Annotated in this window: 48 protein-coding genes (1 of these 48 running past the window's edge); 37 read left to right on the top strand and 11 right to left on the bottom strand. The window is 50.4% G+C overall.

The window, feature by feature from the left end:
- Both AB4Z33_RS07260 and AB4Z33_RS07255 read left to right on the top strand, forming a co-directional pair.
- Positions 1 to 261: the end of a hypothetical protein gene (locus AB4Z33_RS07260; protein WP_442049285.1), read on the top strand. It extends 396 nt beyond the left edge of the window; 261 of the gene's 657 nt are visible here — the last part of the coding sequence; the start codon falls outside the window, past its left edge; its stop codon occupies positions 259 to 261.
- A gap of 247 nt (positions 262 to 508) precedes the next feature.
- Positions 509 to 2,140, top strand: coding sequence for an MDR family MFS transporter (locus tag AB4Z33_RS07255; protein WP_442049284.1), 1,632 nt, complete (start codon positions 509 to 511; stop codon positions 2,138 to 2,140).
- Between the two features lie 86 nt (positions 2,141 to 2,226).
- On the opposite strand, the gene AB4Z33_RS07250 is transcribed toward AB4Z33_RS07255, so the two are convergent.
- Positions 2,227 to 2,685 carry a MarR family winged helix-turn-helix transcriptional regulator gene (locus AB4Z33_RS07250; RefSeq protein WP_442049283.1) on the bottom strand — a complete coding sequence of 153 codons (459 nt, stop codon included), beginning with the start codon at positions 2,683 to 2,685 and terminating at the stop codon, positions 2,227 to 2,229.
- A gap of 144 nt (positions 2,686 to 2,829) precedes the next feature.
- On the opposite strand from AB4Z33_RS07250, the gene AB4Z33_RS07245 reads away from it, so the two are divergent.
- Both AB4Z33_RS07245 and AB4Z33_RS07240 read left to right on the top strand, forming a co-directional pair.
- Positions 2,830 to 3,267 (top strand): MarR family winged helix-turn-helix transcriptional regulator, encoded by a 438-nt coding sequence (locus tag AB4Z33_RS07245; protein ID WP_442049282.1) that lies wholly within the window; start codon positions 2,830 to 2,832, stop codon positions 3,265 to 3,267.
- 1 nt (position 3,268) lies between these two features.
- Complete coding sequence (locus AB4Z33_RS07240) at positions 3,269 to 4,021, top strand: GTP pyrophosphokinase (RefSeq protein WP_442049281.1); 753 nt, start codon at positions 3,269 to 3,271, stop codon at positions 4,019 to 4,021.
- A 15-nt stretch (positions 4,022 to 4,036) separates the two neighbouring features.
- Here AB4Z33_RS07240 and AB4Z33_RS07235 read toward each other — a convergent pair whose 3' ends face one another.
- On the bottom strand, positions 4,037 to 4,936 hold the full coding sequence (locus AB4Z33_RS07235; protein ID WP_442049280.1) for a LysR family transcriptional regulator: 900 nt from the start codon (positions 4,934 to 4,936) through the stop codon (positions 4,037 to 4,039).
- 122 nt (positions 4,937 to 5,058) lie between these two features.
- Here AB4Z33_RS07235 and AB4Z33_RS07230 point away from each other — a divergent pair, with 122 nt between their 5' ends.
- Positions 5,059 to 6,153: a branched-chain amino acid aminotransferase gene (locus AB4Z33_RS07230; protein ID WP_442049333.1), complete on the top strand. Its 1,095-nt coding sequence runs from the start codon at positions 5,059 to 5,061 to the stop codon at positions 6,151 to 6,153.
- A gap of 107 nt (positions 6,154 to 6,260) precedes the next feature.
- Here the strand turns inward: AB4Z33_RS07230 and AB4Z33_RS07225 are convergent, their stop codons facing one another.
- Positions 6,261 to 7,100, bottom strand: a complete 840-nt coding sequence (locus AB4Z33_RS07225) for an AraC family transcriptional regulator (protein ID WP_442049279.1) — start codon at positions 7,098 to 7,100, stop codon at positions 6,261 to 6,263.
- A 126-nt stretch (positions 7,101 to 7,226) separates the two neighbouring features.
- On the opposite strand from AB4Z33_RS07225, the gene AB4Z33_RS07220 reads away from it, so the two are divergent.
- From AB4Z33_RS07220 to AB4Z33_RS07210, 3 genes are all read left to right on the top strand, one after another.
- Positions 7,227 to 8,228, top strand: coding sequence for a Gfo/Idh/MocA family protein (locus tag AB4Z33_RS07220; protein ID WP_442049278.1), 1,002 nt, complete (start codon positions 7,227 to 7,229; stop codon positions 8,226 to 8,228).
- Positions 8,229 to 8,252: 24 nt separating this feature from the next.
- The gene (locus AB4Z33_RS07215) at positions 8,253 to 9,191 is read left to right on the top strand and encodes an aldo/keto reductase (RefSeq protein WP_442049277.1); all 939 of its coding nucleotides are present in this window, start codon (positions 8,253 to 8,255) and stop codon (positions 9,189 to 9,191) included.
- A 221-nt stretch (positions 9,192 to 9,412) separates the two neighbouring features.
- A complete protein-coding gene (locus AB4Z33_RS07210; protein ID WP_442049276.1) occupies positions 9,413 to 10,501 on the top strand; it encodes an LLM class flavin-dependent oxidoreductase in 1,089 nt (362 codons plus the stop codon).
- A gap of 82 nt (positions 10,502 to 10,583) precedes the next feature.
- Here AB4Z33_RS07210 and AB4Z33_RS07205 read toward each other — a convergent pair whose 3' ends face one another.
- A complete protein-coding gene (locus AB4Z33_RS07205) occupies positions 10,584 to 11,273 on the bottom strand; it encodes an LrgB family protein (protein ID WP_442049275.1) in 690 nt (229 codons plus the stop codon).
- The gene (locus tag AB4Z33_RS07200) at positions 11,270 to 11,647 is read right to left on the bottom strand and encodes a CidA/LrgA family protein (RefSeq protein ID WP_442049274.1); all 378 of its coding nucleotides are present in this window, start codon (positions 11,645 to 11,647) and stop codon (positions 11,270 to 11,272) included. Before AB4Z33_RS07200 ends, AB4Z33_RS07205 begins: the two co-directional genes overlap by 4 nt.
- Positions 11,648 to 11,757: 110 nt before the next feature.
- Between AB4Z33_RS07200 and AB4Z33_RS07195 the strand changes: the two genes are divergently transcribed.
- A complete protein-coding gene (locus AB4Z33_RS07195; protein WP_442049332.1) occupies positions 11,758 to 12,690 on the top strand; it encodes a LysR family transcriptional regulator in 933 nt (310 codons plus the stop codon).
- A gap of 78 nt (positions 12,691 to 12,768) precedes the next feature.
- Complete coding sequence (locus AB4Z33_RS07190; RefSeq protein WP_442049331.1) at positions 12,769 to 13,410, top strand: NAD(P)-dependent oxidoreductase; 642 nt, start codon at positions 12,769 to 12,771, stop codon at positions 13,408 to 13,410.
- 95 nt (positions 13,411 to 13,505) lie between these two features.
- On the opposite strand, the gene AB4Z33_RS07185 is transcribed toward AB4Z33_RS07190, so the two are convergent.
- Positions 13,506 to 14,282 carry a Cof-type HAD-IIB family hydrolase gene (locus AB4Z33_RS07185; protein ID WP_442049273.1) on the bottom strand — a complete coding sequence of 259 codons (777 nt, stop codon included), beginning with the start codon at positions 14,280 to 14,282 and terminating at the stop codon, positions 13,506 to 13,508.
- A 133-nt stretch (positions 14,283 to 14,415) separates the two neighbouring features.
- Here AB4Z33_RS07185 and AB4Z33_RS07180 point away from each other — a divergent pair, with 133 nt between their 5' ends.
- The 9 genes from AB4Z33_RS07180 (at position 14,416) to AB4Z33_RS07140 (ending at position 25,795) form a co-directional block, all read left to right on the top strand.
- Complete coding sequence (locus tag AB4Z33_RS07180) at positions 14,416 to 14,970, top strand: NADPH-dependent FMN reductase (RefSeq protein ID WP_442049272.1); 555 nt, start codon at positions 14,416 to 14,418, stop codon at positions 14,968 to 14,970.
- Between the two features lie 159 nt (positions 14,971 to 15,129).
- Positions 15,130 to 15,714 carry a TetR/AcrR family transcriptional regulator gene (locus AB4Z33_RS07175; protein ID WP_442049271.1) on the top strand — a complete coding sequence of 195 codons (585 nt, stop codon included), beginning with the start codon at positions 15,130 to 15,132 and terminating at the stop codon, positions 15,712 to 15,714.
- 61 nt (positions 15,715 to 15,775) lie between these two features.
- Positions 15,776 to 17,224 (top strand): DHA2 family efflux MFS transporter permease subunit, encoded by a 1,449-nt coding sequence (locus AB4Z33_RS07170; protein ID WP_442049330.1) that lies wholly within the window; start codon positions 15,776 to 15,778, stop codon positions 17,222 to 17,224.
- 182 nt (positions 17,225 to 17,406) lie between these two features.
- Entirely contained in the window at positions 17,407 to 19,011 is a 1,605-nt protein-coding gene (locus AB4Z33_RS07165) for a glycoside hydrolase family 43 protein (RefSeq protein WP_442049270.1), read from the top strand.
- Between the two features lie 46 nt (positions 19,012 to 19,057).
- Positions 19,058 to 20,824, top strand: a complete 1,767-nt coding sequence (locus AB4Z33_RS07160) for a cache domain-containing sensor histidine kinase (RefSeq protein WP_442049269.1) — start codon at positions 19,058 to 19,060, stop codon at positions 20,822 to 20,824.
- Positions 20,817 to 22,412 (top strand): response regulator, encoded by a 1,596-nt coding sequence (locus tag AB4Z33_RS07155; protein WP_442049268.1) that lies wholly within the window; start codon positions 20,817 to 20,819, stop codon positions 22,410 to 22,412. Before AB4Z33_RS07160 ends, AB4Z33_RS07155 begins: the two co-directional genes overlap by 8 nt.
- 207 nt (positions 22,413 to 22,619) lie before the next feature.
- Complete coding sequence (locus tag AB4Z33_RS07150; protein WP_442049267.1) at positions 22,620 to 23,972, top strand: ABC transporter substrate-binding protein; 1,353 nt, start codon at positions 22,620 to 22,622, stop codon at positions 23,970 to 23,972.
- Between the two features lie 85 nt (positions 23,973 to 24,057).
- Positions 24,058 to 24,963: a carbohydrate ABC transporter permease gene (locus AB4Z33_RS07145; protein WP_442049266.1), complete on the top strand. Its 906-nt coding sequence runs from the start codon at positions 24,058 to 24,060 to the stop codon at positions 24,961 to 24,963.
- Position 24,964: 1 nt separating this feature from the next.
- On the top strand, positions 24,965 to 25,795 hold the full coding sequence (locus AB4Z33_RS07140) for a carbohydrate ABC transporter permease (protein ID WP_442049265.1): 831 nt from the start codon (positions 24,965 to 24,967) through the stop codon (positions 25,793 to 25,795).
- 168 nt (positions 25,796 to 25,963) lie between these two features.
- Here AB4Z33_RS07140 and AB4Z33_RS07135 read toward each other — a convergent pair whose 3' ends face one another.
- The gene (locus AB4Z33_RS07135) at positions 25,964 to 26,824 is read right to left on the bottom strand and encodes a helix-turn-helix domain-containing protein (protein WP_442049264.1); all 861 of its coding nucleotides are present in this window, start codon (positions 26,822 to 26,824) and stop codon (positions 25,964 to 25,966) included.
- Between the two features lie 74 nt (positions 26,825 to 26,898).
- Between AB4Z33_RS07135 and AB4Z33_RS07130 the strand changes: the two genes are divergently transcribed.
- The 3 genes from AB4Z33_RS07130 to AB4Z33_RS07120 all read left to right on the top strand — a co-directional run bounded on the left by AB4Z33_RS07130 (position 26,899) and on the right by AB4Z33_RS07120 (position 30,466).
- On the top strand, positions 26,899 to 29,214 hold the full coding sequence (locus AB4Z33_RS07130) for a glycoside hydrolase family 95 protein (protein ID WP_442049263.1): 2,316 nt from the start codon (positions 26,899 to 26,901) through the stop codon (positions 29,212 to 29,214).
- 415 nt (positions 29,215 to 29,629) lie between these two features.
- Positions 29,630 to 29,758 carry a hypothetical protein gene (locus tag AB4Z33_RS07125; protein WP_442049262.1) on the top strand — a complete coding sequence of 43 codons (129 nt, stop codon included), beginning with the start codon at positions 29,630 to 29,632 and terminating at the stop codon, positions 29,756 to 29,758.
- Positions 29,759 to 29,797: 39 nt separating this feature from the next.
- A complete protein-coding gene (locus AB4Z33_RS07120) occupies positions 29,798 to 30,466 on the top strand; it encodes an HNH endonuclease (protein WP_442049261.1) in 669 nt (222 codons plus the stop codon).
- 60 nt (positions 30,467 to 30,526) lie between these two features.
- Here the strand turns inward: AB4Z33_RS07120 and AB4Z33_RS07115 are convergent, their stop codons facing one another.
- Positions 30,527 to 31,351, bottom strand: coding sequence for an AraC family transcriptional regulator (locus AB4Z33_RS07115; protein WP_442049260.1), 825 nt, complete (start codon positions 31,349 to 31,351; stop codon positions 30,527 to 30,529).
- Between the two features lie 30 nt (positions 31,352 to 31,381).
- The gene (locus AB4Z33_RS07110) at positions 31,382 to 32,407 is read right to left on the bottom strand and encodes a substrate-binding domain-containing protein (protein WP_442049259.1); all 1,026 of its coding nucleotides are present in this window, start codon (positions 32,405 to 32,407) and stop codon (positions 31,382 to 31,384) included.
- A 528-nt stretch (positions 32,408 to 32,935) separates the two neighbouring features.
- On the opposite strand from AB4Z33_RS07110, the gene AB4Z33_RS07105 reads away from it, so the two are divergent.
- From AB4Z33_RS07105 to AB4Z33_RS07040, 14 genes are all read left to right on the top strand, one after another.
- Positions 32,936 to 34,294: an ABC transporter substrate-binding protein gene (locus AB4Z33_RS07105; RefSeq protein WP_442049258.1), complete on the top strand. Its 1,359-nt coding sequence runs from the start codon at positions 32,936 to 32,938 to the stop codon at positions 34,292 to 34,294.
- 141 nt (positions 34,295 to 34,435) lie between these two features.
- Positions 34,436 to 37,312, top strand: a complete 2,877-nt coding sequence (locus AB4Z33_RS07100; protein WP_442049329.1) for an extracellular solute-binding protein — start codon at positions 34,436 to 34,438, stop codon at positions 37,310 to 37,312.
- A gap of 14 nt (positions 37,313 to 37,326) precedes the next feature.
- The gene (locus AB4Z33_RS07095; protein ID WP_442049257.1) at positions 37,327 to 38,232 is read left to right on the top strand and encodes a carbohydrate ABC transporter permease; all 906 of its coding nucleotides are present in this window, start codon (positions 37,327 to 37,329) and stop codon (positions 38,230 to 38,232) included.
- Positions 38,233 to 38,236: 4 nt separating this feature from the next.
- Positions 38,237 to 39,103, top strand: a complete 867-nt coding sequence (locus AB4Z33_RS07090; protein ID WP_337099383.1) for a carbohydrate ABC transporter permease — start codon at positions 38,237 to 38,239, stop codon at positions 39,101 to 39,103.
- Between the two features lie 13 nt (positions 39,104 to 39,116).
- Positions 39,117 to 40,604 (top strand): gluconolactonase, encoded by a 1,488-nt coding sequence (locus tag AB4Z33_RS07085; protein ID WP_442049256.1) that lies wholly within the window; start codon positions 39,117 to 39,119, stop codon positions 40,602 to 40,604.
- Positions 40,601 to 41,221: a Yip1 family protein gene (locus tag AB4Z33_RS07080; protein WP_442049255.1), complete on the top strand. Its 621-nt coding sequence runs from the start codon at positions 40,601 to 40,603 to the stop codon at positions 41,219 to 41,221. Before AB4Z33_RS07085 ends, AB4Z33_RS07080 begins: the two co-directional genes overlap by 4 nt.
- A 15-nt stretch (positions 41,222 to 41,236) precedes the next feature.
- Positions 41,237 to 43,816 carry a DUF5696 domain-containing protein gene (locus AB4Z33_RS07075; protein ID WP_442049254.1) on the top strand — a complete coding sequence of 860 codons (2,580 nt, stop codon included), beginning with the start codon at positions 41,237 to 41,239 and terminating at the stop codon, positions 43,814 to 43,816.
- On the top strand, positions 43,813 to 44,712 hold the full coding sequence (locus tag AB4Z33_RS07070; RefSeq protein WP_442049253.1) for a carbohydrate ABC transporter permease: 900 nt from the start codon (positions 43,813 to 43,815) through the stop codon (positions 44,710 to 44,712). Before AB4Z33_RS07075 ends, AB4Z33_RS07070 begins: the two co-directional genes overlap by 4 nt.
- A gap of 29 nt (positions 44,713 to 44,741) precedes the next feature.
- Positions 44,742 to 45,749, top strand: a complete 1,008-nt coding sequence (locus AB4Z33_RS07065; protein WP_442049252.1) for a carbohydrate ABC transporter permease — start codon at positions 44,742 to 44,744, stop codon at positions 45,747 to 45,749.
- A 34-nt stretch (positions 45,750 to 45,783) separates the two neighbouring features.
- Positions 45,784 to 46,815 (top strand): glycosyl hydrolase, encoded by a 1,032-nt coding sequence (locus AB4Z33_RS07060; RefSeq protein ID WP_442049251.1) that lies wholly within the window; start codon positions 45,784 to 45,786, stop codon positions 46,813 to 46,815.
- A gap of 96 nt (positions 46,816 to 46,911) precedes the next feature.
- On the top strand, positions 46,912 to 49,485 hold the full coding sequence (locus AB4Z33_RS07055) for a beta-mannosidase (RefSeq protein WP_442049250.1): 2,574 nt from the start codon (positions 46,912 to 46,914) through the stop codon (positions 49,483 to 49,485).
- Positions 49,486 to 49,657: 172 nt separating this feature from the next.
- A complete protein-coding gene (locus AB4Z33_RS07050) occupies positions 49,658 to 51,946 on the top strand; it encodes a DUF5060 domain-containing protein (protein WP_442049249.1) in 2,289 nt (762 codons plus the stop codon).
- 43 nt (positions 51,947 to 51,989) lie between these two features.
- Positions 51,990 to 53,948, top strand: a complete 1,959-nt coding sequence (locus AB4Z33_RS07045) for a cellulase family glycosylhydrolase (RefSeq protein ID WP_442049248.1) — start codon at positions 51,990 to 51,992, stop codon at positions 53,946 to 53,948.
- A gap of 17 nt (positions 53,949 to 53,965) precedes the next feature.
- Entirely contained in the window at positions 53,966 to 55,090 is a 1,125-nt protein-coding gene (locus AB4Z33_RS07040) for an SGNH/GDSL hydrolase family protein (RefSeq protein ID WP_442049247.1), read from the top strand.
- 64 nt (positions 55,091 to 55,154) lie between these two features.
- On the opposite strand, the gene fabV is transcribed toward AB4Z33_RS07040, so the two are convergent.
- Together fabV and AB4Z33_RS07030 are read right to left on the bottom strand one after the other, a co-directional pair.
- Positions 55,155 to 56,345 (bottom strand): enoyl-ACP reductase FabV, encoded by a 1,191-nt coding sequence (fabV, locus tag AB4Z33_RS07035; protein ID WP_442049246.1) that lies wholly within the window; start codon positions 56,343 to 56,345, stop codon positions 55,155 to 55,157.
- Between the two features lie 260 nt (positions 56,346 to 56,605).
- Positions 56,606 to 56,809, bottom strand: coding sequence for an alpha/beta-type small acid-soluble spore protein (locus AB4Z33_RS07030; RefSeq protein ID WP_337104319.1), 204 nt, complete (start codon positions 56,807 to 56,809; stop codon positions 56,606 to 56,608).
- 130 nt (positions 56,810 to 56,939) lie between these two features.
- Here AB4Z33_RS07030 and AB4Z33_RS07025 point away from each other — a divergent pair, with 130 nt between their 5' ends.
- The gene (locus tag AB4Z33_RS07025; protein WP_442049245.1) at positions 56,940 to 57,620 is read left to right on the top strand and encodes an ATP-dependent DNA ligase; all 681 of its coding nucleotides are present in this window, start codon (positions 56,940 to 56,942) and stop codon (positions 57,618 to 57,620) included.
- Positions 57,621 to 57,671 lie beyond the last annotated feature (51 nt).

The following is a 57,671-nucleotide window of genomic DNA, read 5'->3' as shown; positions in this document are numbered from 1 at the left end:
CTATCGTCTTCCAGATTGGACCGTCCGCTTCACCAAGTAAGCAATGAAAGATGGAATGCAACGGTTGCTATTGGCCTTGCACAAGGTAAAAGCATATTTTGTTTTCCTTATTTGGATAATGATTGGAAAGAGAKATTAAGAGTCCGCTTAGAAACATGCGCGGAGGTTTTGAGAAAAAAGCAGTCCATTATGATCGTAGCTTCTGACAGTGATTCAGTCATTTCAGATATCGTGGATGAAATCATTGTTGCGCGTCTATGAAGTGGTGAGACAACTTTTATTAATAAAACGCTATATTTTTGAACCCCGCCCTGGCGGGGTTATTTTTTTGCGCAGCCAAACGAATCTCGTTCAACGCTCGTTCAAAAAACTTTCGAAATATGCCAGTTGTCTTAGTACTAAAATTGTTGTAAGATACATGGATAGGTAGGTAACCTAACTATTTAGTGGTAGTAATTTTACTGCTAAAGGGTAATATTAAATTATAAAAGCAAGGAGAGTAAACTTCATGGAGCAATTATCACAGAAGAAAAAAGTTACGATCATGATTGCGCTAATGGCCGCGATGTTCTTCGCCGCGATTAACCAAACGATCGTTAGTACGGCGATGCCGCGCATTATTGCGATGCTTGGCGGCATTGAGCACTATTCTTGGGTTATTACGATTTACATGCTTACCTCTACGATCGCAACCGTTCTGGTCGGCAAGCTATCCGATATTTATGGACGAAAACCGTTTCTGTTATTCGGTATCGTCATCTTTATGATCGGGGCATTTTTATCAGGAACGTCTACATCCATATTCCAAATGATTACTTACCGCGGTATTCAAGGTCTTGGCGGCGGTATTCTAATGTCCGCAACCGTAACTGCAGTCGGCGACTTGTTCGCACCGCGCGAACGTGCAAAATGGACCGGCATCATGATGGCCATCTTCGGCTTCTCCAGCGTTATTGGCCCGACTTTAGGCGGTTTCATGGTCGATCATATGGACTGGGAATGGATCTTCTGGATCTTCCTTCCGCTTGGTTTAGTCGCTTTCGTCATGATTATGAGAATGTTCCCTAAGACGGTACGGAAAACAACCGAACCGATCGACTATTGGGGCTCGCTCTTCTTGACTCTAATGATCGTTGCCTTACTGCTTGGTTTCTCATGGGCAGGAACGAAATACGATTGGGGTTCGTTCGAAATTATCGGCTTAATGTCGTTGGCAGCTGTATTTCTCGTTATTCTGCTGATTATTGAGCGTAAAGCGAAAAGCCCAGTCCTTCCGCTTGGAATGTTCAAGAACAGTATCGTAACCGTATCGAACGTCATCGGCTTCTTGATGAACGCAGGGATGATGGGCGCTATGATGTACCTGCCGTTCTTTACGCAAGGCGTTCTCGGCTATTCGCCGACCACTTCCGGCTTTATCAATATGCCGATGTCGGTTGCGATGATCGTGCTTAGTACATTGTCCGGCCGCTGGATTTCCAAATCCGGCAAATACAAACGTTTTGCAATCGCCGGTATGCCATTCATGGTAGTTGGCATGCTGCTGATGGCGTACATGACGAACGTATGGATGGCTGTCGGAGCAATGGTCGTCTTCGGTATCGGCCTTGGCATCTCGATGCCGGTCTTCACGCTGACGGTTCAGAACGCGGTGGAACCAAGCCAGCTCGGGGTTGCTACAGGTACGGCTACGCTGTTCCGTAACATGGGCGGCACCATCGGTATCGCAGTGCTCGGCACTGTTATGAATTCGACAATGGCAGGTAAGCTGAAGGATGCCCTTGCTGCGGGCGAAGGTCCGGATCTGTCCAAAGTCGACCCTGAAGTGGCGAAAGAAATGGGAAGCTTCATGAACCCGCAATTGCTGCTTAATCAGCCGAAGCTGAAGGAGCTGCAACAATCGCTTCCGACAGAGGTTCACGATCTGTTCAATCAGACGATTGATTTTATTCGTAATGTTCTTAGCGATTCGCTAACTGTCGTCTTTTTATTCGGGATGTCACTGCTTATCGTTGCACTCGTTGCGGTGTTCTTCTTGAAGGAGATCCCTCTTCGTACATCGAATAACATGAAGGCCGCAGCAGCACCATCCGATGATAAAGCCAAAGATTTAACAAAAAAAGAGCCAGCTATTCAATAACTTGAATTAGCTGACTCATGAGGGGGGATTTCGAGTCGGCCAACGTGCCTATTCGAAATCCCTTTTTTCTCATTTGTATATTTTCCCTAGTTTTCCTGATGTCTGACTAGATCCAAATATTCGAAGACGTCATTCAGCAATCCGATTAATTGATCGCTTTGCTCCTTGCCGAGATGATCAATCAGACCAATAAACATTTCATGATATCGTTTTTTGGCTTCAACCGCGAGCAGCTCGCCCTTCTCGGTAAGCATGATTTCGGTAATCCGTCGATCATTATTGTCTGATTTACGGTAGACGTAGCCGCTTTCAATAAGGCTGTTCACCATTTGGGTAACGGTTGGCGAGGTTACTTGAAGACGTTTGCTTATATATTTAACGGTTGTCCCTCTGGAACCATTGACTGAACCATGCTTAACGCAGAGCAATACCCGCATTTCGCTCGCTTTGAGACCTAAAATCGTCTTCTTGCGCCAGTCGGCCTTGCCGAAGCGTTGAAATATATCGATTAATTTTTCGACATTTTCGTATTTATCGATACTCATTACAATCACCTCGGATGATGGAATATAGAAAGGCTAACAAGAACGTTGCCAAGGTCATTATAGATATTTTGTGCCAAAATAGTCAACAAAACTTAATCCTCGTTACGGCATTTGAGTGTTAAAATAAATAAGTGAGGTGTAATAATGAGCAATTATGAAGAGTGGTTGTCACTATCGCCCTTATTGAAGAGCACGTACAAGAAGCTAAAAGCCGAATGGTATAAAGGCGTTGATGATTCGTTTTCCATAAGCCAAATTCGGATGATGCAGCATTTGAGCAGGACGAGTCCAATAAAATCGACGGATTTAGCTGAGATGCTGTGTGTCACCGCAGGCGCAGTAACGCTAATGGGAGACAAGCTCTATGAACGCGGTCTAATTGACCGATATCGAGGCGAGCAGGATCGAAGAGTTGTTTATATTGCTATAACGGAGCAAGGCAAGCAATACATTTCCTCCTTCCGGGCCAATGACGAGCAGCTTATTAAGATTATAGCGGAACGTATAACGGAGAAGGATATGCATGAGCTTAAGCGAATCATCTTGCTGTTGAACGAAAGTTTGGAAGGGGATTATCAGTAGGATGGACCAAATGCTAATGATTAAAGACTTGAAGACACAAATGACTCGGTTCATGATGATGTATAAGTTCGCGCTTAGCGAGCTGGAGACAAGAATTGAAATTTTGCAGGAAGAATTCCATTTGCTTCATGAATATAATCCGATTGAGAATACAAAATCGCGGCTGAAGTCTCCAAAAAGTATTTTCGAGAAGCTGTATCGGAAGCAGACAGGGCTGAGCTTAACTAGCATTCGCAACAGTATTCGGGATATTGCCGGCATGCGCATTACATGCTCGTTTATCTCCGATATCTATCGGATCAGCGATATGCTTCGTAATCAGTCGGACCTGAATATCGTTGAGGTCAAGGACTATATTAAGGAACCAAAGCCGAATGGCTACCAAAGCTTGCATTTGATCATTGAAGTGCCTGTATACATTTCGGACCGCCGAGAAAATGTGTTCGTCGAGGTACAGATTCGCACGATTGCGATGGACTTCTGGGCAAGTTTGGAGCACAAAATTTTTTATAAATATAATCAGGAAATTCCCGAGCGCCTGTTGAACGAGCTTCGCGAAGCGGCTGTCTCCGCCTCGGCTCTCGATCATAAGATGGAACGTCTGCATGATGAGATCGAGGCAATCAAGGAAGAGCAGGACAATGATTTCAGCGACGAGCTACTTCAACTGCTGATGAATAATAACAAGCAATTAGGCCAGATCGGCTTGCCTAACATGCTTGCGGAATTCCTCGACGACCAGTTTACGAAGTAGTCGGCTGCTAGCCGTTTAGCTATTGTCGGGACGGAAGCTGTCGATAAAATATTGCGCGCGCTTCGGAAGGTAGCGATCGTTCAGCCATAAGATGCCTACACCGGATTGGAAGTCTGCATCCTCGATCCGAAGCATAGTAACGACATCGGACGGGAAGGAAGACAAGACAGACTTCGGAAATACAGTTGCGCCGATACCGGTGGCGATTAGTGACATAATAATAGCGACGCTGGAGCATTCGCATATAATATTAGGCTCGAAGCCATGGCGTCGGCATTCATTGACGACCTGCTCGTGCATTCGAAGCGTTTTGTCCGTCTTGAGGGTCAGGAACGGGAACTGGGCAATCTCCGCCATGTTGATCGATCTGCGGCTCGCGAGCGACGTCCAAGCGCTTGGAATGACGACTACGAACGGATCTGAAGGGAGCGGGAGAACGGTATAATCGCTCACGATCGACTGTGCTTCGAACGGCAGACGCGCAACGATTAGATCAATCGCACCTTTCTCAAGCTGCTCGCCAAGGTAGAAGTGATCGCCCTCGAGTATTTTGTAGGTCACTTGGGGGTAGCGTTCCCGATAACGCTCGATCTGCTTCGGCAGCAGCGAGATGCAGGATACGACGGAGCCGATGGACAAGACGCCGCGAGCGCCTTCCTCCGTTTCTTGCACTTCGCGGATCGCGCCGTCGAATTGGAGCAAGAGCGATTCCGCTTTTTCCAGCAGCAGCTGCCCGGCGTCGGTGAGCTTAAGTCCTTTGCCGCTGCGGTCGAACAGCGTTACGCCAAGCTCTTCTTCGATGAGCTTAAGCTGGCGGCTAAGAGGAGGCTGCTCCATATTAAGCCTTTTGGCGGCGCGCGTAATTTGCCCTTCTTCGGCAATCGCAACGAAATATTTGAGCTGGCGCATATCCATGGGGCATCCCTCACTGTCTCATACCTTTAAGGTATGGGGTTTGTATAAAATAGATATTTTAAATATATCGCATGAAGTGTTAGCATTCAATTAACAGCCCTAAAAAAAAGGAGAGTTGCATGATGTTAGAAGGTTTGCAAATCGAGCGCACAACGACAAAGAAGGCTAAGCCTCCGGAGTCAAAGCTAGGATTCGGCAATTATTATACAGATCATATGTTTATCATGAATTACGAAGAGGGCAAAGGGTGGTTCAACCCGCGCGTAGTACCTTACCAACCGATCGTACTTGATCCGGCAGCGAAGGTGTTCCACTATGGCCAGACGATATTCGAAGGTTTGAAAGCGTACCGTACGAAGGACGGCCGCGTGCAATTGTTCAGACCGCACAACAACTTCCTGCGGATGAACCGTTCCAACGAGCGTCTGAGCGTTCCCGAGATTAATCCGGATGTTGCTGTTGAAGCGCTTAAACAGTTGATCCAAGTCGATATAGACTGGATTCCTTTCGAGGAAGGCAATTCGCTCTATATTCGTCCGTACGTAATTGCTACGCAAGCTCAGCTAGGAGTTGCACCATCGACTGAATATCAATTCCTGATCATCATGTCGCCGGTAGGGGCGTATTATCCGGAGGGCGTGAACCCGGTTAAGATCTACGTTGAGTCTGATTACGTTCGCTCGGTGAAGGGCGGCGTCGGTGAAGCGAAGACGGCAGGCAACTATGCGGCTGGCCTTAAAGCGCAAGAGATCGCTAAGGAGAAAGGTTATACGCAAGTGCTTTGGCTGGACGGCGTTCACCGTAAGTATATCGAGGAAGTAGGCAGTATGAACGTCTTCTTCAAGATCGATGGCGTTATTCATACACCAGCGCTTAGCGGCAGTATCCTAGACGGTATTACGCGCAACTCGATTATTCACCTGCTGAGACATTGGGGTTATGAGGTTCAAGAACGCGCGATTGAAATCGGCGAGCTGTACGAAGCGAGCAAGCAAGGCAAGCTGGAGGAAGCGTTCGGTACAGGTACGGCTGCTGTTATTTCTCCAATCGGAGAGCTGAACTGGCAGGACGAAGTGCTTGTCATTAATAACGGCAAGACGGGCGAGCTTTCGCAGAAGCTGTACGATACGCTAACAGGAATCCAAAAGGGCGAGCTTGAAGATCCGTTCGGGTGGATGATCGAAGCAGCTGTATTCGATTCGCAATTGGCGAAATAATATAAAGAAAAACAAGAAAGGCTTTCCTACGGGTCGGAGATCAAGCGACCTTGCAGGAAAGCCTTTTTGTTATGCGGCGGCGTTGGGCTGTAAGTGCAAATATGCGCTTACATGCCGAACAGCTGTCGATAAGCCGTCGGCGTCATGCCCTCATGCTCGATGAAGCGTTTGTTGAAATAGCTGACGCTCGGGTAGCCTGCATCTTGGGCGATTTGGCCGATGTTCGCCTCTTTGCGGTCGAGCAGCCATTGTTTGGCCATCTGCAGGCGGCACCTCGTTATGAAGTCCATCGGAGTCATCTTCATCGTGCTCTTGAACAGCTTGCAGAAGTAATGCGGCGTAACGCCGGCTCTCACGGCCCATTCTTCCAAGATGAACGGACGCATGGCTTCCTCCTGCATATACGGAAGCAGCTCCAATATCCGGTTGCCGGCCGAGCTCGCTTTGTTGCTGCCCGTCAGCGGCACCGCCTGCTCGGCGAACAGCGCGAGCAGCGTATAGGTCAATGTCGACAAGCGGATCGGATGCAGCATCCGATGTGTCTCCGCCTCCACGAGCAGCTCCATATGCGCCTGCTCCCAGCCCTTCGTCTGCCGCAGCGTCCATAGCTGGCTCTTGTGAAGTCCGCGTTCCAAGAAATAATCATGCACGCCGCTTCCGTAGAAGTGAACCCATCGTACGTCCCAAGGTTCATCTTTGCTGCTGTAATAATGCTGAGATTGCATCGGAAAGTAGAGGACGGCATCTCCTTGCGTGAGCTGATGCGTTTTTCCTTCCCATTCAACATACCCTTTGCCAGAGGCGACATAGTGAATATTGAAGGTGTTGTGCGCATCCGCCGCACGAATCGTATGATGCTCGGGATATTCACTGTATGCGCCTACCGATTCTGGCAGGCAAAAGTAAGGCGTCTGCGAAAGCGTAAGCAGATGGCTCTGGCGTTGCATGGTTATCAATCACCCCGATGACAATATTGTTTCAATTGCGTACAAAATAATATCATTTTAATTTTGATTTGATCGTCATATAATCACAATATAGTCGTAGTAAATATTCGATGAGGTGATTATAGCATGACCAGCAAAAAGTTAAAATGGGGTATCATGGGCTGTGCGGGGATTGCGAAACGCGCTGTCATTCCGGGATTGCAATTATCCGTTCTGAATGAAGCGGCGGCAATCGCTAGCCGTGATCTAGACAATGCGAAGCGGACTGCCGAAGAGCTGAACATACCTACCGCTTACGGCAGCTACGAGGAACTGCTCGCTGACGATTCGCTCGACGTTATCTACATTCCATTGCCGAACCATCTGCACCGTGAATGGACGATCCGCGCAGCGGAAGCGGGCAAGCATATCTTGTGCGAGAAGCCGCTCGCACTGAATGAGAAGGAAGCGGCAGAGATGGCGGAAGCTTGCGCCAAGGCCGGCGTGCTGTTGTCGGAAGCATTCATGTACCGTTATCACCCTCGTTATGCGATGATCAAAGACATTATCGCATCAGGCCAGATCGGCGAAGTAAGAGCGATTCGCAGCGCCTTCACCTTCAACAATGCCGGCGACAAGAAGAACGTGAGATACCGTAAGGATTGGGGCGGCGGCTCGATCTATGATGTGGGCTGTTATCCGATCAATGCAGCAAGGCTGCTGCTCGGCCAAGAGCCGCAAGCGGTTACAGTACAAGCTTTGTTCTCACAGGAGCATGACGATGTCGATATGATGGCGTCCGGCCTCATTGAATTCGACAACGCGGTATCGCTTAGCTTTGATTGCGGCATGTGGGCAGCGTTCCGCAATCCGCTGGAAGTGCTCGGCTCGGAAGGCATTATCGAGGTGCCAAGCGCCTACGTTACGCCTAACCCGGGAAGCGGCAATTTCTTCGTCACTGCTCAAGGCGAACGCAAAGAAATCGAGGTTCCTCATGTAAATGCTTACACGGAACAGGCGGATCACTTGGCACGCGCAATTGCTGGAGATTCTGCGATGCGCTTCGATACAGTGGACGCTCTTGCGAATATGAGAGTCATTGATGCTTGCCTAGAATCAGCGCGTACGCGCTCTAGAATTACTATCTAATGAAGAGAGAGGATGGAGATATAGATGGAATACATTACAATTCAAGGCGCTAAGAAGCCGGTCTCGCGGCTTATGAAAGGCTCGGACTACTTCTTCCATCATTCATATGAGAAGGCGGCTGCCAACTTAGACGCTTATCTGGCTATCGGCGGCAACTCGATTGATACGGCGCATATTTATTGCGGCGGACAGAGCGAGGAAGTCATTGGCCGTTATATGAGCGAACGCGGTAATCGGGAGCAGATCGTCGTATTGACGAAAGGCGCCCATCATGATCAATCCGGCCCGCGCGTTAGCAAGGAAGCGATCGCCGCAGATCTGAAGGATAGCTTGAGAAAGCTGCAAACGGACTACATCGACTTGTATGCCCTGCATCGAGATGACCCGTCTATTCCTGTCAGCGTCATTATCGACGCGTTGAACGAGCATGTTGCCGCAGGCGTAGTACAAGCAATCGGCGTATCGAACTGGACTTGGCAGCGTATTGAGGAAGCAAACCGCTACGCAGCGGATCGCGGACTAGTAGGGTTCACGTTCAGCAGTCCTAATCTAAGCCTTGCCAAAGCGAACGAGCCGTTCTGGTCGGGCTGCGTATCGGCAGATGAGGAAACTTGCGCATGGCACGAAGCTAATCAGTTGCCTTTGCTATCGTGGTCGTCGCAAGCCAGAGGGTTCTTCACGGGCAGATTCTCTCCGGAAGTGCGTGACAATGCCGATCTAGTAAGGGTGTTCTACAGCGACGACAACTGGGAGCGGCTTGAGCGCGCGAAGCAGCTTGCAGCAGACAAGGGCGTTAGTGCGATTCAGATCGCCCTCGCTTACGTGCTTAATCAATCGTTCCCGACCTGCGCCTTGATCGGCGCTCAATCGACGGAAGAACTGCAATCCTGTGACGAAGGTTCGCTTATTAAGCTGACGAAGGCTGAGATGGACTGGCTGGATCTGACGAAACAGACGGTATAACAGGCTGCAAGACTAAAGATTAAACCATTCAGAACGTTTCTTTTGACTTCATTATTCATGGAGTCAAGAGGAACGTTCTTTATTTTACAACGAAGCAGGTTTGACGGTATTCAATAACTTATGTATGATTACTTACATAAAGTAACTGCGTTAGCGGGCTTGATGAAAGCTGCATAAATAGGGAAATATAGAACGTTGAACACTATTAGGGGGAAAGGCAGATGCTCAGTCACGAGAAGGTAAAGGCAAATAATGGGACAGATTTCGAATTCGGTATATATACATTAGGAGATTTGGCTGCTGATCCTCATACGGGCAGGTCACTATCCGCAGCACAGAGGATCAAGGAGGTGCTTGCAGCGGCTAAGCTAGCCGATGATGCAGGGCTCGACGTATTTGGCGTTGGAGAGCATCATAGGCTTGATTTTGCGATTACGTCGCCGCCCGTATTGTTGGCAGCTATTGCGCAGGCTACCAAACGCATTCGTCTGACCAGCGCAACGACAGTGCTTGGGACTGCGGACCCTGTAAGAGTATTCGAAGACTTCGCCACGCTTGATCTATTGTCGGAGGGACGTGCAGAGATCATTGCAGGACGAGGAGCATACGTGGAATCATTTCCATTGTTTGGTTATGAACTGGATGACTATAAAGAGTTGTTCACGGAGAAAATGGACCTGTTGTTGGAGCTCGGCGAGCATGAGCGAATTACGTGGAACGGCGAGCTTCGATCTTCGCTGGATGACGCCGAGATTGCACCGAGGCCCTTCCAGCCGAAGATGCCGATATGGATAGGCGTTGGCGGAACGCCTTCGAGCGCGCAGACGGCTGGCAAGCTGGGCGTAGGGATGGCACTAGCTATATTGGGCGGCGATCCGCAGCGTTTCCAGCATCTCGTTACAGCGTATAGGGAGGCTGCGCTTGAAGCGAAGTTTTCTGCGAAACACGCTAAAGTAGCGATAACGAGCCACGGTTTCATTGCTAAGACGTCCGAGCAGGCTATAGCTAATTATTATCCGTATTACGCGAATTATGTATATGAATTCATGGGCGGCCGCGAACGCGGAGAGAAAATAACGAAGCAGCAGTTCGAGCTGATGGCGGGACCAGATACGGCTCTAGCTGTAGGCAGTCCACAGCAGATCGTCGAGAAAATATTGGCGCAGCACGAGCTGTTCGGACATAACCGATATATGGTGCAGTTCGATATCGGCGGCCAGCCTTACGCGAAGGTTGCTGAAGCGATTGAGCTGCTGGCGACAGACGTTATGCCGGTTGTACGGAGAGAGCTCGGAAAGAAGCAGGGCTAGAACAAGCATTACAACATATAAGCTGCTTATGAAGGTCGCAGGACTTTTCATGAGCAGCTTATTTGTTGTGTATGTCATTTACTCATTGCAAGTAACCAACAAACCAAGGAGTGGTCACCAGCGTAACGAAAGCGGTCAGCATCATGGCAATTGTCGCAACGGAGCCGGATATGGGATCGTATTCCATTGCTTTCGTAATTCCGGCTGAGTGGGCGCTGGTGCCGAACAAAACGCCTCTGGCAATCGGGTTGTCGATTCTGCACCATTTGACGATTAGCGGCCCTACAATCATGCTCAGCAACCCAGTGACGAGCGTTGCAACAGCTGTAATCGTCGGCAGCCCGCCGATGCTGGCAGAGATGGATATCGCGATAGGCGTTGTGGCGGAACGCGGGGCCAAGCTGTCGATGATAGCGATCGGCAGTCCGAACATATAGGCGATGCTGGCGGAGGTGACGATCGCTAACGCAGCGCCGCAGCTAGCGCTAATCGTAATGATGGCGGCATCTTTTTTGAATACGGCAGCATTCTTGTACAAAATGACGGCAAGCGCGATCGTTGCAGGCTCAATCAGCTTTGTCAGCAGACCGGCCCCTGCGTTATACGATCGAAAGGATACACCGCTCCAATGCAGGGCGGCAATGACGATGATCGGCGTAATGAGGAGCGGGGTTAAAAGGATTTTACCTGTTTTGGAATAGACAAGCTTTGAAAACCAGAAAACGGCGATCGTGATACATAACCAGCCAATCGGCTCTAACAGCTTCATCATTGCCGGCCACCTGCTCTCCGTCTGCTTATGTATTGCCCGAGCAGTCCGCTGCACAGCATGACGGCGATGAGGCTCAACAGGATCGTCAACAAGATAGGTATGCCGCTTCGCGCAATCAAACTTCCGTAATCAATAATGCCGACTGTCGAAGGGATGAAGAACAGCAGCATTTGGGCGAGCAGCCAGGTAGCGCCTTGATCGATCCAATGCAATCGAATAACCCCGAGTTGGAGCAAAGCGAATAGGAAGATAATGCCGACAATCGTGCCAGGGATCGGAATATGCAGCCATGCAACGAAGGCGTCCGATCCTTGGGCGAGCAGGACGAAAAAGATAATCTGAGCAATGGTGCGCAATATGGATTTCACTTTCATCAGTCCGAACCTCGMTTTCATTCCATTAAGTATACGCAGTGCCCTCTTATGAGTAAAATGAATATATTGAATTGTTTTCATTCCATTTGGTTATGTAAAGAGGTGATCGTATCGACGTTCGGCAATTGCAGGTTGTATCGGAAATTGTACGGCAAGGCAGCTTTACGAAGGCTGCAGAGACTCTCCATGTCACGCAGCCTACGATTAGCAAAATAATTAAGAGCATAGAGGATGAACTGCAAATGGAACTGTTCGCGCGCGAAGGGAGAGCCTTCAAGCTGACAGATGCAGGTCATGCGATTCTACAGCATGCAGGCCCGATTTTGCAGGCCTTCGACAATCTGATGCAGGAATTAAACGATCTGTCCTACTTGAATAAAGGGAGTATCCGCTTCGGCGTGCCGCCGATGGCGGGCGCGCGTTTCTTCCCGGAAGTCATCAAGCAATTTCAAGAAAAGTACCCGGGCATCACGCTCGGCATGCTGGAGGACGGCGCGAGGAAGATTGAAGAGAGCGTTGCGGACGGCACGTTGGATGCCGGGGTAGTCCTATGGCCGGCCGATGAGGCGATGTTCAATTCCATCCCCATTGTGAAAGACCGGCTAAAAGTGATCGTGCCGGCGAATCATCCCTTCGCGGAGCGTCAGCGGATCAGCCTGAGAGAGCTTGCAGCAGAAAGCTTTATTTTGTTCAATAGCGACTTTGCGCTTCACGGACGGATTATTAACGAATGCCGACAAGCGGGCTTCGATCCTCGCATCGTTCATGAAAGCTCGCAGTGGGATTTCATTGGCGGGATGGTCGGTGCGGGCTTGGGGGTTGCCATGCTGCCCGGAGCCGTATGCAATCTTCTTGATGAGGAGAAGACGAGGGCAATCGAGCTTGATGATCCGATCATTCCTTGGGAGCCGGTGCTCGTATGGCGAAGGGAAGGTTATCTGTCCCGCGCAGCAAGGGAATGGGTACAGTTTATGACGGACTATTTCAGAGAAAAGCAGACTAAATTGCACGAGCAATCGGGGATGATTGGCGAAAACGGTTGACATAGCAGCCTATTGTAACTATTATAGTTACAGGAAGTGTAATTGTGATAGTTACAATAAATCGGGAGGTCATTTATGATGAAAATAGCAGTTATCGGTGCAAGCGGCAAAGCAGGGAACTTAATCTTGAAGGAAGCGGCTGCTAGAGGCCATGAAGTTACAGCGATCGTTCGCAACGCAGCCAAAGTTAACGAAGAAGGCGTGAACGTCATAGAGAAGGATTTATTCAATCTGACTTCGGCAGACTTGAAATCATTTGATGCGGTTGTTAACGCATATGCGGCACCTCACGGCGAAGAGCATCTGCATGTGGAGGCTGGACAAGTGCTTATTCATGCACTCCAGGATGCTCCGAACACTCGATTGCTCGTCGTGGGCGGAGCAGGAAGCCTGTTCGTCGATGAAGCGAAGACGGTCAGACTAGTTGAAACACCGGAATTCCCTGACTTGTATAAGCCGACTGCGCTTAACCAAGCGAAGAACCTGAACGACTTGGAACAGTCGACAGGCGTTCAATGGACGTTCATTAGTCCTGCCGCATTCTTCGATGCAGAAGGCAAGCGGACGGGCGCTTATCAGGTAGGCGCGGATAACCTGCTCGTTAACGCAAAGGGCGAMAGTTATGTCAGCTACGCTGACTATGCAATCGCAGTGATTGACGAAATCGAGCAGCCGAAGCATCTGAACAAACGGTTCACGCTTGTATCCGAAGGTCAATAAATCGATTACCACAGCACACAAAAAAACCGGCCGCAGCTCACGCTGCTTGGCCGGTTTATTGCGTTCCGTTGCAATTTATACTACAACTGAAGCTTCTAGTCGATCAGACCTGCATACTGCAGCCCTTTGCGAATGCCGCCTTCGTCGACGTGAGCAGTCACATAGTCCGCATAAGGCTTCACTTCTTCATGGGAGTTGCCCATCGCGATGCCGAGGCCGACAACGGACAACATCTCTACGTCATTGAGTCCATCCCCGAAGGCCACCGCTTCGGATACGGATAGATTGAGGTGCTTCAGCAGCGCCTCAATGCCTTGCGCCTTCGATCCATCGGATGGCAGTACGTCGAGCGCAGTCTTATGCCAACGGATGTAGCGCAGCGCAGGTACGGCTTCGATATACAGATGCTCTTCATGCTCCTCGCAATGAAGGAACACTTGATAGATGCTGTCGTTCTTCCAGAAGTCAGGGTCGTAACCCGGCAAGTCGACTCGAAGCGACTTGACGGCATCCACCATATGCGGATGGCTTTCCTCGCTCGCATAGAACTCGCTGTGTCCTTCGAACACGAGTGAATGGTTATGCTTGGCCGCATGGCCTACGAGCGCTTCAAGATGCTCGCGCGGAATTGCTTTCTCGAAGATCGGTTTTCCTTTGTAAACCACATATGCGCCGTTCAGGCTGACGAAGCTGTCGATGCCGAGCTGCTCGGCGATCGGCCGGAAGAAATATGGAGCTCTGCCGGTTGCGATAACGGCTTCCACACCGCGGCTCTGCAGCGCGCGTATGGCGTCGATCGTATCCTGCGGAATTTGCTTCCGCTCATTTACTAACGTTCCGTCAATGTCAAAAAAAGCAATTTTGTAGCTCATCCCAATATGATCTCCTATCCATAAATCTTCTATTTGATTCATTGCGTTGTATATTGTGGTAATATAACATCAGATGCCGTTATTAGGCAATCCAAAAACCATTTCCAATCGGACAAGGAGTCGTTGATTACATATGAAAATCGCAGCGCTTGTCGGCAGCAGCCGCAAAGGTTCGTTCAACAAACAAATTGCTGAGTTTATGGTGAAGCGTTATGCCGGTAACGGCAAGCTGACCATCGAGTTTGTGACTATCTCGGACCTTCCGCTCTACAACCAAGATAATGAATTGACACCGCCGCCGTCTGTTATTGAAGCCAAACGAATTGTCGCTGAGTGCGAAGGCGTACTTATTGTAACGCCTGAATATAATCATTCCGTGCCGACCCTGCTTAAGAACGCATTAGACTGGTTCTCCCGCGTCGACAAGGTGCTTGTAGGCAAGCCGGTATTCATCGTTGGCGCATCGCCAGGCGTGTTAGGCACGGCAAGAGCCCAAATACATCTCCGCCAAATTCTTAATTCGCCGGGCATTGCAGCCCTCACGCTGCCGGGTAATGAAGTATTCATTAATGGAGTCAGCGAGAAATTGAACGCCGATGGCGAGCTTATACATGAATCGACGGTTCAGCACTTGGACAAGCTGGTCGACAACTTTATCGGCTGGACACAGCGTTTGAAGCAGCAATAATAACCTCGTTATTAACGATAAAGGCCGGTTCGTAAGCTAGCTTATGAGCCGGTTTTTTTGCGTCTTGATGAAAGCGCTCCATAAAAGTTGAGGTTGACAGCGAACAAATATTCTGGTTTTATTATGTAGACCGATCGTTATAATGAAGAGGGTGATCCGGTGTCAGAGAAGCAAAATGCTAAGCAATCGATTGTGGAAACAGCCTCCAAGCTATTCGTTACGCAAGGCTATCATGCGACGGGACTTAGTCAAATTATTAAGGAAAGCGACTGTCCCAAAGGCTCTGTATATTATTACTTTCCGAAAGGGAAAGAGGAGCTGGCGATTGCTTCCATCGAATGTACGAAGCAAGAGGTGCTTGCGAAGTGGCATGATTGCTTCGATAGAAACGAACATCCCGCTGACGCAATTGCGATGTGCATCAACGAGCTGGCCGAAGACGTCGCCAAGAACGAGTATGAAGGTTATGTGCCGTTCAGCTTCTGGTTGGCTGCCGAGACATCATCGGTCAGCGACAAGCTGCGGGAAGCATGCCAATCCGTATTCGCCGCATGGCAAAATGTCATTTCCAGCCGATTGATGGTGACGGGGATCGGACAAGCTAAGGCTGCCGAGCTCGGCATGGTCATCGTATCCCTGCTCGAGGGGGCGTTGCTGCTCGCCATCACCAACCGCGATACGACACCGCTTTTAAGCGCTGCGAAATACGTGCCCTATCTGATCACGAAATGCCCTTCTTTATAAGGTGAAAACGTCATGCATACATCAAGACCTGATATAGGAGGAGAGAAATTTGCAAGCTACAATGACAGCAGGCATGCAAGATACGGGAGTGAAATACAAAGTGCTCCCGATTATGATTTCATTATTATTAAGCGGCTTTATCGGCATGTTCAGCGAAACGGCCCTAAATGTCGCGCTTAGCGATCTCATTCAAGTATTTCAAATTACGCCGGCAACGGTTCAATGGCTGACGACGGGGTACTTGCTTACTTTGGGCATTTTAGTGCCGATATCCGGCTTATTGCTTCAATGGTTTACGACGAGGCAGCTGTTTATTGCAGCGGTTAGCTTCTCGATTCTCGGAACGTTCATCGCGGCGATGGCGCCGAGCTTCGAAATGCTGATGACCGCACGCGTCGTGCAAGCAGTCGGCACAGCGCTGCTGCTGCCGCTTATGTTCAATACGATCCTTATTATTTTCCCAGCGGAAAAAAGAGGCGCGGCCATGGGCATTATCGGCCTAGTCATTATGGTTGCTCCGGCGGTCGGACCAACGATTGCCGGTCTGCTCATCGATAAGCTGAGCTGGAACTGGATTTTCTGGCTTTCGCTGCCTTTCCTTGTTATTGCTCTTATCTTCGGTATGTTCTTCATGCAGAACGTTTCGGAAATTACGAAGCCGCGAATCGACTTGTTCTCGATCCTGTTCTCGACGCTTGGCTTTGGCGGCGTCGTGTTCGGCTTCAGCAGCGCCGGTGAAGGTGATCATGGCTGGAGCAGCACGAAAGTGATCGTCTCGATGGTTGTGGGCATCATTGCCCTCATTATTTTCGCAATACGCCAATTACGCATGAAAGAACCGATGATGAATCTTCGCGCGTTCAAGAAGCCGATGTTCGTAGTCGGAACGTTAATGGTATTCATTTGCATGATGGTTATTCTGTCTTCGATGCTCGTCTTGCCGATGTTCCTGATATCCGGGCTAGGTCTTAGCGCGCTGACAGCAGGCTTGGTGTTGCTGCCGGGCGGCTTGATCAACGGTATTATGTCTCCGATCATGGGCGGCCTGTTCGATAAATTCGGACCCAAATGGCTCGTTATTCCTGGTCTAGTCATCGTTGCTGCCGTACTTTGGTTCTTCTCCGGCATTACAACGGCATCAACGCTCGCGCTCATTATCGTGCTTCATTCCTGCCTGATGATCGGCATTTCGATGGTATGGATGCCGGCGCAAACGAACGGCCTGAACCAATTGCCGCGCGAGCTGTACCCGGATGGCACGGCGATCATGAATACGCTGCAGCAGGTAGCCGGTGCGATCGGCACAGCGCTTGCGGTAAGCATTATGACGGCGGGCAGCAAGACGTTTATGGAAGGCGTGGACAACGCAGCCGACCCGGCGAACATTCCGCTAGCCTTGACGGCAGGCATCCAGAACGCCTTCATCTTCGCGATGGTTGTCGCGGTTATCGGCCTTGTCGTTGCGTTCTTCATCAAGCGCGTGAAGGTAGACAAAGCGAATCAGCATTAAACTTTATACTTGGCGGCTAAGTGCACACTCGTGCAGTTAGCCGCCTTTTTTTTCGTTATCGGAAATTCAAAACATGTTTAAAAAAAGCACACGGAACTAAAAAAACTTGCATACGCGCAGCGAACCTCCTGTGCTAGTCTGATTAACATAGGCTAAGTATCATTATTATTGGAGGAACGCGTATGCAGTCATCTAATCTAACCATTCAAAATCCGATTCTCCCCGGCTTTCAGCCCGATCCTTCTTTTGTCCGAGCGGGAGAAGACTATTATATCGCCACTTCGACGTTTGAGTGGTTTCCCGGCGTGCAGATCCATCATTCGCGAGATTTGATTCATTGGGAGCTCCTGCCTCAGCCGTTAACCCGCCCAGAGCAATTGGATCTTCGAGGCATACCGAGCTCAGGCGGCGTATGGGCGCCGGCGCTCTCTTATCATGACGGCATGTTCTATTTGCTCTACACAAATGTAGCTGCCCGCAAGAGCGTCTACAAGGACTTGCGCAATTATTTGGTGACGGCCGAGAGCATAGAAGGACCATGGTCCGATCCGGTCTTCCTGAACGGCAGCGGCTTCGACCCTTACTTATTCCATGACAAGGACGGCACGAAGTGGGTGCTCAATATGCAGTGGGATTTCCGAGATGACCACAAGCGGTTCCGCGGCATCGTCATGCAGCAATATGATCCTCGGCAGCAGAAGCTTATCGGTCCTGTTAAGACCATATACAATGGAACGGATATTGGCGTTACTGAAGGGCCGCAGCTATTCCATCGGGATGGATACTACTACTTGCTCGTAGCCGAAGGCGGTACAGGAGTTAATCATGCGGCAACCCTTTCACGCTCGCGCCATATCGAAGGTCCCTATGAGACGGATCCTGAGTATCCGATCATGACAACGAGAAGCAATCCGGACTTCCCGCTGCAAAATGCGGGCCACGGCTCGCTCGTCGAGACGCATACGGGCGAGTGGTATATGGCCCATATTTGCAGTCGTCCATTCGAAGGGACGAAGCTTAATCCGCTTGGCAGGGAGACGTCGATCCAGCGCTGCCGCTGGACGGAGGACGGCTGGCTGCGCCTCGACCACGAGGGTCGGCTTCCGGCCTTGACCGTGCCTGCGCCGCAGTTCGCTTCCGAAGCGGCAACAGCCATTCAGGCGATAATGGAGAAGGACGACTTCGATGCGGCTGAGCTTCATCGCGGCTTCCAGACGCTTCGGGTGCCTGCCGACCCGTCGTGGCTCACTTTGACGGAGCGTCCGGGTTATTTGCGTTTGCGCGGGAGAGAGTCGCTGTTATCGTGGCACCGGCAGAGTATGGCCGCGCGCAGGCTTCAGCATTTTAGATGCTCGGTTGAGACCCGGATGGAATATAATCCAGATCATTTTATGCAGATGGCCGGTCTCGTCTTCTATTATGATGAAGCGGATTATTATTATTTGCGAGTGACGCAGGACAGCGAGAAGGGCCGTGTGTTAGGCGTCGTGATGAGCAAGGCTGGCAAGTATGAGGAATGCAGAGGGCAGGAAATCAACGTGGATACATGGGACAGCTTCTATTTGCGAGCTGTCGTTCGGGATAGGGAGCTTTGCTTCTTCGCTTCGCCTGACGGGGATCTTTGGCAGGCGGTCAGCGATACGCTCGACATCGGCAGTTTATCCGATGAATATGGCGGCAAGCTTGGCTTCACGGGCACGATGATAGGCTTATGCGCGCAAGATTTGAACGGAGAGCTTAAGCATGCAGACTTTGATTATTTTAGTTATCGCCCCTTTTTGCATTAGCCGAGCCTATGCGGGCATGGTAAAGTTATGAAGGGGAGGGATGCCGATGTTCAGCGTGTGGCAGCAAAAGCGGCGAAGCATGTTCGTCAAGTTTTCGGCAGCTTTCATTCTCGTTGGTTTGATTCCGTTGCTTGCGCTCAGCTATTATTCCGTCCAGACGTTTACGGGCCATGTGGAGCGGTATACGTCTAACAATTTGAATCAAATGATGCTCTACATGAGCTATAACCTCAATTCGGTGTTCAAAGATTACGACGATGTGTCTCAGCTCATGTATACAGGGAGATATGACGGTTTCTACGAAGGCTCGAACGACAATCAGAGCTATAACGTCAATGAGCTGGAGCAAATCAATTCCATGCCGATCGACGGTTTTTTGAAGACGATCATCTTTAGCGATTCCTATATTCGGACAGCCTATTTCGTAAGGTCCTCGGATAACAAGCTTTTTTACCAGTACAAAGAAAATCAAGTATTTCAGCCCGAGCTGCTTCCGATCGAGGAATGGGGCAGAAGCTTCGACGAGAAGAAAAACAAAATCGCGATATTTCCGATGCACAAAGAAAGCTACTATAAAAATTCGGATGTGAACGTAATAACGGTCGGCCGTAATTTGATCGACGTATCGGGCACGCTTACAAGCGAGCCGAAGGTGCTCGGAACGCTTTACTTCGATGTCGATATCGCCGTCTTCGATCAGTTTTTCAAAGAGCTGAGCATCGGGAAGGACGACGAGCTTTACGTGCTGGACAGTGAAAACAACGTGTTCTTCAGCAATATGGACATCATGGGTAAGAAAGACGAGCTGCTGCGGGCTTCTAACGATGACACGCTTGTGTTAACGGAGACCATACCGTATTTGAAAGGGCAAGTGACCGCCTTATTCGTGAAAAAGGACCTGTACGAGCAGTTGGTGACCACGCGTCTTGCCGTCTATATCGCGATCTTCGTCAGCGCGGTCGTTCTTATCGTCATGGGCGCATGGTTCTCGCGCAGGTTGGCCGCTCCGATCAGCAGTTTGATCAAGCAGATGATCAAGGTCGAGTCTGGCAACTTGGATGCCCAGGTCGAAATCAAAGGCAATGATGAAATGGGCAGGCTCGGCCATGGCTTCAACCGGATGGTCGAACGCTTGGGGATATTTATCAACGATGCCTATGTAGCGGAAATCAAGCAGAAGCAGGCGGAGCTTAATGCGCTTAAGAGCCAAATCCGGCCGCATTATTTATACAACACGCTGGAGGTTATCCGCATGAACGCGGTTCATAATGACGCTGACGAGGTGGGCGATATGATTTTATCGTTGTCCAATCAGCTGAAGTACGTCATTGATTACGGTGAGGATTGGGTAACGCTACAGCAAGAGCTTGATCATCTTCGGGACTATTTTTATATCATCCAAGTGCGTTATGAGAACCGCTTCGAGCTGCGCGTTCATCTTTCCGAGCAGGTAGATCCTAACTGGCCCGTGCTGAAGCTGTCGCTGCAACCGATCGTGGAGAATGCGATCCAGCATGGCGTGCGGCCCAAAGGCAAAGGGACGGTAGGCATATCCGTCGAAGCGGCGGATGGACAACTTGCGATTACGGTATACGACGACGGCGTTGGCATGGAGAAGGAGCAGCTTCAGCGCTTGAACGAAATGTTATCCGATCCGAACACCCCCTCTAAGCATGTCGGTATCAAAAACGTCCATGAACGAATCAAAACGGTATGCGGCAGCGAGTACGGGCTAACCATCAGCAGCCGCCAGCATGTCGGTACATCGGTTCATTTGGCTATGCCGATCAAGGAGGGCTATGGACATGATTAAGGTTATACTTGCCGACGATGAGCCGCTTATTATCAAAGGGTTGCGCAAGCTCATCAATTGGGAGTCGATGGGCCTCGACATTGTAGGCCAAGCCTACGACGGCAACGAGCTGCTCGAATTAATCGAGACCAGCCAACCGGACATTATCATCAGCGATATTAGCATGCCGCATCGAACGGGAATCGAGATCATCAAAGAACTGAAGCGAAGAAACCATCCCGCCAAGGTGATATTCATTAGCGCTTATCAAGAGTTTTCCTACGCGAGAGATGCTGTTACGTACGGCGCTGCCGACTATTTGGTCAAACCCGTCGTGAAGCAGCAGTTGGAAGACGTGCTGCTTGGCGTGCTGTCGTCTATTACAGAGCAGCAGGAGGAGTTAAAGCGGAAGAGCAAGCTCCAGCTCTTGGAGAAGAAGAACAGGCATGAAGAGCTGCAGGAGTGGCTGCATCAATTGACGGACGGCACGCTAACGCCGCATTCGGAGGCTTACCGGCTGCTGGCTGCGGAACTGCCCGGTCCCCTGTATTCCGTTGCCATTATCGAGATCGATCAGTTCAAGGACGGTTCGGACCGTTGGTCGGAGAAGGAAGGACGTCTCATTGAATTTGCGATTGGCAACATCGTGCAGGAAATCGTCGTTGCCTCGCATAACGGGTTCGCTTTTCTAAAGGATCATAAATTCGTAGCCGTTATCAGCCACACGGATCGTAATGGGGCTGCTGCGATAGCGGACAACATCGTACACAATATCATGGTTTATTTGAAATTAAGCGTTTCTGCGGGAGTGAGCGAGCCCGTCGACGGAACGGATCGACTGGAGCACGCTTATCGATATGCGGAGCAGGCGCTGCAGATGAACTATTTTCTCGGGCGCGGCAAGGTCATCGCTTATGAGGCTCAAGAATCCAAGCAGCCGTTCGATAAAGAGCTGTACGGCATGCAAATGGAGGTTGTACGCAGTCTGACGGCGAATGCGTGGCCGGATGCCGTCCAAGCTCTGATCAAGCTGCTAGCGATCGTTAGAACGGGCGCCTACGGCAACCGAACGCTCGCCGTATCGACGAGTCTTTCTTCCGTCCTATTTATTTTGCAGGAAATGACCAAAAATGGCGTTCAACTGCCGGACGGCGCGATCGACATGCATGAGCTGCAGAGCAGGCTCGGCTCCTGCGAGACGTTCGAGCGATTGCAGGATGAAACGATCCGCGCGATCGAGCAAATTTATACCATGGTGGACGTCGATTCCGGGAATAAGGACAAAATATTGTTAGCCAAAATCAAGCAATATATCGAGAAGAACTATGCGCAAGAAATTACGCTCGAGTCGGTCGCCGGCATTGCGTTCATGAATCCTTATTACTTCAGCAGCTTCTTCAAAAAACATACGAAGCAGAACTTCAAGCAATACGTTACCGAGGTTAGGATGAAGCACGCGATCAGGCTGCTCCTTCATACAGATGGGATGGTATACGAAATAGCGGAGCAGGTCGGGTACAACAACGCCCGGCATTTCAGCGATATGTTCAAGAAGCAATTCGGCCAGCTGCCGAACGATTACCGCCAGGAACGGAAAAAAAGCGAATGACCGGGCTTCCGGTCATTTTCGTTTTAAGGGAAGCGTCAGAACGTGTCAACGATCTTAAATTAACCGCATACGCGGCTTAAAAAAGTTCATTCTAACGGTTTTCGAACGATGTTACTCTGTATACAGGGAAAGCGTATACACTCGATGCTGCGCACATCGACGACCCAATCCCGGAACATGCATATCAAAGGGGAGGCTTATACACATATGAACAAAAAATCATTGACTCAGCTTGCATCAGTAGCCATTGCTACTTCACTCGTATTGACGGCATGCGGCGGAAACAATAATGGCGGCAATAAGAACAACACCGGCGGGACGAATGAAGGGACGGCAACGAACGCGCCGGGCAAGGAAGAGGCGAAAGAGGTCAGCTTCTCGATCGGTTACGCAACCGGCGATCCGGCAGGCAAAAAAGCGATCGGCGATGCGATCAAAGCGTTCACCGAAGCAAATCCTAACATTAAGATCGTCGACATAAGCGAAGGTACGTCATCCTCTTACTTGGATTGGCTCAAAACGAAGGATGYCGTAGGCGAGTTTCCCGATCTAGTGGAAATGCGCGATACGGAGCTGTTCGCTAATGCCGGCAAGATCGTCGAGCTGCCGTCGGAGCTTCTTGACTTGTTCGGAGAAGTACCGATGGTCGGCGGCAAAGTATACAACGCGCCGCTGACGCTGAACGCGCCCCAAGGCATTATTTATAGTAAAAAAGCTTACGCGGATGCAGGCATTGCCGAGCTTCCGAAAACATACGACGAATTTCTTGCCGCGCAAGAAAAGCTGAAAGCAACAGGCATTACGCCGATCGTCGTTGGCGGCAAAGATATTTTCCATATGGGCTTCTGGCTTAACAAGTTCCTGATTGACGATGTCTATTCCAAGGATGCGGACTGGAACTCCAAGCGCACAGCGAAGTCGGTTAGCTTCACGGACGAAGGTCCCGTGCAAGCAATGACGGATTACAAAGAGCTGTTCTCGAAATACGTCGACAAAGGCTGGCTCAGCACGGCCGACAACCAAACGGCATCGATTCTCGTATCGGGCAAAGCGGCGCAGCTGTTCTCCGGTCCGTGGATGTTCACGCAGATCGCCGAAGCCGATCCGAACTTCGAGTTTGGCTATTATCCGCTGCCTGATAGAACGGGCGCCATCAACGTCATCGGCCTGCCGTCGCCTGCTGGTTGGACATTGTCCGCCGAAGCGGCCAAAGATGCGGATAAAGCCGAAGCAATCAAAACGTTTATCAAGTTTTTCTTCAGCAAGGAGCAGTACTCGCAATTTTTGAAAGCGTCAAACGGCATCCCTTCGACGAAGGAACAGATTACGTACGAGTCGACGCCGCAAATGCAAGACGTGCTCAAAGTGATGGCTGATCCTAACGTGAAAAAGTCGCTGGCTATCAATAACTGGTGGGGCGAGAACCAAATTCCTCCGCAATTCCGCAACTGGTTCTACAAGCTGATGCAGGATCTAGTGCTTAAGGATGCGGACGTAAAAGAGTACATGTCCAAAGCGGACGCGGAGTACGATACGCAGGTTAAGGCAAACCAGCAGTAATGGAATGAAGTCGGATGGAGCCGGGGCCTTTGCATACTGCAAGGGCCTCCGTTAATCCGGCGTTTAATCGGAGGAGGAGAGCACCATGGCCATGCCGCTTGCAAAYAAAAAGAAAAAGAAAAAATGGCAGATCTATGCGGTTTTGTTCATCTTGCCGTCTTTCTTATTGTATACGCTGTTCGTTATCGTACCGACGATCAGCAGCATGTACTTAAGCTTAACGTCGTGGGATGGCGTTAGCAGCGATATCCGGTTTATCGGACTAAGCAACTTCGTGGAAATATGGAATAGCGAACGGGTTCATAACGCGCTGAAAAATACGCTGCTTATGGCGGTAGTATTGGTTTTGTTGGAAAATATCGTCGCCATGGCGCTTGCGATTTTCGTCGATCAAGTGAGATGGTTCCGCAATTTGTTTCGCAGCGTGTTCTACTTCCCGGTGCTGCTAAGCGGCATCGTTATGGGTTTCGTATGGACGATTATCCTAAATTACAACTTCGGCGTATTGAATCAACTGCTGGACGTCGTTGGACTGGGCCAGCTTAAGGCGGATTGGCTCGGAGATMCCGATTATGCCCTTATTTCGATCATTCTGTCGACGGTTTGGAAATCGGCAGGCTACTACATGATTATTTATTTGGCCGGATTGCAGAGCATTCCGCAGGATCTGTCGGAAGCGGCAAGCATCGACGGAGCGAACAGATGGCAGCAGTTCCGCCATATTACGTTCCCGCTGCTTGCGGGCGCTATGACCGTATGTGTTGTGCTCTCCATGATCAGCGCGCTCAAAATTTTCGACCAAATCGCGGTCATGACCGACGGCGGCCCTGGATTCGAGACCGAGACATTGACGTATATCATTTACAAAGTAGGCTTCGGCGAGCTGCGTCAAGGCTTCGGTACGGCGCTTGCGCAAGTGCTTTTCGTCCTCATCATGATCGTTACGGTTATTCAGGTGAAATTTTTGCGGAAGCGGGAGGTGCAGCTCTAAGATGCAGAAGAGAAGAAAGCTTAACGACATCCTGTTGTTTGCAGGGACGCTGCTGCTCGCTCTCGTGTTTTTCTTCCCGATTTTGTTCAATATCATGTCGGCGTTCAAAAGCAATGCGGAAATTATGAAAGACGCCATCGCTTTTCCGAAAGGCTTATATCTGGACAGCTTCAAATATTTGCTGATGGAGACGGAGTATCCTCGGGCGATCTTGAACAGCCTGATCCTAACGGCTATCTCGATTTTGTTCATGATATTGCTCATCCCGATGGCGGGTTATGCCATTGAGCGCCATGACAAGAGATGGACGCGTGCCGTATTCGTCTTCTTCCTTGCAGGCATGATGATTCCGTTCCAAGCGTACATGATACCTTTGTTCAAGGAATTGAAAATGCTGGGGCTGTACGGTAATCTGGCGGGACCTGTTATGATCTATATTTCCGGGTCAGTCGGCTTTGGCAGCTTACTGTATACGAGCTTCCTGAAGGGCATTCCGAAGGAGATCGAGGAATCCGCTGAAATCGACGGCTGCTCGAAGTACGGTATATTCTGGCGCATCGTCTTTCCGCTGCTCGGACCGTGTACGGCTACACTGGTTGTACTGAACGGCCTTGGGATATGGAACGATTTCCTTATGCCGATGCTTGTCTTGCCTTCGGGCCAAACGAAAACGATGATTGTCGAGATCTTCTACTATGTGGGCGAGTTTTCGTCCCGTTGGGACATGATCTTCGCTGGAACGACGATGTCGATCATCCCGATTCTGATCGTATTCCTGTCGCTGCAGAAGTACTTCGTGAAGGGTATCGCTTCGGGTGCTATTAAAGGGTAAATTATAGGTAAGTAGAGAGGCAGCGCTTAAAGGTGAGTTCTTCGCCTTTAAGCGCTGTCTCTTTGCAATGTGCGGAGTCGGACGTTAGTTATTTGCACGAATACCTTAGTTTCATCCAATGTTATGGGATGTAATCGTTTTTATAATAGTAGTGAACAATGGAATCCATTATGGCTTGTGATGAGGCGCAGCGCGGTACTCGGTAGGCGAAAGGCTCGTTTCTTTGCGGAAAAACTTCGTAAAATGGCTTGTATCCTGGAAGCCTATCTGATCGGCTATTTCCTTGATGCTCAGCGGTGTTGTGGTCAGCAGAAGCTTGGCGCGCTCGACGCGCTTAAGGCCTACGTATTTCATTGGCGGTACGCCGAGGTGCTTCTTGAAATAGGCGATAAAGTAGTTAGGGTGCAGATGGACAGCCTCGGCCATTTGCTCAACGGTGATGCTTGTGTTCAGATGTGAGGCGACATATTGCTGAATCACGGCAAGACGGCTTATTTCATCCGAACGATGCTGCAATACACGTACCTTCACGTCATCGAGGTAAAGCGCGACAAGCTCTAGCAGCATCGCTTTCTCCCGCAGGCGAGCGGCTATCGCATGCTGCCATTTGGCATCCACCATAGCTTGGAAAAGCGTCGTTATGCGGTTCGAATCTTGCGCATCGATACATAGCGGCATGCCGATCCATTGAAACAGATCGAACGGTCCGGCCGTAATCGAGAAATGGCACCAATATTTCAAGAAGGGACGGCGGCCGTTAACGGTGCCGAAGGATATTGGAGCATGTGCTGGCGCGATGAACAGCTGACCAGCCTTCGGGGTATATTCGGTATCGCCGACCCGTATCCAGCCTTCGCCTTCGCATATGTAATACAGTTTATTGTAAGGCGGATGAGTGACATCTTCGCCCCACTCAATGGATACTTGCGTGTAATCGGCAGCATGGATTTGCAACTGAATCGATTGCAGCAGATCGGACAAAGTCTGTTGTTCGTCAAGAAATAACATAAGTTCACCTGCAGTCGGCATGAATGGTCGTACAAATTCTATAGTAAAGCAATATTAGCGTAATTCATAGAACCATTCCAATCGGAGGTTATTAAATGACGAATCAGCTTGAAAAACGTATCTGGTACAAGCAGCCAGCTGGCGCATGGGAAGAAGCGCTGCCGATCGGCAACGGAAAGTTAGGAGGCATGGTGTTCGGCGATCCGAAGCGCGAACGAATCGCGCTTAATGAGGACAGCGTATGGTACGGAGGCCCGCGGGATCGGAACAATCCAAGTGCGCTGCCTAACCTTCCTAAGATTCGCAGTCTGCTTAGTGAAGGCAAGCTTCGCGAAGCAGAGGAGCTAAGTGTAATGGCGCTGTCCGGCGTCCCCGAATCGCAGCGCCACTACTTGCCGCTAGGCGATCTTGCTTTGCAATTCCGGTACGAGAATAACGATGTATCGGAGTATACGCGCGAGCTGGATGTCTTCAGCGGCATTGCCGCCGTATCGTATCAGATGGGAAGCATTAAGTATTTAAGAGAAAGCTTCGCAAGTTTTCCGGACGAGTCGATCGTTACGCGTATAACAGCTGACCAGCCGGGAAGCATTAGCTTCACCGCGAGGCTGCTTCGCGGTCCCGGCAACCGTTTTTATGATGAACTCGTGAATGCCAATGATGCAGGGAATACGCTGCTTATGCGGGGCAACTGCGGCGGGGCTGGAGGCATGGAGTTCCGCATGGCGCTGAAGGCTGTCGCCGAAGGCGGCAGCGTTAAGATTATAGGCGAGCATCTTATCGTCGACAATGCTGACAGCGTTACGTTATTGCTAACCGCTGCAACCGAGTTTCGGCATGAAGATCCAGAATGGTATGTGCTGCATTCGGCTGACATGGCAGGGACATACTCCTATGAGGAGCTTCGATCAAGACATGTGCAGGATATAAGCCGTCTTACCGAGCGTGTGACACTGAAGCTTGGCGGAGAAGAGCTATTCGCCCAATTAACAACGGATGAGCGGCTCAAGCGGGTACAGCAGGGCGAAGAGGATAGCGGTCTTATGGCGCTTTATTATCATTTTGGACGTTATTTGTTATGTGCCAGCAGCCGTCCCGGCTCTTTGCCGGCGAATCTGCAGGGGATATGGAACGATAAGATGCTTCCGCCTTGGGACAGCAAATATACGATTAAYATCAATRCRCAAATGAAYTATTGGCCAGCGGAATCGGGCAATTTGGCAGAATGCCATGAGCCGTTGTTCGACCTGATCGAGCGGATGCGCGAACCGGGCCGTCATACGGCTCGCGTGATGTATAATTGCGGCGGCTTCGTTGCTCATCACAATACCGATATATGGGGCGATACGGCGCCGCAGGATCTTTATTTGCCGGCGACCTATTGGCAGATGGGCGCCGCTTGGCTTTGCTTGCATCTATGGGAGCATTATGAATACAGCTTAGACAGAAGCTTCTTGGAGAAGGCCTATCCGACGCTGAAGGAAGCAGCTCAGTTCTTCGTTGAATTTTTGATCGAGACAGACAACGGMTTGCTCGTTGCGTCGCCGTCGGTATCGCCGGAAAATACGTATATTTTGCCGAGTGGACAATCAGGTGTTCTATGCGTTGGCTCGTCGATGGACAGCCAAATTTTATATGAGCTGTTTGGTGCCTGTATCGAAGCGTCGCGAACGCTTGCGGTAGACGAGACGGAGAGGGCGCAATGGCACGGAATCGTGGAGCGCTTGCCGCAGCCTAAGATCGGCAAGCATGGACAAATCCAGGAATGGCTGGAAGATTACGAGGAGGCCGAGCCGGGACATCGGCATATTTCGCATTTGTTCGCCCTTCATCCTGGCAAGCGATTCACCGTACGCGGAACGCCGGAATGGGCGGAAGCGGCCAAGGTAACGCTGGAGCGCCGATTGGCGAGCGGAGGCGGTCATACCGGCTGGAGCAGAGCATGGATCATCAACTTCTGGGCTAGACTTGAGGAAGGCGAAAAAGCTTATGACAATGTGCATGCGCTTCTCAGCCATTCGACGCTGCCGAATTTGTTCGACAATCATCCTCCGTTCCAAATCGACGGCAACTTCGGCGGTTCGGCAGGCATCGCCGAAATGCTTGTGCAAAGCCATGAAGGCGAGATTCATCTGCTTCCTGCGCTGCCAAAGGCATGGGCCAACAATGGAGAGTTAGCAGGTATTCGTGCCAGTGGCGGTTATTCGGTCGACCTTCGTTGGGCAGACGGCCGGTTAACGGATGCAACGATTCGCTCGCAAGCAGGAGGAAGCTGCATTGTCCGGGCTGCTGGACTAACAGGCGTAGAGGAAGAGGGCGAATCATCAGTTGCTTATCGTATATCGGAAAACGGCGTTGGGAGCTGGGAAGCAGCGGCTGGCAGCAGCTACCGCTTGAGGTTTAACAATTAAAAGATGCGTTCATATATGAATTGGTTGTTCCAAATGTATTCGCGCGACATGGGACGTCCTAATTAATTCTCGAAGGGCCTCTAAATTCCTCTACAAAGTGGAACTTGGAGGCCCTTTTTTCATGTCAGGGGGATGGATGGATTAAACTTCGTGGATGAATTAGCCACTTTTGTATGATAAAACGATAAGTTTTGACTAGTTACATCGGTTTTATCAGATCTTATCTGAAAAATCATATAAATTGAGATCTAGATCGTATCTAATTGGTTAACAGTTAATAAGCTTTTTACGATAGTTATACGATAACCGACAACTCCAAATAACGTCACAAAAAACTCAGCATTATCGCCTAATATAAGTGCATGGTATAGTATAATCTATAGGAGCTTGGATTACTTGCGAAGGAGGAGTTAGAATGGGTGTACCGGTTGGCGTGTGGATAGCCGCAGCTATTATCGTTGTTTTATTATGCTGGATGACGTTCTGGGTAACTAACAAGGCGTACTCCAAGAAGTGGGATGACCAAGAGGAAGACAAAATATAAAGCGTGGGATGCTTAGGCGCGCTGTCTGGAGTTATAAATATGGATGAGCTTGAACAGGTGCAGGAGACGGTTCGTCCAAGCACGCAAAAAAAATGCTCGCACTGCGGGCAGAGCAAGCCGCTTGCGGAGTTTCTGCGAAGGACGGGCAGGCGCTCCGGTCCCGGATCTAGACGCGGCGCATGCAAAGATTGCCGCAAGCTTCGGGCATCTGCTGCCGAACCTTCAGAGACGGCTGCCCGCGCCTCGACGGGCAAAGCTCGGACAACGTTAGAGCAAGCATTGCCTGTAACAACAGCACCAGCGCCAGCACCAGCACCAGTAACACCTGAAGTTTCTGCCAAAGGCGAGATTGTTCTTAGACCAACGCGCAAAGGGTTCATATGGATGCGAGGGTTGACGGATAAAGGCCGGAGATGGCATCAGGAGATCGAGCTGGCGCTGGCGAGTTTGCTTGTGAAGGAAGGGATGGCCGTTGTTGTCAACCGCCATACGATTCGCCGGCTCTATAGCAACAAGTCTTTCCGTCAATATATACTTGCTAGAGACCAACATACCTGTTATTTCTGCGGTGAATATGGCGATACGATCGATCATAAGCTTCCGCGCGCGAAGGGCGGCCACACGACACCAGTCAACTGTGTATGCGCTTGCAATTCTTGCAATCAATCGAAGGCTGACCAAGACATTGAGTCGTTTATGAACCTATAATTCAGACAGTTTCAGCCGATTTCTCCGAAAAATCAGCCCTTTATCGAGAAGGGCAACCCCTTATTTCTCCACAAAAGGAGCCAAATCCTTGACTAGGCTGCTGCGGAATTGCCGCGGAGATAAGCCTTTCGTTTTTTTGAAAATTTTCGAAAATAATAGCGGATCATCATATCCGACGGACCTGGATATGTCGCCGATCGATAGCTCGCTATGCTCGATGAGCTCGCAAGCCTTATTAATGCGATACAGGATCAAATAATCCTGTATGCTGAAGTGAACGTTCGCCTTGAATATCGAGCATAAATAACTGCGATCAAGCCCGATCATCGAGGCAATGCGGGATACGCTTATTTTGCTGGCGTAATTGTGCTCGATGAAGTCGATCACTTGCTTAACGTATTGCTTCTTGCGGTTCTCCCTCTTATCGGTTGCCTGTTCAGCCGTCCCACTTTCAACGAGCAGTGAGAGCAGCATATACAGAAGTCCGGTCAATCTCAGATCGCGCGAGCGATTCAGGTTTTTAGACTGGATGATCTGCTCCATATAGCGATAGAGCAAGTCGTCCTTGTCGTAGGTGAAAATAGGCGAGGCCGATGTCAAATTGGCCTGAATGAGAAACGATTCCGCCTGAGCCCCGTGAAAGCCGAGCCAACAGTAATGCCATGGATTAGATGTATCCGCTTCATAATAGCTGATCTCATCCGGACAGATCAGAAATCCTTGTCCTCTTCGCAACCGATATGTATGTCCTCCCGATTCGAATATTCCCTCACCCTCAAGCACGTAATGCAGCAGATAATGATCGCGTGTTGCCGGTCCGAAATAGTGTCCAGGCAAGCATTGTTCGATACCGTACTGATTCAATTGAAGATCGGTATGCTTCACATTTCGAGAAAGAAATTCAATGATATCGCATCACCTCGCAAGAACTTCATCTCTGATAATGACGTCGGCTTGAATCAATATTTTCTCATAGACGGCCTCCGGATTCAGGATTCGCCATAGCAATTGATCAACTGCTCGCTTGCCCAACTGTTCCATATCGATATTAACGGTCGCCCAAATCGGATGATTGGGATGCGTGTTGTCATAGCCGGTAAGGATTAAGCTGTCGGGAACCGTGATATTCATCTGTTTGAACTGGTACAAGATATGGTCTACAACAATGTCGTTTATACAAATGAATGCTTCCGGCAGTCCATGTTGCCTTATTGCGATCGGGAACGTTTCATGGAATTTTTCATGTTCATTCTCTGGACCAATAAGCGATGGAATTTGCTTGAGCTCTATGTCATGATCCTCAAGTGCTGCGCGAAAGCCCAGATACCGTTCGTAGAAGCTAGGAGCATCCTTGATGTTGCCGACGAACTGAAAGTTCCGATAGCCTTTGCGTATCGCCGCTGTCGTAATTATCCGCATGTTGGACAGATTATCCGTAAAGATGGCATCGCTCTTGAAAGCGGGATCATTATGGTCAACCATCATGACAGGTATACCAAGGCGCTTGATCTCAAGCAGGATCGACGTCGAAATACAGCCAACCGTAAGGATACCCATGATCGCTTCTGGATTGAGCAGCGAAAACACGGAATCGTCCTTTGGCTCAGTCAGCGTAAGGATATTAATCCCCTTCTGATCAAGATGAGTAGAGATTCCGTTTATAATAGGACCCCAATAAAGCGATTCCGTATTCTGATAGCGAACGTTCGGGAACAGCACGAGTACGGTACCCGACCATTCACGCGTATTTAGATCGGTTAGTTCGTTCGATACAGGCGCATTCGGAGATTCCTTGAAATAACCGAGATGCGCGGCAGCTTTCAATATACTTTCGCGAGTCTGGGGACTGACTCCGGATTTGCCGGATAATCCGCGGGAAACGGCGAATTTGGATAACCCTGTATAGTCAGCTATAGCTTGAATAGTTACTTTACCTTTCACGATATCATCCTACTTTGGTTAGTTTAGTGGGTAGCTTTTGGCATATTAACCTTAATATTAACTGATTGGACGAGCGAGTAAAACCATTCTTTTCATACATCGTGTGACTTTGTTCCTATGTTTGGTTAATGGAGCTAGTAAATAAAAAAATGTTAGCATCATTAACAAAAAACAAACATAATAACTTTTGTTTTGTTATTTTTGTTATGTTATTAAAGATAGCATCATTTGGCATAACGCACAAGGGGGTAAATGCTATAAGAATAAGTATATTAGGCGCTTTTTCATGTAGAACCAATAGAATAACATAAAAAACAATTGACCGATTTGGAAAACGATGCTAGAGTTTGTTATGTGATATAAAACGTTTTACATAACAAAAGAAAGGTTGATGCCCTAACAACAAATAACCATATTCGCGTTTTTATTTTTTAGATCAGCCTTGCAAGCGCTTTATTTCTAGGGATTTCGCTTGTTCGAATGCTGGTGAGTACCAACTGATGAACAATAAAATTGGGAGGTTCTGCTATGAGAAAGATGAAAGGGTTTACAATTTTGGTGTTGGGTCTAATGCTTCTATTAACGGCTTGCGGCGGAGGAAATAACGGCAATAACGAGGCGACAACGCCTCCGGCAAACGATGCGACGAACGCTCCGGCGGTGGAAGCTACGGAAGCTCCGACAGCTGAACCGATTGATATGGGCGGACGCGTCATTAAGGCAGCGGCTTGGTGGGACTTGAAGCCAGCGGGCAACACGGCTTCGGAGAAAGCTCGTCTCGACAAAATCGCGGAAGTCGAGAAAAAATACAATGTCAAATTCGAATTCGTAAACGTACCTTTTGAAGAATATATGCCTAAATTCACAGCATCCGTGCTGGGCGGCGAACCGTTCGCCGACATCGTCCAAATGGAGTACAAATCTGCACTGCCTGCCATTCTGAAAGGTCAGTTGCTTAAAGTAAGCGAGTTCACGACGGCAGCTAACAATATTAACAATGAAGCGAACCTGCTCTGGAAAACAGCGCCGATCGCTGGCGAAGAGTACGGCTTCGACAATCCGAACACGGGCGGCGTAGGCTTGCACTACAACCGCGACCTGTTCCAAAAGCTTGGCCTTCCTGATCCGAAAGAGCTGTATGAAAGTGGTCAATGGAACTGGGATAAATTCCTGGAAGTTGCGAAGCAAGCGACAAAAGACAATGACAATGACGGTAAAATCGACACTTACGGGTTCTCCGGTTGGGCGCTGGACGTGTTCCGCAACTTCACTTACGCGAACGGCGGATTCGTCGTTGACGAAAGCGCTAAGACGCAAGGGTTCACGGATCCAAAAACGATCGAAGCGGCTGAGTTCGTTAACCGCATGTATAACGTAGACAAAGTTGTTCGAATCAAGGGCAGCAACAAAACGGCATGGGATGAATACAACACGTTCAAAGACGGCGACGTTGCTATGTTCATCACGGCTGCTTGGAACCTTGGCGGCTTGACGTTTGACCTTGGCGTTGTTCCAATGCCAACAGGACCGCAAGGCGATCCATCCATTACCTTTGCCGACAATGCTGCATCAGGCAAATTTATTCCAAAAGGCGTCAAAGATGCGCAATTGGTATACCAAGCTTGGGAAGAWACGTTCGACATCCCGCAAACGGAAGATTTCCCAAGCCAAGAATGGCTTGAAGGCATCTATACGCATGAGGATGACATCTTGATCACGCGCGATCATATTAACGGAACTGGCAGAGTACTGCTTGACGATTCGTTCCCTGAATTCCCTACTGGCTTGTTCGTAGAGGACATTATCGTGGGCAATCAATCGGTTACGGCGACTGCCGAGAAGGTTAAGCCTCTCGCGGAAGCCTCCATCGGGAAGCTCGGTCAATAATAGAAGCAATTAATAGGGCATAACGGTTGGGGGATGTCGGGTGCGACCTCCCCCAACTTCATGAATAAAGCCTAAGGAGGACCTCTGGTGATAAGCAATATGCGGCTTACTCATTTAGCTGGAAAGATAGTGCTCGCTGTAATGGCATTAATCATCGTGCTGCCGATCGGAACAACCTTGCACGCGGATGCAAGCCCAGACGCCGCATCATCAGATGAACAGCAAGGCAGCAGCGCAGCCAAACAGTCGGCTTACAACGAACAAAGATATGCGCAATATTTGTCCGAATTCGAAGGAGAGGCTAGGCCTGAGCAAGAGATTGTGTTGGAAGCGGCTGATCATAGCCGCATCGAAGGGGAAGGCTTCCAGAAGCTGGAGCAATATGAGGGGATGGATGGAACCTCGCTGCTGACCGGTGAATCAGGCAGCGTAGAGTGGACGTTCCAAGTTGCCGAAGCAGGGCTGTACAACCTGTCGCTGCTCTATTATCCGGTAGAAGGGAAGAGCTCGGCGATTGAAAGATCGCTAACGATCGACGGCGAGCGCCCATTCCGCGAAGCGGCATTCCTGCAGTTCGACCGCATCTGGAGCAATCAGAAGGAAGAAGTAGTAAGGGATAATCAAGGCAATGAGCTGCGTCCGAAGCAGATCGAGAAGCCAAGATGGAGCGAGAAGCTGTTCCAAGATTCCGACGGCTATGAGAACGAGCCCTTTTTATTTTACTTATCGCAAGGAACGCATACGATTGCCCTGGAATCGACTCGCGAGCCGATGGTCATAAAGCAGTTGAAAATTTTGCAGCAGCGGACGCCTTTATCTTATGAAGATAGGGTTAAGCAGTATGACACAGAAGGTGTTAAACCGACTACTGGCAAGCTGATAACAATTGAAGGGGAAGCGTCGACTGCCAAATCTTCGCCTACCTTGTATCCTTTGAGCGAACGTTCAAGTGCTGCGGTGTATCCATACAGTGCTTCAAAAATAAAAATCAACACAATCGGCGGCTTCAACTGGCGTCTACCCGGTCAATGGATGGAATGGGAAGTCGAGGTGCCGGAGACGGGCCTGTATAAGATTGCCTTTAAGTCGCAGCAAAACTTCGTCAGAGGTATTTACTCCACACGCAGGTTGACCATTGACGGCGAGGTGCCTTTCAAAGAGATGGAGAAAGTAGCCTTCCGTTATAAAGGCGGCTATCGAATGGATGTTATGGGCGGCGACGAGCCTTACCTGTACAGCCTGGAGAAGGGCAAGCATACGATTCGGATGGAAGTCAGCTTGGGCGAATTCGCCCCGCTTATCCGCGAGGTGGAAGAAAGTCTTTATAGCCTGAACGACATGTATCGCAAAATATTGATGATCACGGGCACGAAGCCGGATGAATTCCGCGACTATCAGCTCGATAAGAAAATTCCTGATCTGTTAGAAGTGTTCAGTGCTGAAAGCGACCGACTGAAGCGTATATCGAAGCAATTAGTAACGCTGTCCGGTCAATCGAGCGATCAGGAGGCGTTGCTTAAAACGATGGCGCTGCAGCTCGACGAGATGATCGACAAGCCTGAGAGCGTATCGAAGCGACTGTCCGCTTATAAGACGAATACAGGCGGTCTCGGCACTTGGGTGCAGCAGGCTAGACAACAGCCGCTCGAATTCGATGCGATCTATATTGCTTCGCCGGACAAAAAGTTTCCGAAGAAGGGCATGAGCTTCTTCTCGAAGATGAAGCATGAAGCATCGACCTTCATGTATTCCTTCTTCACCGATTACAATCAGATCGGCAACGTAACGGACAAGGCGGATCAACGTTCCGTAACGGTATGGATCGGAAGCGGCCGCGACCAAGCGAATACGATCAAAGCGATGATCGACGAGACGTTCACTTCGGCAACCGGCATTAACGTGAATCTGAAGCTCGTCAATATGGGTACGCTGCTCCCGGCGACATTGGCCGGTCAAGGTCCTGACGTAGCGATGCAGATCGAGAACGATATTCCGGTCAACTACGCGATGAGGAATGCGTCGGTCGACCTGTCGCAATTCGCCGACTTTAATGAAGTGAAGGAACGGTTCCGCTCAAGCGCACTCGTACCGTACAGCTACCAAAGCGGTGTGTATGCGCTGCCGGAGACACAGACGTTCAACATGCTCTTCTACCGCAAGGACGTGCTTGAGGAGCTGGAGCTTGAAGTTCCGGAGACATGGGATGACGTATCCAATCTTCTAGCTGTACTTAGCAAAAACCATATGCAATTCGGCTTGCCGGTCGTTGCCCAAGCAGCCGTTCAAGGACAGAACATCCCGCCGAACTCGATGTACGCGACACTGCTCTATCAGAATGGCGGCCAGTTCTATCGCAACGATGGCAAAGAGTCGGATCTGGATTCGCGAGTCGGCATCGAGACATTCAAGCAATGGACCGAGTTCTATACCGACTATAAGCTGGAACGAGAATACGACTTTGCCAACCGGTTCCGTACCGGTCAGATGCCGATCGGCATTGCCGACTATACGACGTATAACCAGCTCTCCGTATTTGCTCCGGAAATCCGCGGCATGTGGGGCTTCGCTCCTGTTCCGGGAACGGTTAAAGAGGACGGCACGCTCGATCGTACCGTGCCAAGCGGAGGCAGCGGCGTCGTAATGATGAATGCGGCGKAAGACAAGGAAGCGGCGTGGGAATTCATGAAATGGTGGACGGACGAAGCGACACAGACGACTTTCGGCCGCGAGATGGAAGGTCTTATGGGCGCTGCGGCGCGCTATCCGACTGCTAATATTAAGGCGCTCGACAGCCTGCCATGGCCGGTTGCCGACTATGAGAACTTGAAAGAGCAGTTCGATGCCGTGAAAGGCGTGCCGGAGGTGCCTGGCGGTTACTTCACAGGCCGTCATTTGTTCAACGCATTCTACAAGTCGGTCGTTGGCGCCGTTGAAGCGCGCGAGTCGATTATGGATTACGTCCAATACATGCAAGATGAGATTCGAACGAAACGAAAAGAGTTCGGATTACCGCAATAATGGGGGGGTTAAGCGTGCAAAACTGGTTGAGCCTGAAGTTGCGGGAAGCGAAAGCGGCTAAGCATTCGTACATTTTGCTGGCTCCGTACATGCTGTTGTTCACCGTATTTACGGTATTGCCGGTGTTAATATCGATTGTACTGAGCTTTACGTACTTTAATATGTTGGAATTTCCGAAATTTATCGGCTGGCAGAACTATACGCGGCTGTTTCTAGAAGATGACGTCTTCTTGATCGCGATCAAAAATACGATTCTGTTCGCCGTTATTACCGGACCGATCAGTTATATCGCCTGCTTCGTGTTTGCCTGGATTATCAATGAGCTGTCGCCGAAGCTGAGAGCCGTAATGACGCTCGTATTCTACGCGCCGTCGATCTCCGGCAACGTGTTCTTCATTTGGCTGATGATCTTCTCCGGCGACCGTTACGGAATCGCGAACGGCTTGCTTATCAAGCTCGGCATTATACTCGAGCCGCTGCAATGGCTGAAGACCGAAGCTTACGTATTGCCGATCATTATTCTTGTACAGCTGTGGCTCAGTCTAGGTACAGGCTTCCTGGCCTTCATCGCCGGCTTGCAGACGGTTGACGGCACGCTGTATGAGGCCGGTGCGGTTGACGGAATTAAGAACCGTTGGCAGGAGCTATGGTATATAACGCTGCCTTCGATGCGTCCTCAGCTCATGTTCGGCGCGGTTATTCAGTTGACCTCGGCGTTCGCCGTTGCCGACGTATCCATCGCGCTCGCGGGATTCCCGAGCGTCAACTATGCGGCAGAGACGATCGTTACGCATCTGATCGATTACGGGACGACAAGGTTCGAGATGGGCTACGCTTCTTCCATCGCGACGGTGCTGTTCATGATTATGGTCGGAACGAACATCCTTGTACAAAAACTTCTTCGTAAGGTAGGTGAATGAGCTGATGACGTTCTCGTTTCGACTTCGCAAGAAGCGGGTCAACCGCTCGTTCTGGGGCAGCTTCTCGCTATTTGCATTGTTGACCTTATTCGGCGCATTCATGATTTTGCCGCTTATCTATGCGATCAACAACGCATTCAAGCCGCTGGATGAAATCTTTATGTTCCCGCCGACGTTGTTCGTCCGCAATCCGACGATGAACAACTTCGTGGACTTAATCAACCTGCTCGGCAATTCCTGGGTACCTTTCTCCAGATATATTTTTAACACCGTATTTATTACGGGCATGGGCATTATCGGCCATGTGCTGCTGGCGTCGGCAGCGGCTTACCCGCTTGCCAAGCATCGGTTCCCGGGCAAAGGCTTCATGTTCACGATTGTCGTCCTGTCGCTGATGTTCACGCCGGCCGTAACGGCCATTCCGACTTATATGATTATGTCGTGGATCGGTCTTATCGATACGTACTGGGCGGTAATTATACCGGCGTTCGCGTATTCGCTTGGCTTATATCTAATGAAGCAATTCATGGAGCAAATTCCGGATGTGCTGCTGGAAGCGGCCAAGATCGACGGCGCGAGCGAATATCGCATCTTCTGGACCATCGTTATGCCGAACGTGAAGCCCGCTTGGTTAACGCTCATTATTTTGCTGTTCCAGATTTTGTGGGGCAGCGACGGCAACGGCTTCATCTACAGCGAGCAGCTCAAATCGCTGCACTTCGCGGCGAATCAGATCGTGCAGGGCGGTATCGCCCGTGCCGGCGCGGCGGCGGCAGTGGCGCTCATTCTGATGAGCGTGCCGATTACGCTGTTCGTATTCTCGCAGAGCCGCATTATCGAGACTATGGCTACTTCAGGAATGAAGGATTAAGGAGGGACAGCACTTGACAGCGAAAAAATGGTTTCTCGTAGTCGCGGCGGCTTCCCTACTGTTCATTAATGCAGCGCCGGCGCCGGCGTACGCTTCATCTACGCCTTATGAGAGCTACAACTACAATTACTGGGAAGAATCCGTTCCCGCACCTGCGTCTTACGTGCCGGGTCGCGTCGTCTCCGGCAAGGATCTCGGCGTAGGCGACTTCATCGAGCCGGCCGATATGGTCGTAGACGATAAAGGTCTCATCTATGTGGTCGACAGCGGCAACAACCGAATTGTACGCATCGACGAGGAGTGGCGCGTGCAAGACATCATAACGAGCTTCGTGAAAGACGGCAAGGAGGACGGCTTCAAGAATCCGTCCGGCATGTACGTCGACGGTGACGGCATGATGTACATTGCCGATACGGACAATGGGCGGGTCGTCGTCCTAGATACGGACGGCAGCTTTATTCGCTTACTCGAGCAGCCGAAGTCCGATATATTGGCGAGCGACTTCAAGTTCGCGCCGATCAAGGTAACGGTTGACAAAGCGAAGCGTATATTCGTCATCGCTCAAGGGATGTTCGAGGGGATTATGCAATTCGATCCGGACGGCGAGTTCATCGGCTTCGTAGGCACGAATAAAGTGCAGCGCGATTACACGGAGTTTTTCTGGAGACTGTTCTCCACGAAAGCTCAGAAGGCGCAGATGATGTTATTCATCCCGACCGAATTTTCCAATATTGACATCGATGCCAAAGGGTTCGTATATGCCACTAATATCGACCCTGGATCCCAGGAGCCTGTAAAGCGGCTTAATCCTTCGGGCGAGGACGTGCTGAAACGTTACGGCTACTTCGATGTAAAGGGCGACATTCGGTACCGTCTGTCGGTTGGACCTTCGAAGCTGATCGACGTGAAGGTGCAAGAGGGCGGCATGTACAGCGTACTCGACTCCAATCAGGGTCGAATATTCACGTACAACGACGAAGGCGATCTGCTCTATGTCTACGGCGGCAAGAGCAACCAGGCAGGCACGTTCAAGACGCCGGTAGCGATCGAGAGCATCGGCGACGATCGGCTTGTACTCGACAGGGGCAAAAGCAATATCATCGTCTTTAAACCGACGAAGTTCGGATTGAAGATTAATGAGGCGGTCGCGCTTCACCATAACGGCGATGACAAGCTGGCTGTACCGGTGTGGGAAGAGGTGCTGCGTCTGAATTCCAACTACGATATTGCTTATATCGGCATCGGCAAGTCGCTGCTCATGGAGAAGCGGAACAAAGAAGCAATCAAATATTTCAAGCTCGGCATGGATCGTGATAGTTATTCGGTCGCCTACAAGCGTTATCGCCGAGAATATATGAAGGAACATTTCGGAACGTTATTGTCGGTCATCGTCGCGCTTGCGGCAGTATGGCTAGCGTTCAAGCTTTACCGCGTCATCAGCCGCTATCGCAAGGTTAAGCTGAAGTTGAATCAATCGACAGGGGAGGGCAAAGCGCTATGAAGCAAGATTTCATTAAATTTCCGCTGCATTTGATCGTACATCCGTTCGACGGTTTCTGGGATATGAAATATGACGGCAAAGGCAAGGTGCGCGTCGCTTTGTTCATTCTGGCTTTGGTCGTCCTGTCGGTTATTCTGCAAAATCAGTTCGCGGGATTCCTCGTCAACTATAACGATCCGCGGTATCTGAACAGCTTGACGCAGCTTATAACAATCGTATTCCCGTTTTTCTTATGGTGCGTATCGAACTGGGCGATTACGACGCTTATGGACGGCGAAGGAAAGTTCAAGGAAATTGTTATGGCCACGGGTTATGCGCTTCTGCCGCTCGTGCTCATCTATGTACCGTTTACGGTTGCCAGCCGCTTCATGGTGCAGGAAGAAACGGCATTCTACTATTTGTTTAATTCAATCTCGACGATATGGTTCATCGGCTTGCTGTTCGTCGGCACGATGACCGTACACCAATATTCAGCGATGAAGACGATTGTAACGATGATCCTTACGGTGATCGTTATGGGCATTATCGTGTTTCTTGGCACGCTTGTCATGAGTATGATGCAGCAAATCTATGAATTCATCGTCAACATTTATCGGGAACTTATTTTCCGTACGTAAAGGAGGCCGCATCAAGTGAAAAACAGAAAGATTCTCGTTGCGGCGCTTTCTTGTGTCGCAGCAATTATCGTCATTGCCGCCGTGCTTATACTCGTTATTGACCGCGGCGTGAAGGCTGTGGACACAGCCTCTTACACGGAGACGACTGCGGAGCTTGCGGCCGGAAGCGAATTGAAGGCTCTGCCGGATTCGTCGCAAGGCGTACCGGGGATGAAGCTCGTAGCGGATAATGAAGAGGTGTCGCTGTATTTCAATCCGGAGACGACGGAAGTCGCCGTTAAGGATAAACGCGAGAACCGGATATGGTACAGCAATCCGGAGAAGCGCGCTGAAGATACGATCGCATCGCCATACGAGAAGGAAGTTATGTCGTCGCAGGTGTCCGTCAGCTATCGCGATTCGGTAGGGACGCTGAATACGTTCACGAACTTCGCGAAGAGCATCAGCTCGAAGCAGTTTACAGTGGAAAGCATCGCCAGCGGCGTGCGCATTACTTATACGCTTGGTGATATGTCGCTTGGCGTCGATGCACTGCCGAAGTATATTAGCAAGGCGCGAATGGAAGAAAAGCTGATCTCGAAGCTCGATGCATCGCAAGCGAGATACGTCTCGACGCGATATTATCCGAAGGAAGGCAGCGACGATATATTGGAACGTCTCGACGAGCAAGTATCGAAGCAGCTCGTCCTTAACAAGATGATCGCGGCTTTCCAGGCGGCGGGTTATACCGAAGAGGATCTTGCCTTCGACAACGCGGAGAACGGCGTCTCGGGCGGCGGCGCAAGCGACAAGCCGACCTTCACGATCCCGCTGGAATATCGTCTGGACGGCGGCGAGCTGCTCGTATCCGTACCTGTCAGCCAGATCAAGGAAAGCGGTCCCTTTAAGATCGGCACGATCGAACTGCTTAACTTCTTCKGAGCGGCAGACATGGGCACGGACGGCTACATCTTCGTGCCTGACGGTTCAGGCAGTCTTATTAATCTGAACAACGGCAAAGTGAAGGAAGAGCAGTACGTACAGAAGGTGTACGGCTTCGACCCGAATGACAACAGCTGGCGGCGCGGACAAGTGACGGAGAGCGCTAGATTGCCGGTATTCGGTATGAAGGCGGGCGAAGCGGCTTGGTTCGCGGTTATTGAGAAAGGCGACGCGATCGCAAGCATCGCGGCCGATATTAGCGGTCGCAAAAATTCATACAACTACGCTTATACGACATTTGCTCTTCGCGGAGAAGATGAGCTGGAGCTGTATACGGGAGCTAACATTCAAGAAATTCAATTGCTCGGCGAGCAAATCTATACCGGCGATATTCAGATTCGATACAGCTTTCTCCCAAGCGAGCAAGCAAGCTATTCCGGTATGGCCGAGCTATATAGAGAGAAGCTTGTGAAGGAACAATCGCTTCAGCCGCTTAGCGGCGACAAGCAATTGCCGTTCTATCTGACGATCACGGGTTCCGTTGACAAAAGAAAATCGATGCTTGGCGTGCCTTATGACGCCGTCATCTCGATGACTAGCTTCAAGGAGGCATCGCAGATTGCATCGGAGCTGAAGCAGGACGGCGTTGACCGGCTGATGATGCGTTATGCCGGTTGGTTCGGCAAAGGCGTCAACCATAAGACGCCGGTTAAGCTTAAGACGGACGGCGTGCTTGGCAGCAAGAAAGAGCTGAGCGCTCTGGCGAAGCAGCTCGAGGAAGCGGGAGGCATGCTTTTCCCGGATGTGGCATTCCAACAAATGTACCATGACGACAGCGCCTTCTCTCCTTCATCCGATGCGTCGAGGTTCGTCACTCGCGAGGAAGCGGAGCTGTATCCTTACAACCGGGCTTTAAACCGAATGGATATGACACTAGGCACTTATTATTTGTTGTCGCCGGCAAAGCTGCCGTATTATGTCGATAAGTTCATCAATCAATACGATAAGCTTGGCATGGAGGGTCTATCCTTGCGTGATCTTGGCGGGATGCTGACGTCTGATTATCGGGTTAGCCGGGTCGTACAGCGCGAGACAGCGAAGGAAATCGTCAAGGAGCAGCTCGGCAAGCTGGACGAGAGCATCGGCGAGACGATGCTCGCCGGCGGCAATTCGTACGCACTCCCGTATGCTGATCATTTGATTGATGTACCAACTGCTTCCAGCGGCTTCCTAATTACGGATGCAGAGGTGCCGTTCTACGAAATGGTCGTGCACGGATTCATCGATTATGCAGGCAAAGCGATCAATCTTAGCGATGAGCAAGATACGAAGCAGCAATTGCTGAAGGCGATCGAGCTAGGCGCGGCTCCTTACTTCTCATGGACGTATGAACCGTCCTCGAAGCTGAAGTTCACGCATTTTGACACAAGCTTCTCTACTTATTACAAGGATTGGTATGATGAAGCGTTAGCTATGTACAAAGAAACGAATGCCGCGCTTGCGCCTCTCCGAAACGAGAAGATGGTGGAGCATATCCGCCATCAAGAAGGTGTTGTCGAAGTGAAGTACAGCAATGGCAGCTCGATCATCGTCAATTATACGGATCAAGCGGTGAACGTTGGCGGCGTTACGGTTGAACCACAACATTATTCGATAGGCGGTGAACAGCCATGAATGGAACGAAGCTTACATTAGCCCACAAACGCTCATTGCTCGGAATCGCCTTCATCTTGCCTTGGTTGATCGGTTTCATTCTGCTGTTCGCGGCGCCGCTCTTCCAATCGCTGCAATTCAGCTTCAGCAAGCTGACTGTCGGAATTAACGGCTTCGAGCTGGAGGGAGCCGGCTGGAGCAACTTCAATAACGCTTTGTTCGTCGATGCGACGTTCAACCGGATATTGACCCAGTCGGTATCGGAGATGCTGCTTAACGTGCCTATGATCTTGTTTTTCAGCTTATTCTCCGCAACGCTGCTGAACCAGAAGTTCCGGGGAAGAACGCTCGCGCGGGCGATCTTMTTCCTTCCGGTCATTCTGGCATCGAACGCGATTGCTTCGGCCGAGTCGGCAGGTCTTATCAACCTTGTCGGCGATGCCAGCGTCGTGAATGAAATGGGCGGCTCGACATCGCAATACAACATCATGTCGATGGTTATGATCTTAAGCGATATCGGCCTTCCGATCTCATTCGTCGACTATATCGTCAGCGCCATTATGCGCATTTACGAGATTATTACGAGCTCCGGCGTTCAAATTCTGATTTTCCTGGCGGCACTGCAATCCGTGCCCGGCTCGATGTATGAAGTAGCTAAGATGGAAGGCGCAACGGCTTACGAATCGTTCTGGAAAATTACGTTTCCGATGGTTAGCCCGCTCATCTTGACGAACATCATCTATACGGTTATCGATTCGTTCGCGGGAAGCGCGGTAACCGACATCATCTTCACGACCGCATTCAAAACGCAAAATTTCGGGCTTAGCTCAGCCATGTCATGGATTTATACGCTTATCGTCAGCTTGATACTCGTCATTATCGGATGGGTGCTGGCTAAGAGAATCCATTACAACTAAGCGCCAGCCATAGCGAAGGAGGAAACAAGATGGAAGCTCAAGCTTCTGAGGCGGTCCGCAGTGAAGCGAACAAATACAAGCTCCAAAAGGCGAGAAACAAAACGGTTGATATTCTTTTCTCGATCTTCCGTTATCTGCTCGTCATCGGCATMTCGTTCATTATCATTTATCCGTTGCTGATGAAGTTCTCGACCGCATTCAAGGACAAAGTCGATATTTACAATCCGACGATCTATATGGTCCCTGTCCACTTTACGCTCGACAACCTGAAGCTGGCGATGGAAATATTGGATTACTTCCCGCTGCTTAGCAACACGATGCTGTTCGTCGTCATTACGACGCTGCTGACAGCCGCGTCTTGCGCGCTCGCCGGCTACGGATTCGCCCGGTTCAACTTCCCGGGCAGCAATATTTTGTTCGCGCTCGTTATTTTAACGATTCTTGTGCCGACCAGCACGCTGCTCGTCCCGATGTACCTGCACTTTAGAAGCTTCGATGTGCTTGGACTGGTCTCCTTATTCACCGGCAAGGAAGGCGTTAATCTGTTGAACACGTATTGGCCGTCGATAATTACGTCGGCTACGGCAATGGGGCTGAAGGCCGGGTTGTTCATCTACATTTTCCGCCAGTTTTTCAAAGGGATGCCGAAGGAAATCGAAGAGGCGGCGCTTATCGACGGCGCTGGCGGCGTTAAGACGTTTTTGCGCATTATGCTGCCTAACGCTATACCGCCAATCATTACCGTCATCTTGTTCTGCTTCGTATGGCAATACAACGATACGATCTATACGTCGCTGTTCATGAGCGAGACTTCGCTTATGCCGATCAAGATCGCTTCGCTGCCGGCTCAGGCGAACGCGCTTATTCCAGTATTGACGGGTGTAGGAAGCGGAACGAATGTGAAGGCCGACCCGAACCATGTCGCGCTCATTATCGATACGGGAATTTTGCTTGCTATTATTCCGCTCATTATCTTGTACTTGATCGTACAGCGCTATTTCGTAGAGAGCGTTGAGCGTTCCGGTATTATCGGTTGATAAATGAAAAAGTCATGAATAGGAGAAGCCGCTAATGATAAACACGAACGATCAAGCCACATTTCAAGTAGAGCCGACGCTAATTAATCCGAATGCGGAAGATAATGCGAAGCGGCTCATGACCTACTTATGCGACATGTATGGAAAGCGGATTTTGACGGGACAGCAGATTGGCGTCGTTACTTCTCCTGAGGTAGAAATCATTTACGAAACGACTGGCAAATATCCAGCGGTATACGGTTTCGACTTTATGAACTACTCGCCTTCGCGAACGGAGCGAGGTTCCACATGCAGCGATACCGACATCGCGATCGACTGGTGGAATAAGGGCGGAATCGTCACTTTTTGCTGGCATTGGAACGCGCCGAAGGACCTTATCGACGAGTTGCCGGATCGCAACTGGGACAGAGGCTTCTATACGAACGCCACAACGTTCGACATCGAGAAAGCGATGGCCGACGAGGCGTCCGACGAATATTTGCTGCTTATTAGGGATATCGACGCGATTACGATTCAGTTGAAGCGGCTGCAGGAGGCAGGCGTTCCCGTACTTTGGAGACCGCTGCATGAAGCGTCTGGCGGTTGGTTCTGGTGGGGGGCGAAGGGCGCCGAGCCTTGCCTGAAGCTGTGGAAGCTGATGTACGAGCGGATGACGAACGTACACAAGCTGAATCATCTCATCTGGGTATGGAACGGGCAGCATGCCGATTGGTATCCGGGTGACGAGTACGTCGATATTATCGGTGAAGATATTTATCCGCCTGCGCAGACGTATGAGTCGCAGTCCGAGCGGTTCCAACAAGCTCGGTCCTACACGAAAGCGAGCAAAATTATCGCTTTGTCCGAGAACGGCCCGATTCCGGATCCGGATCTGATGCTTCGCGATCAAGCACCGTGGGCATGGAATTGTACGTGGTATGGCAACTTTGTCTTTACGGAGAAGGATGGCGTTAGGGAGTATTCAGGCGACTATACGGAGCTTCAGCAGTTGCTCAAGTTCTATCATCATCCATTCTCGGTAACAAGAGACGAGATTCCCGATCTGAAGAGCTATCCATTGCGCTAACTTGTTAGGTAAAGTAGGATAAAAAGAGAGATATAATTATAACTAAAAGTGTGGTAGGACGACAGAAGTTACAGTGGATACACACAACAGGAGGATATGATGAGAGAAACATTTACGCTAACAAACAATTGGAATTTTAAGTCCGTCGAGGAGGAGAAGTGGCTCCCGGCCGTCGTACCAGGCTGCGTTCATACCGATTTACTGAAAAATGGTGTCATCAAAGATCCGTTCTATGCGACGAATGAGCATGATTTGCAATGGATCGACAAAATAGACTGGGAATACGAATCTACCTTCGACGTGCCTCTCAGCTTACTGGCTTTATCGTCTATCGAGCTCGTATTCGACGGACTTGATACGTATGCCGAGGTTTATGTGAATGGTACACATGTGTTGTCTGCAAACAATATGTTCCGTTCTTGGCGCGCGGATGTGAAGGAATATGTGAAAGAGCAAGGCAACAGCCTTCATATTGTGTTCCGCTCGCCGATACGCGAGGATCTGCCTAAGATCGAGGCGCTCGGCTATAATTTGCCGGCTTCGAACGACCAGTCCGAGCTTGGCGGGTTAGGCGACGATAAAGTTAGTATCTTTGCGCGCAAAGCGCCTTATCATTATGGCTGGGACTGGGGCCCGCGCTTCGTTACGAGCGGGATATGGAGAGAGGCTCGGCTGGAAGGCTGGTCCGAAAGCGTCATCTCTGATCTGTATGTAGAGCAGAACGAGGTGTCCGCTTCCGAAGCCAAGCTTACCGTTCATGTCGAGCTGGAATCCGAACAGGATTGGAGCGGGACGCTTCACCTTTCCGCAGATGGCTTGACTTGGGAAAGCGAAGTAAGCGTGAAGGCGGGTAAACAAACGCTCGCCGTTCCGGTTGTCATCGAGGATCCGAAGTTATGGTGGAGCAGAGGTCTGGGCGAAGCTCATCTGTACTGCTTCTCGGCTAAGCTGCTTGCGGGCGATAAGGTCGTTGCCGATAAATCGGTTCGTACCGGCTTGCGCAAGGTAAAGCTTGTAAGGGAAAAGGATGCCGTCGGCGCAAGTTTCTACTTCGAGCTGAACGGCGTGCCCGTATTCGCGAAAGGCGCGAACCATATTCCGAATGACAGCTTCATTACGGAAGTGACGGCTGAGCGATACAGACATGAGATCGCATCGGCTGCGGAGTCGAACATGAACATGCTGCRTATTTGKGGCGGCGGCATTTATGAGCAGTCGGTCTTCTATGAGCTGTGCGACGAATACGGCATTCTCGTTTGGCAGGACTTCATGTTCGCATGCAGCATGTATCCGGGCGATGAGGCGTTCCTTGCCAATGTGAGAGCGGAAGCGGAACAGAACGTGAAGCGTCTGCGCAATCATCCGTCCGTCGCATTATGGTGCGGCAACAATGAGATTGATTCCGCTTGGGCGCAATACGACGAGACCGGCGGCTGGGGCTGGAAGAAGAATTATACGGCCGAACAGCGCGAGAAGATCTGGGCGGACTATGAAGCGATCTTCCATAGCATCTTGCCTGAAGTAGTGGAGAGCTATGCTCCAGGCATCGATTATTGGCCGTCCTCGCCGATCGTATCGGTATCCGGCGACATTAACCAGCATGCGCATCCGCTCACGACGGAAGGGGACGTCCATTATTGGGGCGTATGGCATGCGGTTGAGCCTTTCGAGAACTACAATGTGAAGATTGGCCGCTTCATGAGCGAATACGGCTTCCAGTCGTTCCCTGAGTACGATACGGTCATGACATTCGCGACCGAGCAGGATCTGGCGCTGGACTCGAAGGTGATGCGCGCCCATCAGAAAAATGGCGACGGCAATCGTCTCATCAAGCAGTATATGGACATCTATATGAACGAGCCGAAAGATTTCCCGTCGTTCCTGTATATGAGCCAGGTGCTGCAAGCGGAAGCGATGAAGATGGCTATCGAAGCGCATCGCCGCCGGATGCCATATTGCATGGGCACGCTATATTGGCAGATGAATGATTGCTGGCCGGTCGCTTCATGGGCGGGCATTGATTATTACGGCAAGTGGAAAGCGATGCAATATTACGCGAAACATAGCTTCGAAGATACGATTCTTTCATTCGACCGTTCGGAAGACGGACATGTGCGCGTTCATTTGGTTACGGATAAGCTTGAAGCGGTCGAAGGAAATCTTACGCTGAAACTGTACGATTTCTCAGGTAGGCTGGTAAGAGAAGCGACTGCCCCAGTAGCTATGCAAGGCAATAGCGCTGCGGTCATCTATTCGCTGAACGAAAGCGAATGGCTTGGCGGACGCGAAGCGGGTTCCATTGTGCTGCATGCGGAGTTCGCTGCTGCCGGGGGTAGTGAAGCTTCTGCGATCAGCAAGCTATTCTACTTCGCTAGCGCGAAGGAGCTTCGGCTAGAGGCGGCGACGATTACAGTGAAGGAAGTATCGGGCAGCGATGGAACGGCGTATGAGCTTTCGACGGATAAGCTGGCGAAGCAAGTATGGCTGAAGACGGAGCGCGCGGGCCGCTTCACCGATAACTTCTTCGATCTGATCCCAGGCGTAACGAAGGTCGTTCTATTCGTGAATCGCGAGGAAGGCGAAGCAGTAAGCAAACCAACCGCTACTAACGCAATTACAGTAAGCTCGATGATTGATTACTTGGCTGAAAGTCAGGTTAAAGTCGTATAAAAAGATTTGAACAAAGGCTGGGGACGGGCAAGAAGGTTCTCCAGCCTTTTGTTCGAAATTCAGCAATGAATATAGTGAGTTTGATTCGTCTGTAGATGCTGTTTGACTGTACGAATTCCACTCAAATCTAGACAGGAATTGAAATAGAGAGCGTTCTTAGTAGGGGGCCGATATGTTAAAAAGAAAACAGTGGTTCATGGCGGGTGCGTCACTTTTCGTCATCATTTTGGCGGTAGTCGTTGTATGGCAGATTAACGATAATGGCAATTCTGATGCTGTTCAAGCGCCAATCCTTGTTTTGCAAGACCCGGACGGTGATGCAGGGCCTGTGATTACTTCTATTGAAGCAAAAGCAGGGGCTGAAGCTGTAGAAGAGGGAGAAAGTCCGAAGCCGGTCACGCTGTTAACCTATGACAAGCTTGAACTTGCGCTTGACATGAAAGCCGAATACGTTAATCCGTACGATCCGGAGGAGATTGACGTTCGGGCCGTTTTCCTTGCGCCTAGCGGCAAGGAGTGGCGGATCAACGGCTTTTATAACGGAGCAGCATGGCGGCTGCGGTTCGCGCCTAATGAGAGTGGAAAGTGGCGGTATAAGGTGGCCGTGACGGATAAGTCGGGAACCTCGGTTAGCGAGGAAGCGGAGTTCGTTGCGGAGCAAGGCGCGAATAAAGGCTGGATACGCGTGTCCGATACGAATAAACGTTTCTTCGAATACGACGATGGTTCTTCCTTCTATGGGGTTGGTGTCGCATATCCGTGGGGAATAACAGAGAGCAACTTGACGAAGATCGCAGACAACGGCGGCAATCTGGTTACGTATTGGAATGGCAACTACGACAACGCGGGCATGGGCGGCGGCAAGGAGCAGCTGGAATCATCTGCTTCCGGAATCGGCAGCTACGATATGCTGAAGGGCTTCCGCATAGATGAGCTGGTCGATTGGTTCGGTGCGCGCGATCTTCATATGAATTTTGTTATTTGGCCGCATGATTCCTTGGCTGATGAAATCGAGAACTGGCCGGCGACCTGGAAGCGCAGCGCTTATTCGTCGCTCGGATCGGCGGAAAATTTCTATAGCAGCGAAGAAATGTGGAAATACCAGGAGAAGCTGTACCGCTATATAATCGCTCGGTGGGGTTATAGCTCCTCTATCGGCATATGGAACTTGATTACCGAGATTAACGGAACGGACGGTTGGGCGTTCGGCCGCCAAGACGAGGCGAACGCTTGGGTAACGAAGGTGCATAACTATTTCAAGGGGAACGATCCTTACGGACATCCAACGATGGGCTCAATGGCCGGCGGAGGAGAGGACTTCTGGGATCATGGCTACAAGACGCTCGATATTGCGGATCGCGAGAACTATTACGATCTAAACTTTGGCGCGTACGCGGAAGATATCGGGTTGAGATGGAAGCAATACGAGAAGCCGGTTATGACCGGAGAGACCGGCAATGTAACGGACGCCGTTGTCCATCATAACTCGATGTGGTCTTCGCTAGCGAACGGCGCAGCATCCGGTCCTATCTGGTGGGCGCTTGAGAGCTATAACGATGAGATGTATAAGCAAATGAACGTCTTCGCTTCATTCGTTCGGACGATCGACTTCAACGAGCAGCGGCAGCCGGTTACGATGGATACACCTAAGGTGAATCAGCAATTAGCGCATGAGGTGATGCTTGAGGATGGATCCGATGCGGCGAATTGGTTGATGCCAGACTGGCCGGAAGCGAATAAGGATGCGACAGGTTCGCTGTTTAAGCCGGAAGCGACAGGCGGTGCGATACAGACGTCGATGCGGTTCGCAACGGGAAGTTTTGCGCAAGGCTTCCTTCAGCAAGTTGGCGGTAAGTCAGACTGGCAAGGCTATGACGAGCTGCTCATAGACGTATATGCCGACTATGAAGGTGCAGAGCCGCTTAAAGCTAGACCGGTGCTGATGCCTAACGGTAATTGGACAGAGGGTGACGATGCCAGCGACATCGTGTTGCAAAGCGGGGAATGGACGACACTGCGTGTTCCGCTAACGGATGTACCAGCCGGCTATTGGCGGGAAGGCAAGCTGATTACGGGCGAGCAGCTTAACCAAATTAGCGGCTGGGGCGTTAAAGTCTATGCGTCTAGCACGGATAAAGCAGCGGGAGCGGCCGTAGTGAAACTGCGCAATCCGCGACTTAGCGCTGCCGAACCGCCATCCATAGAGATACATGATAGCGAGGGCTGGACGATGGTTGGAGCAAAAACGTCCTATGGTTGGCTTGTCAGCGAGAATGGCACAATCGGAGGAAAGACGGCAACGATTAACGGATTCGGGGAAGGCGAGGCTAAGGTGACGTGGTTTGATGCGTGGACGGGAGAAGAGGCCGGAACGTCCGTTGTCCTACCGGAGAATGGCGCGCTTAAGCTGACGGCTCCTGCAAGCGAAAGATCGGATATGGCATTTCTCATTACACGTTAAGGCAAGCTGCTCTTATTCGTATTCAGGAAAGGGGACAGGTGGGATGAGGAAACTCAACTTGTCTACGATTGCGATTGCTATTGTATGCGTTGCCATTGTGTTGGCAGGGATAGGCATGTCGGCACAGCCGCTTTACGCGGATAAGAAGAAGGAGGGAAATGAAATGAATATGCAGGCTTACGTAGATGCGATGCAGCCAGGTTGGAATTTGGGCAATACATTCGATGCTACCGGTTCGGAGACGTCATGGGGCAATCCGGCTACATCGAAGGAATTAATTGAGAGTCTGGCCGGTCAAGGCTATCGAAGCATTCGTATTCCGATTACGTGGAAGCACAGAATGGGCGACGCGCCCGATTACCGTATTGATGATGCATTCATGGATCGCATTCAGGAGGTTGTGGATTGGTCGCTTGATGCGGGAATGTACGTCATGATTAACCTCCATCACGATTCGCATTGGATATTCGATATGGAATCGAATCATGACGACGTATTAGGCAGATATAAGTCGGCATGGGTACAAATTGCGGACCGCTTCAAGGATTATCCGATGGAGCTGATGTTCGAGGGCATTAATGAGCCCCGTTTCTCGGAAGATTGGGGCAGAGATACGGAGACTTACTTTGTTATGCTGGATGAATTGAACACTTCTTTCCATTCGATTGTTCGCGGATCGGGCGGATCGAATAAGCTGAGACCAATCGTGCTTTCAACGCTGACGGCATCGTCCTCGCAGAAACGATTGAATGAGTTGGATAAAACAATCGCCAAGCTGGATGACAAACGGATTATTGCCACGGTTCATTATTACGGCTTCTATCCGTTCAGCGTTAATCTAGGCGGAGTTACGACGTTTAACGAAGAGGCGCGCAATGATCTTGTACAAACGTTCGATCGCGTTCATGAAACGTTCGTAGCCAAGGGCATTCCGGTCATTATCGGGGAATTCGGTCTGCTTGGCTTCGATAAATCGGTTGACACGATCGAGCAAGGCGAGAAGCTCAAATATTTCGAGTATTTGGGTTATTACGCGAAGCAGAAGCAGCTCACTACGATGCTGTGGGACAACGGGCAGCACTTTGACAGACGAGCTCTCGAATGGAAGGATCCTGAGCTGTTCGCCGTTATGAAAGCTTCTGCTGGTGGGCGATCATCGACTGCGTCTACCGATCAGCTATTCGTGAAGAAGGATGCAGAAGCAGCGGATCAGAACGTTACGCTTCAATTAAACGGCAATACGTTAAGCGAGCTTCGGCAAGGAGACAAAGTGCTTGCCCGGGGAGTCGATTACGAGCTGACCGGTGATACGCTCACGATCAGTGCTAATTTGATTAAGTCGTTGCTAATGGATGATTACGGCATACAGGCAGTTCTAACTGCCGTATTCTCCGCAGGCGCGGACTGGCATATTCATATTATTCATTACAATACCCCGATACTTAAAAATACGGAAGGAACTAGCGGCGGATTGTCTATTCCGACGGCTTTCAAGGGCGATCGGCTTGCGACGATGGAGGCGGTGTACGCAGACGGACGAAACACGGACCCTAATGATTGGACGCCATTTAAAGAAATGGCGCACTCCTATAAGCCGGCGTATGACCTCAGCGCGATTATATTGACGAAAGAATTTCTAGAACAGCTTAATGATGGCGACATTAAGCTGCGGATGCATTTCTGGAGCGGTGAAGTCATCGACTATAAGCTTGCGAAGTCGGGGACTGCGATCGTAGGCGTTTCGTCTAATGATCCGGAGGCAACGGCAGAGCAGGTTCAACCGGAGGCAGACGGCGATGAGCCATCGCAGCCGGGCGGCTCAACTGTTGCGATAGAAGGCGAGCCATCACAGGAGGTTGCCGCTGCTGCGGAGGACGACGGAGAATCTGATTCTGCAAATGGAAGGATGGCTGCAGGCGCAATTGGTCTCGTAGCGGTAATAGCAGCGGGAGTACTAGCGGGCATTCTGATGCATAATCGCAATCGGAGAAAACATAAATAAGCGGAGGCGAACAAACAATGACGCTACAGGTGTGGAAGCATCGAGGCTCTTTGAAGCATACGAAGGCAAAAATTATAGAGGGAAAATTGACCGTCGGCTTTATAGGCGGTTCKATTACGGATGCCAGACCAAGGCATAACTGGCCAGAGCCGGTTATTGGCTGGCTGGCGGAGCAGTTCCCGAATACCCGTATTGCTGTGGAAAACGCGGCGATCGGGGCGACAGGCAGCGATTTGGCAGCGTTCCGCGCGAAGCGGGACTTGATCGATCGCGGCTGTGATCTCGTATTCGTCGAATATGCGGTTAACGACGAAGGTACAGCGTCTKAGCAGCGGGGGCGTTCTCGCGAAGGGTTAATCCGTCAACTGCTTGCAGACGGAGTGCGGGATATCGTTCTTGTATATACGTATTCCTCCGGCATGTATGAAGCGATGTCAAGTGGCGAAGTACCGGACACGATCGGTGAATTCGAACGTATTGCCGACCATTACAGCATCAGCTCCGTATGGATGGGCTTGCATGCATTCGAGGAAGTGAAGCGGGGACTCATGCGCTTCGAGGAATGGCTGCCTGACGGCTTGCATCCAACGAGCAGAGGAAGTCTAAGCTACGGGGCGAGCGTCATCCACTATTTGCGCCAGCGGCTTGATAAGGCGGCTTCATTCGACTCAGACAGCTGCGTAGATAAAGCTTCTGAGCATGCAGCTCCCACGGAGCTGCCGGCGCCGCTCGATGCGAAATGCTGGGACGATGTGTATGAGCTGCCCTTGGAGAGCATTCATACGACTGGACCATGGACGATTCGCAGATGGCCTTATTATGAATGGATTGATCGTGTATTGGAGACGGCAGCGATAGACGCCCGGCTTTCTTTCGAATTCGAAGGGAGGGGGCTGGCGCTTGGCTTCGACTTTGGCAAGAATTCCGCGGAATTCCGTTATCGCATTGATGGGGGAGAGTGGCAGACGGAGAAGCGCGATCGGCCTGACTGGGTAGGTGCAGACGGCTGGTATCGCTTGAGCTATTATGGAGACGACTGGCTGCCCGGCAAGCATCGTTTCGAGGCTGAGGTCATTCATGGCAATCGGCCGGACTGCACAGGAACGAACTTTAGGCTGGCTAAAGTAGGGATCATTCGCTAATGTCGCAATACTAAAGAAGCGATGGAGCTCTGATGAGCTCCATCGCTTCTTCGTTTATAGCAGCCTAACGAAGGTTCGGAATATCTACTTCCGGATTCGTATCCGCTTCGTAATCGATGCCGTCGGTTTCAAAGCCGAACAACTGGAAGAACTCGCGGCGGTAGCCGGCCAGATCAGAAAGATCGTATACGTTCTCCGTCGTCAATTGCTCCCATACGGTTGCAACGGCAGCTTGAATTTCCGGTTTCATCTCGAGATCGTCGACTCGGATGAGCCCTTTCTCGTCAACGGCCGTCTCGCCCGGTCCGTACAGACGCTCGGAGAACAGACGGTACATTTGCTCGATGCAGCCTTCATGCGTGCCGTTTTCCTTCATTATTTTGTAAAGGGCGGAGATGTATAGAGGAACAACGGGAATGGCAGAGCTGGATTGCGTTACAAGCGCTTTGTTGACCGAGACGTACGCACGGCCGCCGCTTGTGCTCAGCTGCTCATGAAGACGCTTAGCTGTTGCTTCTAGGTCGTTCTTCGCCGCGCCGATCGTTCCATCGCGGTAGACAGCATGTGTAATAGCTGGTCCGATATAAGAGTATGCGACCGTTGTAGCGTCTTCAGCTAGAACGCCGGCAGCTTGAAGCTGGTCGATCCACATTTGCCAATCTTCGCCGCCCATTACGGCGATCGTCTGACGAAGCTCGTCCTCTGTAGCCGGCTCGATCGTCGCTTCCGTCACTTCGCCGTTGTGGAAGTTGACCGTTTTGTTCGTGTACGTGCCGCCCAACGGCTTAATGACCGAGGAGAACGTCTCGCCCGTTACCGGGTGTGTGCGTCGCGGCGATGCTACGCTGTAGACGACAAGATCGATCTGGCCAAGCTCCGTACGGATCAGGTCGATGGTTTTGGCTTTAATCTCGTCTGAGAAAGCGTCACCAACAATGCTGTACGACTTTACTCCTGCTTCTGCTGCGGCTTGCTCGAATGCGGCAGAATTGTACCAGCCAGCGGAAGCGGTGCGTGCGCCTTCTGCTGCTTTGTCAAAATAAATGCCAATCGTGTTCGCGCCTGCGCCGAACGAGGATACGATTCGCGATGCAAGGCCGTAGCCTGTGGAAGCGCCTACGACTAACACATTGCGCGGTCCCTCGATTGCCGGTTTGGACTTTACGTAATCGACTTGACGCTGCACTTGGCTAGCGCAGCCCTCTGGATGTGCAGTGGTGCAAATAAAGCCGCGGGATTTTGGCTGAATAATCATAGTAGGGTATTCCTTTCTCCAAATAAAAATGGCATAGCGTATGTAACAGGACAACTCTATTCTATTTTACCGATAATTCATGTTAAAGGGAAGTTTGGCTTTCGCTAAAAATAAAAAAGAGAGCGCTATTGGCGCTCTCGGTGTTGCACGAAATATAAGAAAGTATAAAATGTCACTCTTATACTAGGCTTATATTTCATCCGCGAAACGGTAGCTTACGCCGCCAAAGGACGGCGATAGCCGTTTACGCTTGGCTCGCATTAGAAGCGTCCAGCGAGCTGCTGTTCGGCGATTTGAACGAGACGGCGTGTTATGTATCCGCCAATGGAGCCCATGTCGCGCGTGGTCATGTTGCCATAATAACCGTCGGCTGGAAGTTGAATGCCCAGCTCTTGCGCGATTTCGTACTTCATTTGCTCAAGCGCTGCCCGAGCTCCCGGTACGACAAGTGTTTGGTTTGCCATTTATTATCAGCCTCCTTCTAGTCAGTATTATGTGAAGGCTTTCAAAGGATTATTCGCTAATTTCACCTTTATTTACCGACTAATTTTTGAATGCTTCCATGCTAATATAGATGTACGGGAGGGGACGGCTATGTTTTTGAAACCGATGCAGATGACGGAGCGCAAGCTGCCGTTTGACGATGATCGTTACTTGTTCGAGCCGTTGATTGACGGACACCGCCTGCAGCTTTCTTTTATTAGAAACACGGCAAAGCTATATACAAGGCATCATAATGATGTGTCTAAGCAATATCCTGAGCTGCTTAATGTGCCAGCTGTACAACCGGCCGACTTCGTGCTGGATGGAGAAGTGGCCTATATTAATCCGACGACAGGTGAAGCTGAATTCAAGACGCTGATCGACGAGCGATTCAAGCTGAGTAAAGAGCCGGCCATTCGCGATGCAAAACGATTATTGCCCGTTCATTTCTATGTATTCGATGTGCTTTATTACAACGGTGTCGATATGCGGAATAAGCCGCTTGCTGAACGAAAGCAGCTGCTGGGGCAAATTGTTGAAAATAACGCCTATTACGAACAGCTGCCTTACGTCGATGGCGCAGGCAAAGCGCTGTACGAATTCGTGAAGCAATCAGGACTGGAAGGGATCGCTTGCAAACGGAAGGATAGCTTGTACGCGGCAGAAGACAGTGGAAGCTGGATCAAAGTAAGAAATCCGTATTACAAAGATTTACATATGTCAGATGCGCCTAAGGATCGAAGCAGCAATGCGTTCGCAGATGGCATATGTCGACAGTTGAGTTGCGTTTAGTGTTCTCCATATCGGCCTGTACTATTCGAATATCATTACATGATCTAAGGC

This window comes from Paenibacillus sp. 2TAB19, assembly GCF_052115185.1.
Lineage (GTDB): Bacteria > Bacillota > Bacilli > Paenibacillales > Paenibacillaceae > Pristimantibacillus.
This window is presented reverse-complemented; position numbering and strand designations above follow the sequence as displayed.

Excerpts from the sequence above, each read along its gene's own strand:
- AB4Z33_RS07165 (WP_442049270.1), top strand. The coding sequence starts at position 17,407 with ATGCAGTCATCTAATCTAACCATTCAAAATCCGATTCTCCCCGGCTTT.
- AB4Z33_RS07125 (WP_442049262.1), top strand. The coding sequence starts at position 29,630 with ATGGGTGTACCGGTTGGCGTGTGGATAGCCGCAGCTATTATCGTTGTT.
- AB4Z33_RS07045 (WP_442049248.1), top strand. The coding sequence starts at position 51,990 with ATGAGGAAACTCAACTTGTCTACGATTGCGATTGCTATTGTATGCGTT.
- AB4Z33_RS07240 (WP_442049281.1), top strand. The coding sequence starts at position 3,269 with ATGGACCAAATGCTAATGATTAAAGACTTGAAGACACAAATGACTCGG.
- AB4Z33_RS07060 (WP_442049251.1), top strand. The coding sequence starts at position 45,784 with ATGATAAACACGAACGATCAAGCCACATTTCAAGTAGAGCCGACGCTA.
- AB4Z33_RS07155 (WP_442049268.1), top strand. The coding sequence starts at position 20,817 with ATGATTAAGGTTATACTTGCCGACGATGAGCCGCTTATTATCAAAGGG.
- AB4Z33_RS07080 (WP_442049255.1), top strand. The coding sequence starts at position 40,601 with ATGAAGCAAGATTTCATTAAATTTCCGCTGCATTTGATCGTACATCCG.
- AB4Z33_RS07160 (WP_442049269.1), top strand. The coding sequence starts at position 19,058 with ATGTTCAGCGTGTGGCAGCAAAAGCGGCGAAGCATGTTCGTCAAGTTT.
- AB4Z33_RS07215 (WP_442049277.1), top strand. The coding sequence starts at position 8,253 with ATGGAATACATTACAATTCAAGGCGCTAAGAAGCCGGTCTCGCGGCTT.
- AB4Z33_RS07200 (WP_442049274.1), bottom strand. The coding sequence starts at position 11,647 with ATGAAAGTGAAATCCATATTGCGCACCATTGCTCAGATTATCTTTTTC.
- AB4Z33_RS07050 (WP_442049249.1), top strand. The coding sequence starts at position 49,658 with ATGTTAAAAAGAAAACAGTGGTTCATGGCGGGTGCGTCACTTTTCGTC.
- AB4Z33_RS07180 (WP_442049272.1), top strand. The coding sequence starts at position 14,416 with ATGAAAATCGCAGCGCTTGTCGGCAGCAGCCGCAAAGGTTCGTTCAAC.
- AB4Z33_RS07170 (WP_442049330.1), top strand. The coding sequence starts at position 15,776 with ATGACAGCAGGCATGCAAGATACGGGAGTGAAATACAAAGTGCTCCCG.
- fabV (WP_442049246.1), bottom strand. The coding sequence starts at position 56,345 with ATGATTATTCAGCCAAAATCCCGCGGCTTTATTTGCACCACTGCACAT.
- AB4Z33_RS07120 (WP_442049261.1), top strand. The coding sequence starts at position 29,798 with ATGGATGAGCTTGAACAGGTGCAGGAGACGGTTCGTCCAAGCACGCAA.
- AB4Z33_RS07135 (WP_442049264.1), bottom strand. The coding sequence starts at position 26,824 with ATGCCGACTGCAGGTGAACTTATGTTATTTCTTGACGAACAACAGACT.
- AB4Z33_RS07185 (WP_442049273.1), bottom strand. The coding sequence starts at position 14,282 with ATGAGCTACAAAATTGCTTTTTTTGACATTGACGGAACGTTAGTAAAT.
- AB4Z33_RS07235 (WP_442049280.1), bottom strand. The coding sequence starts at position 4,936 with ATGGATATGCGCCAGCTCAAATATTTCGTTGCGATTGCCGAAGAAGGG.
- AB4Z33_RS07245 (WP_442049282.1), top strand. The coding sequence starts at position 2,830 with ATGAGCAATTATGAAGAGTGGTTGTCACTATCGCCCTTATTGAAGAGC.
- AB4Z33_RS07250 (WP_442049283.1), bottom strand. The coding sequence starts at position 2,685 with ATGAGTATCGATAAATACGAAAATGTCGAAAAATTAATCGATATATTT.
- AB4Z33_RS07025 (WP_442049245.1), top strand. The coding sequence starts at position 56,940 with ATGTTTTTGAAACCGATGCAGATGACGGAGCGCAAGCTGCCGTTTGAC.
- AB4Z33_RS07030 (WP_337104319.1), bottom strand. The coding sequence starts at position 56,809 with ATGGCAAACCAAACACTTGTCGTACCGGGAGCTCGGGCAGCGCTTGAG.
- AB4Z33_RS07090 (WP_337099383.1), top strand. The coding sequence starts at position 38,237 with ATGACGTTCTCGTTTCGACTTCGCAAGAAGCGGGTCAACCGCTCGTTC.
- AB4Z33_RS07230 (WP_442049333.1), top strand. The coding sequence starts at position 5,059 with ATGTTAGAAGGTTTGCAAATCGAGCGCACAACGACAAAGAAGGCTAAG.
- AB4Z33_RS07205 (WP_442049275.1), bottom strand. The coding sequence starts at position 11,273 with ATGATGAAGCTGTTAGAGCCGATTGGCTGGTTATGTATCACGATCGCC.
- AB4Z33_RS07225 (WP_442049279.1), bottom strand. The coding sequence starts at position 7,100 with ATGCAACGCCAGAGCCATCTGCTTACGCTTTCGCAGACGCCTTACTTT.
- AB4Z33_RS07140 (WP_442049265.1), top strand. The coding sequence starts at position 24,965 with ATGCAGAAGAGAAGAAAGCTTAACGACATCCTGTTGTTTGCAGGGACG.
- AB4Z33_RS07220 (WP_442049278.1), top strand. The coding sequence starts at position 7,227 with ATGACCAGCAAAAAGTTAAAATGGGGTATCATGGGCTGTGCGGGGATT.
- AB4Z33_RS07255 (WP_442049284.1), top strand. The coding sequence starts at position 509 with ATGGAGCAATTATCACAGAAGAAAAAAGTTACGATCATGATTGCGCTA.
- AB4Z33_RS07210 (WP_442049276.1), top strand. The coding sequence starts at position 9,413 with ATGCTCAGTCACGAGAAGGTAAAGGCAAATAATGGGACAGATTTCGAA.